Consider the following 52,568-nt stretch of genomic DNA (forward strand, 5'->3'; position numbering starts at 1 on the left):
GCGCCCACGCCGCTCCGGGCGCTGATCTCGCTGTTCGTCAGCGTCGCCCTGGTCACGCTGATGATGACCGCGGTCAACGTCCTGGCCGCCCGCGGGCGTGCGCCCGCGCAGGATCCGCAAGCCCCGGCCCCGCCCCGGTTCCTGGAGCGGCTGCCGCCTAAGCTGCGCGGCGCGGAGATCTGGGCGGTGGAATCCGAAGACCATTATCTGCGGCTGCATACCTCCCGGGGCCAGGACCTGATCCTGATGCGCCTGGCCGACGCGGTGGCGGAACTGGAGGGAATCGAGGGCGCGCAGGTGCACCGCTCATGGTGGGTGGCGCGCGAGGCCATCGCTGAGGCCCGCCGCGGCGACGGTCGGGCGACCCTGACGCTGAAGGACGGCTCCGAGGTCCCGGTCAGCCGCACCTACGCCAGGCTGCTGCGCGAGCGCGGCTGGATCTGACCCATAACCTTAGGGCATGGATGACTGAACCAAGGGACTAGGCGCGGCGGGCGCGCCACTGTTCCCGGGTCTGACCCCACACATCGACGCTCTCGCTGATCGGCGGCGGCAGCAGCGCGTGGCGCAGGATCGAGGAGCCGAGCTTGCGCGCCACGCCCTGCGAATTGGTGTTGCCCGGGTCGATGCAGTGGATGACCTCGGTCCAGCCGAGATGCTCGAACGCCCAGTCGATAGCGGCGGTCGCGCCCTCGGGCGCATAGCCCTTGCCCCAGAACTCGCGGGCTATGCCCCAGCCGACCTCGGTGCCCGGCCAGCCCTCGGGCTGCCAGGGGCCGAGCCGCCCGGCCCAGCGGCCGCTCTCCTTGTCGATCACCGAGAACATTCCGAAGCCGCGCACCACCCAGGAACCGGCCATGGTGCACATCATGCGCCAGGCGGTTTCCCGCGGCTGCGGCCCGCCGAGGAACCGCGAGGCCTCCTCGTCGGCGGAAAAGGCGGCCCACGGCTCGAAGTCCTCCCCCGAGGTCGGGCGCAGGATCAGGCGGGCGGTTTCGAGGGTGGGTCCAAGGCTCATGCCCGCGACCATTCACCGGTTCGACGCCCCGCGCCAGCGGTTCAGCCCGCGTTCAGCACGTGCGCCTAGGATCGCCGCATGAGCCTGGATGGCGAACCGCCCCTGACCCTGGAGCCGCGCGACCCGCGGCCGCCCCGCCAGCACGTCGGGCGAAAGGCGCTGCTGGGCGGGGTGGCGATCGCCTGCGTGCTGGGCGTCGGCCTGGGGCTGGCGGCGCGCCCGCAGCTGATCACCGACCAGGCCCGCCCGCCGATGCAGCCGGCGGCGGCGGGCTCGCCGGAGCGCCAGCTAGACGTCGTCATGGCAGAGCCGCCCCCGGCGCCCCCGCCGCCGCCCGGGCCGCCGCTGGAGACCCTGCCGCCGGACATGGGCGAGCCGCCGCCCGGCCTCCCGCCACCGCCGCCCGAGCCGCCCCTCGCTCCAATCCCGCGGCCTGCCCCCGCGCCGCCGCGCGCCCCGCAGGCCCCCTGGGCGCCGCAGCCGCCGGTCGCCGCCGATCCGGTGTGGGGCGTCGAGCGGCCGAGCTTCGACTGTCGCGACGCCGGCTCGCTGGCCGAGGAGATGGTCTGCACCGACGCGGTGCTGGCCGCCGCCGACCGGCACATGGCCCGCGCCTATCGCCGGGCCGAGCGCTCCGGCGCGCCGATCGAGGCCCTGCGCGAGGACCAGGACCAATGGCTGGCCTATCGCGAGGAGGCGGCGCTGCGCTCGCCCCGCGCCGTCGCCGCGGCCTATGACCGCCGCATCGGCGAGCTGGAGGCCATCGCCGCCGGCCGCGCCCGGCGCGGCGGCCGCTAGCGCGCACGAAAAAGGCCGGCGCCGCGATGCGGGCCGGCCCTTCGATCGTTCGAGACGTCTGGCTTAGGCCAGCAGGTCCTTCACGGTGTCGCGCTCGCCGACCAGCTCGTCGTTGGTCAGGGCGATCTTCGACTTGGCGAAGTCGTCCATCTCGTAGGAGGTGATCACTTCGTAGCCGGTGGCGGTGGTCTTCACCGGCATGCCGGCCCAGACGCCTTCGGCGAAGCCGTAGCGGCCTTCGCTGTTGACGGCGACCGAGTGGATCGCGCCGACCGTGGTCAGGTCGCGGACGTGGTCGATCAGGGCGTTGGCGGCCGAGGCGGCCGACGACAGGCCGCGGGCCTCGATGATCGCCGCGCCGCGCTTGCCGACCGCGGGGAGGTAGTCGTTCTTCAGCCAGGCTTCGTCGCCGATGACGTCAGCGGCCGGCTTGCCGCCGATCTTGGCGTGGGTGAAGTCGGCGAACATGGTCGGCGAGTGGTTGCCGTAGATGAACAGGTCGCTGACCTCGTTGATCGAGACGCCGGCCTTCTTGGCCAGCTGGGCGCGGCCGCGGTTTTCGTCCAGGCGCACCATGGCGGTGAAGCGGTCGGCGGTCAGGCGCTTGGCCTGGGCCGCGGCGATCATCACGTTGGTGTTGCAGGGGTTGCCGACCACGGCGACGCGGGCGTCGTCAGCGGCGACGGCGTCGATGGCCTTTCCCTGGGCGATGAAGATCTTGCCGTTGTCCTTCAGGAGGTCGGCGCGCTCCATGCCCGGACCGCGCGGCTTGGAGCCGACCAGCAGGTTCCAGTTGGCGTCCTTGAAGGCGACGTTGGCGTCGTCGGTCAGCACCATGTCGGCCAGCAGCGGGAAGGCGCAGTCTTCCAGCTCCATGGCCACGCCCTTCAGGGCCTTCTGCGCGCCCTCGGTCGGGATTTCGAGCAGTTGCAGGATGACCGGCTGGTCCTTGCCCAGCATCTCGCCCGAGGCGATGCGGAAAAGAAGGGCGTAACCGATATTGCCGGCGGCGCCGGTGACAGCGACGCGGATCGGCTTCTTCGTGGTCATGGAACTGTCCCGTGTTTGCAGTGCGAAATCCGCACGGGCTCTAGACCCGCAAGGGCTTTGCGGCAAGCGCAAGTGACTCGGTGCGGCTGCGGGGCTACCTAGCTGGGGTCATGTTCGAGATCGATCCGGCCTTCGTCGCCACCTCCCACGCCCTCGGCGACCTCGCCCTCAGCCACGCGCGGCTGCAGGACGACGCGCGCTATCCCTGGATCGTGCTGATCCCGCGCCGCGAGGCCATGCGCGAACTGGAAGACCTGGAGCGCGGGGATCTCGCGATCCTGACCGACGAAATCCTCGCCGCCGGCCGCGCGGTGCGGGCGTTGGGGATGGCCGTCGACAAGCTGAACGTCGGGGCGCTGGGCAACGTCACCCCGCAGCTGCACGTCCACGTGATCGGCCGGCGGGTCGGCGACAGCGCCTGGCCCGGCCCGGTCTGGGGCCACAGCGCCGCCGAGCCCTACGGCCCGGGCGAGCTGGCGCGGGCGGCGGCGGCGGCGAAGGCGGCGCTGGGCCTCGCCTAGTTCCGGCGCAGGGTGACGGCGGTGCGGTCGCGGCCTTCCAACAGGTCGCCCGACCATTCGCCCCCCGAGACCGGATTGAGCATCAGGGTCGCGACCCCGGCGCCCGGCCGCGGATAGAAGCTGGCGGTCACCTGCGAACCGACCCGCTGGATGTCGACCAGGAAGCCTGAGGCGTCCGGGGATCCGCGCCGCCGTGGGTCGCGCCAGGCGCCCTCGAGCGTTCCGCCGCCCTTGTCGACCAGCAGGAACGAATAGAGCGTCTCGCCCGAACGCGTGCGCAGCACCCAGGCGCCGTCCATCGGCCCCTGCATCCCTTGAGCCGAGGCGAAGGACGAGCGCAGGCGGCTCTCATAGCCGAGCTCGACGGCGTTGAGCGGCGCCTCGGGGGTCTTGTCGTACTCGTCGACCGTGACCGGCGCGGTCAGCCGCGGCCGACGCGAAACCGGCGGCGGAGGCGGCGCGTAGGCCGGCGGCAGGCTGACCACCGCCAGCCGTTCGGCCGGGGGCGGCGCAGGAGCCGGGCTATAGGGAAAGGCCGGCGCGGCGGCCGGCGCCGGCTCGGGCGCAGGCGCGGCGGGCGGCGGCGCGCCGAGCGTCTCGGCGGTCTCCTCGTCGACCTGGTCGAGAATGGAGCCGATCGGATCGACGACGTCCTGCGCCTGGGCCGCCGATGCGGCGGCCAGGGCCAGGAGCCCGATCGCAGACCTCAGGAATTGGTTCAAAACACGCCTCACGCCGCGGCGATGGCTTCGGCCACGGCGATCACCCGCCGCGCCTGGGCCAAGTGCAACCGCTCAACCATGCGCCCCTCGACTTTAAGAACACCCTTAGCGGCGTTTTCCGGCGAATCGAAGGCCGCGACGACCACCCGCGACCATGCGACCTCCTCCGCCGACGGACTGAAGGCGGCGTTGGCCGCCTCGACCTGGCGCGGGTGGATCAAGGTCTTGCCGTCGAAGCCGAACTCCAGCCCCTGGGCGCACTGCGCCGCCAGGCCGGCGTCGTCCTCGATCTCGTTGAACACGCCGTCCAGCACCGCCAGGCCGTGGGCGCGGCCGGCGGCGACGATCAGCGACAGCGGCCCGGCCAGGGCCGCGCGCCCGACGGTGAGGCGACAGCGCATCTCCTTGGCCAGGTCGTTGGTCCCGACCACCAGCGCCGCGAGCCCCTCGGCCCCGGCGATCTCGGCCAGCGCGAACAGCGAGGCGCAGGTCTCGACCATCGCCCACAGCGGCACCCCGCCGGCCTCGGCCGCGCCATAGGCCCGCACGTCGTGGGCGCTCGACACCTTGGGGACCAGGATCGCGTCGGGCCGCGCGTCGATGGCGGCGGCCAGGTCCTCCAGCCCCCAGGGGGTGTCGAGGCCGTTGATCCGGATCACCACCTCCCGACGACCGAAGCCGCCGGCGCGGACCGCCGCCGCCGCCTGCTCGCGGGCGAGCCCCTTGGCCTCGGGCGCGACCGCGTCCTCCAGGTCGAGGATCACCACGTCGCAGGGCAACTCGCGGGCCTTTTCGATCGCCCGGGCGTTGGCGGCGGGCATGTAGAGGGCGCTGCGGCGCGGGCGGGCGACGGTCAAGGTCGGCAGGCTCCAGGCAGGATGGCGAAGCCCCACTCATAAGGGTTAGGATGGCGCCATGACCACCCGCTACGACGCCGGCGCCAGAAACGTGTTGGGGGGCGAGCTGCTCGCCTGCTCGCTCGATCCCGTGACCGGATTCTTCCGCAACGGCTGCTGCGAGACCGGACCCCACGACCTGGGCCTGCACACGGTCTGCGCGGTGATGACCGCCGAGTTCCTGGCCTATTCGAAGATGGTCGGCAACGACCTGTCGACGCCGATGCCGGAGTACGGGTTCGCCGGCCTCAAGCCGGGCGACCGCTGGTGCCTGTGCGCGCCGCGCTGGAAAGAGGCGCTGGACGCCGGCGCCGCGCCGCAGGTGGTGCTGGAGGCCACCCACGAGGAGACCCTGGCGATCGTCACGCTCGGCGTCCTCAAGGACCACGCGGTCGAGGCCTAGGCTCCCACCCGTGTCATCCCGGTTTGCGCAGCAAGACCGGAATCCATTCGCGCCAAGTCGGCGGGATGAGGCGAGGGCCTCGCGACAGCTCGGGATAGCCTCAGTACAGCGGATACTCGCGCTCGGCCCGGTACCAGGAGCCCTGGTCCGACTGCCAGCTGGAATAGAGGCCGAAGCTGGTGACCCGGAACGGCTCGGTGCGCAGCAGGTTGTTTTCCTGGATCCACTTGGCGACGTCGCCCGGATTGGGCCGGCGCAGATAGGCCAGGGTGACGTGCGGCTTGTAGGCCCGGGTGTCGGGCTTGAGACCCGCGCGCCGGGCCGCGACCTCGCAGGACCGCGCCAGGTGGCGCAGGGCCTCGCTTTCCTCGACCCCGGCCCAGACCGCATGGATGTCGGCCCCTTCGCCGAACGCCCCCACGCCCTGGAGGGACAATTCGAGCGGCCCGCCACCCACGGTGGTGAGCTCGGCATCCAGGTCGGCGGCGACGTTCTCGGCCACGTCGCCGACGAAGCGCAAGGTGATGTGGAACGCTTCGGGCGGACGCCAGCGGGCCCCGGGCAAGCGGTCCTGGCGGGCGACGAGGTCCTGCGCGATGTCCTCGGGAATGGCGAGCGCGGCGAACAGGCGGATCATGGACACCTACCTAAGGTGCTGAGGTTCTGACGCAATCGTAATCGACCCAGCCTTGCATGCGGGCCACGCCGACACGATATTTGACGATGCGCCCGCTCGGGGCGCGTCTAGAAGGGCCAACTTCCCTATGAGCGACTTCAACCGCGGCTACGCGCGCTCGATCCCCGCAGATCGCGCCGACATGTCGGTGGACGCGGGTCTGCGCAGCTTCATGCTCGGCGTCTACAACAAGGTAGCGCTGGGTCTCCTGCTCTCCGCCGCTCTGGCGTACGTGACCGGATCGTTCCCGCCGGTTCGCGACCTGATGTTCAGCGTCTCGCCGTCGGGCAAGGTCGGCTACACCCTGCTCGGCATGATCGTGGCCTTCGCGCCGCTGGCCGTGATCCTCTTCGGCGCCTTCGCCATGAAGAACGTCACGCCGCGCTCGTCGGGCATCTATTACTGGACCATCGTCAGCCTGATCGGCGCGGGTCTGGGCGTGCTGACCTTCGTCTACACGGGCGCCTCGATCTTCTCGACGTTCCTGATCACCGCGGCGGCCTTCGGCGGCCTGTCGCTGTTCGGGTACACGACGAAGAAGGACCTGACCGGTTTCGGCAGCTTCCTGATCATCGGCCTGATCGGCCTGGTGGTCGCGAGCATCGTCAACATCTTCCTGGCCAGCAGCATGATGGGCTTCATCATCAGCATCGCCGGCGTGCTGATCTTCGCGGGCCTGATCGCCTACGACACCCAGCGCCTGAAGATGAGTTACTACGAGATGGGCGGCGACCACACGGCCCAGGCCGTGGCCACCAACTACGGCGCGCTCAGCCTGTACCTGAACTTCATCAACCTGTTCCAATTCCTGCTCAGCATCTTCGGCGACCGCCGCTAAGCGCTGACCTGGAACGACAGCCTTCGAGCCCCGGCGGGAAACCGCCGGGGTTTTTGTTTGGCTAGTCGACCACCTTGAAGCGGCCCTTGTCGAAGAAGCGCAGCACCTGCTCCAGCTCGTGGCCGCGGCGCAGGATCATGCCGCCCTGGCCGATCACCGCCCAGGCGCCCTGGCGGCGGGCCAGGGCCGGCCGCTTTTCGATGCGGTAGAGCGGCGCCTCGGAGGCGCGGCGGAACACCGAGAACACGCAGGCGTCGGCCAGCGCGCCGATGCCGTAGTCGCGCCATTCGCCGGCGGCGACCATGCGTCCATAAAGGGCGAGAAGGCGGTCGAGCTCGCGTCGCTCGAAAAAGACCTGCACGGTCCGAGGCTGCTGTTGCGGATCAAGCGCCATCGCCGTCGAGCGTGCCTTAATTTCCGGCCGCCGACAAATGCTCAGTGCGCGGCGATCCGTTGCGTCGCTGACACGCCTGCCGCCTATCTAAAACAACCGTAATCTTGCGCCACGGAAAGACCTTATTTCGGTCGTTCGCGCGCCTGATCCGCCTTCGATAGTGACATCGTCGGTTGATCGGAGACCTGCTGGTCCCGGATCCTGAACAGCCCCCCCAGCCCCCCTGGATCGCGGGCTTCGGTCAGCCGACGCTACTTCATTGAGCACCACCCCATGCGAGCCCGCGCGGATCCTCCCCCCCCTCCCGCGCGGGCTTGTTGGCGTCTGGATCCCTGAAAACTCAGTCGCGGGTCAGTCCCGGACGGCGACGGCCAGAATGCGGCCGCCGTCGACGCCCTGGACCAGCACGGCGCTGGCCAGGCCGTCCTCGGCCGCCGGCAGGCGATAGGCGGTCGGGCGGCCGCGCCAGGCGCCCAGGCGCTTGATCTCGCGCACCACGTTGCGATGCACGACGGTCTGGCCGCGGTTGTCGCCCTTCTTGACCATCACGTCCTGTTCGCGCGGGTCGTAGCGCACCAGCCAGACATCGGCCCCGCCGCGCGGCGCCTTGCCCGCGCCGACGTCGACGCGGCGCGCGCCGATGAAGGCCATGTCCGGCGGATCGTGCGGCCCCTTGGCGGCCTGGGCGACCAGGCGCTCGACCTTCTCGGTCTGCAGGCCGCCGGCCTGGGTGCGGCCGTCGACCACCACCTGCGGGGTATAGGGCTCGCGCAGCTCCAGCCGCGTCACATAGGCTTTCTGGCGGGCGGTGAACTCAGGCCTGGCGAAGGTGTCGGGCCAGCCGAGATAGTCCCAGTAGTCGACCGGGAAGGTCAGGGCGAGCACGCCCTCGCGCTGGGCCATCTTGGCGAGGTTGGCGTTCGCCTCGCCGCAGGACGCGCAGCCCTGGGCGGTGAACAGCTCGACGACCACCGGCGGCTTGGCGGCCGCGGCGAGCGGGGTGGCGCAGAGCAAGAGGCTGAAAAGCGCGGCCTTACGCATCGTGGCGCAATTAAGCGGACTTCCCTGAGCTTTGGATTTCAACAAGGCGTGACCAGCTTGCAGAATCGCGGAAACGAAAGAGGGGGCCTGCACGGGCGGCAGACCCCCTCGAACGCGATGATCTACCCCTCTGCGTGAGAGAGGCAAACCAAGACTTTAGGCCGCCGAACCGCCGGCCAGGTTGCGCAGCACGTAGTTTAGCACGCCGCCGTTCTTGAAGTACTCAAGCTCGGTCGGGGTATCGATGCGGCAACGGACCGGGAAGCGGGCGATGCGGCCGTCCGACGGACGGTACATCTCGACGGTCAGCTGCTTGCGCGGGGCCAGCTCGGTGAGGCCGCGGATGGTCACGATCTCCTCGCCGGTCAGGCCCAGCTTCTGCCAGCCGTCCTGGGTGAACTGCAGCGGCAGCACGCCCATGCCGACCAGGTTCGAGCGGTGGATCCGCTCGAAGCTCTCGGCGATGACCGCGCGGACGCCCAGCAGCTTGGTGCCCTTGGCCGCCCAGTCGCGCGACGAGCCGGTGCCGTATTCCTTGCCGGCGAAGACGACCGCCGGACGGCCTTCGGCCTGGTAGCGCATGGCCGCGTCATAGATCGACATGACGTCGCCCGACGGGAAGTGCTTGGTCACGCCGCCTTCGATGTCCGGGGTGATCTTGTTGCGGATCCGGATGTTGGCGAAGGTGCCGCGCATCATGATCTCGTGGTTGCCGCGGCGCGCGCCGTAGGAGTTGAACTCCGTGGCGGGCACTTGGCGCTCACGCAGATAGACGCCGGCCGGCGAGGTCGCCTTGATCGAGCCGGCCGGGCTGATGTGGTCGGTGGTGATCGAGTCGCCGAACACGCCGAGGATGCGGGCCTCGACGATGTCGTTGACCGGCTCCGGCTCCATCTTCATGTCCTGGAAGTACGGCGGGTTCTGCACGTAGGTCGAACCCATGTCCCAGGCGTAGGTCTGGCCGCCGGACACCTTGATGCCCTGCCAGTTCTTGTCGCCCTTGAAGACGTCGGCGTAGCGGGTCGCGAACATCTTCTGGGTGACGTGCTTGCGCTGCAGGGTGGCGATCTCTTCCGAGGTCGGCCAGATGTCCTTCAGGAACACCGGATTGCCGTCCTTGCCTTCGCCGAGCGACTCGGTGGCCAGGTCGATGTTCATGTTGCCGGCCAGGGCGTAGGCCACCACCAGCGGCGGCGAGGCCAGGTAGTTGGCGCGGACGTCCTGGTTCACGCGGCCTTCGAAGTTACGGTTGCCCGAGAGCACCGAGCAGGCGACCAGGTCGGCGGCGTTGACCGCTTCCGAGATCGCTTCCGGCAGCGGGCCGGAGTTGCCGATGCAGGTGGTGCAGCCGTAGCCGACCAGGTTGAAGCCCAGCGCGTCGAGCGACTTGGTCAGGCCGGCGGCCTTCAGGTAGTCGGTCACGACCTGCGACCCGGGGGCCAGCGAGGTCTTCACCCACGGCTTCACCTTCAGGCCCTTTTCGACCGCCTTCTTGGCGACCAGGCCGGCGGCGATCAGCACCGAGGGGTTCGAGGTGTTGGTGCAGGAGGTGATGGCGGCGATCACGACGTCGCCGTTGCCGACGTCGAACTTCTCGCCGGCCACCGGCACGCGGGGCTCTTCGCCGGTCTTGCCGAAGTCCTTGGCCAGGGCGGCCTTGAACTCAGCGGCGGCGTCCGAGAGCAGCACGCGGTCCTGCGGGCGCTTCGGGCCGGCCAGCGACGGCAGCACCGCGCCGAGGTCCAGCTCGAGGGTGTCGGTGAAGACCGGGTCCGGATCGCCGGCCTCGACCCACATGCCCTGTTCCTTGGCGTAGGCCTCGACCAGATCGGCGCGGGCGGCGTCACGGCCGGTGGCGCGCAGGTAGTCGATGGTCGCCTTGGTGACCGGGAAGAAGCCGCAGGTGGCGCCGTATTCCGGGGCCATGTTGGCGATGGTCGCCTGGTCTTCCAGGGTCAGGCCGGCGAGGCCCGGGCCGAAGAACTCGACGAACTTGCCGACCACGCCCTTCTTGCGGAGCATCTGGGTGACGGTCAGCACCAGGTCGGTGGCGGTCGCGCCGTCCGGCAGCGTGCCGGTCAGCTTGAAGCCGATGACTTCCGGGATCAGCATCGGGATCGGCTGGCCCAGCATGGCCGCCTCGGCCTCGATGCCGCCGACGCCCCAGCCCAGAACGGCCAGGCCGTTGATCATGGTGGTGTGCGAGTCGGTGCCGACCACGGTGTCCGGATAGGCGACCGAGGCGCCGTCCTCGTCGTTCAGCCACACGGTCTGGGCCAGGTACTCCAGGTTCACCTGGTGGCAGATGCCGGTGCCGGGCGGCACGACGCGGAAGTTGTTGAAGGCCGAGGAGCCCCAGCGCAGGAAGCGGTAGCGCTCGATGTTGCGCTCGTATTCACGCTCGACGTTCTCGCCGAAGGCCTTGGCGGTGCCGAAGTAGTCGACCATCACCGAGTGGTCGATGACCAGGTCGACGGGGTTCAGCGGGTTGATCTTTTCCGGGTCGGCGCCGAGGCTGGTCATGGCGTCGCGCATGGCGGCCAGGTCGACCACGGCCGGAACGCCGGTGAAGTCCTGCATCAGCACGCGGGCCGGGCGGAAGCTGATTTCGTGCTCGACCGAGCCCTTGTTGTCGATCCAGGCGGCCAGCGCCTTCAGGTCGTCGGCGCCGACGGTCGTGCCGTCTTCGTTGCGCAGCAGGTTCTCGAGCAGCACCTTCATCGAGACGGGCAGGCGGGCCACGTTCGAAAGACCGGCTTCCTCTGCGGCGCGAAGGCTGTAGTAGACGTAGGTCTTGTCGCCGACGACCAGTTCGCGGCGGGTCTTCAGGCTGTCGTTAGACGCCATATCAGGGATCCTTCCTCTGTTCTCGGCCGCTCTTGGACCACTTCGGGGATCGCGCGCTTTTCGGGGCGGACACACAGCGTTCGCCCCAGCGCCGCGTACGCCCCCCAAGGTGGCGACGGCCGGGCGCGTCATAGACCCTGATTTCCTAACCGTCCATGCAGGCAGGGGTATTTCATCGCTACCTGAGAATCACCCGCAAGGAGACGCGGCGTGATCGAGGCGCTGGTGATCGAGAATCTGGCGCTTCAACGCGGCGGAAGGCTTTTGTTTTCGGGGCTGGGCTTCGAATTGCCGGCCGGGCGGGCGGCGGCGCTGATCGGTCGCAACGGCGCCGGCAAGACCAGTCTGCTGCGGGCCATCGCCGGGCTCACGCCGCTGGAGGCCGGGACCATCCGGTTCGGGACGCTGGACCCCGTCGACGCCCGCGCCGAGCACGTCCATCTGGCCGGCCACCAGGACGGCCAGAAGCCGGCCCGCACGGCCTGGGAGGAGCTTGCCTTCTGGGCGCGCTGGAACGGGGCCGGCGAATCGGCCGCCCGCGAGGCGGCCGCCCGGCTGGAGCTGACCCGGCTGCTGGACCTGGAGGTGCGGCGGCTGTCGGCCGGCCAGCGCCGGCGGCTGTCGCTGGCCCGGCTGCTGGCCGCGCCGCGCGCGCTCTGGCTGCTCGACGAGCCCTTGAGCCCGCTCGACGCCGACTGGCGCGCCCGCTTCGGCGAGCTGATGGGCGAACACCTGGCCGGCGGCGGCCTGATCGTGGCGGCCGTGCACGACCCGCTGCCGATCCCCGCGCTAGCCGTCGAGATCGGACTTGAGACCGAGGGGGCCGCATCGTGAGCCGCGCCATGGCCCTGCTCTCGCGCGAGGCGGCCCTGGCCTGGGGCCGCGGCGGCGGCCCGATGGTCTCGCTGGCCTTCTACGCCGGGGTCGCCACCCTCCTGCCGCTGGCCACCGGCCCGGAGCCAGCGCGCCTGGCCGCGGTCGCGCCCGGCGCAGCCTGGGTGGCGCTGGCGCTGGCCGCCCTGCTCTCGCTCGACCGCCTGTTCGAGCGCGACTACGAGGACGGCGCCCTCGATCTGCTGACCCTGTCGTCGGTCCCGCTGGAGATCGCCTGCGCGATCAAATGCCTGGGACAGTGGCTGGCCACCGCCGCGCCGCTCGCCTTCGCCGCTCCGGTCGCGGCCATCGCCCTGGGCGCCAAGCCGCACCTGGCGCCGCTGATCTTCGCCTGCGCGCTGATGGGCGGCCTGGCCTTCGCCTTCGTCGGCGGCATCGGCGCGGCGCTGAGCCTCGGCGCACGGCGCGGCGGGCTGCTGACCGCGGTGATCGTGCTGCCGCTGTTCGTGCCGCCGGTGATCTTCGGCGGCGGGGCGCTGGACGCCTTCGCCGGCGGACTGCCATGGACGGCAGGGTTTGCGCTGCTGGCGGCCTATGCCGCCGCCGCCGTGGCGCTGGGCCCGATCGCCATGGCCGCGGCCTGCCGCAACGCCCTCAGCTAGCCGGCCTGATCAGTCAGTGACGGCCGGCTGCGGCTTGGGCTGCCACATGGCGTTGACGATCACCCAGCGGTCGCCGAACCGGCCGAGGTGGAAGTAGTCGATGAACCAGGGCGTCTCGACCCGGGCGACAGCCACGTCGCCGGCGATGTCCAGCACCTGCACCTTGCGCTCCCAGTTCTCGCGCGGGGTCTTCAGCACGCCGCGGCGGGTCAGGTCGACAAGCTCCTCCTTGCTCATCCGGCGCAGGCCGAGCGCCTCGTCCGGCGTCGGCTTCACCGCGCGCTTGGCGAGGTCCGGGTGCAGCGAGCGCGCGACCCGATCGGCGTCGCCTTCCAGCTGGCCGTCGACATAGTCGTAGGCGGTCGCCTCGATCTTCCGCACCGCGACCTCGTCGAGGTCGGCCGCCAGGGCGGGGCCGCCGACGAGGGCGCAGGTCATGACCAGGCCCGCGAGAAGGTTACGCATGAATGTCCGTCTCCATGTTGGCTGGGCCCGAGCGCCCGAAAGCTGCGCCGCGTGTAATCGAACCAGCAGAAGCGGTTGCGTCATTGTCGACGAAAACCCGCGAGGCGGCGACGGACTTCACCAACCGCGCCGTTCAAGGGTCTGAGGGGCGGCAACCGGAGCATATGACCCATGACTTTCACGAAACTCGCGCCCGTCGCGCTCGGCGGCGTCCTGCTGACCAGCCTGCTGGCCAGCGCCAGCCTCGCCCAGCAGCCGCCGCCCGCCGCCGCGCCGGGCCAACCGCGCGACGGTCGCGGCGAATGGCGCCGTGCCGATCCCGAAGCGATGGCCGCGCGCCGCGCCGACCATCTGCGCGCGGCGCTGCAGCTGCGGCCAGAGCAGGAGCCGGCGCTTAAGGCGTTCCTCGCCGCCAGCCAGCCGGCCGCCCGCCCGGCCCCCGGCGACCGCGCCGCCATGGCCGCGATGACCACGCCCCAGCGGCTCGACGCCCAGCGGGCGCGGATGACCGAGCGGCTCGCCCGCTTCGACCAGCGCGCGGCGGCGACCAAGAAGTTCTACGCTCAGCTGAGCCCGGCCCAGCAGAAGGCCTTCGACACCCTGGCCCCGCGCGGCCCCGGCAAGGGCATGGGCGGACGTCACGGCGGCCATGGACCGCAGGGCGGCTAGCCCGCTTCCGTGCTAAACAGGGCGGGCGATGCTGTTCAAGGCGCCCGTCCTGGCGGCCATCGCGGAAGGCAAGGTCGACCTGGCCTTCCGTCGGTGGCGCAAGCCGACCGTCAAGGCCGGCGGGACCCTGACCACGCCGGTCGGGGTGCTGGCCATCGACGCGATCGCCGTCATCGCCCCCGAAACGATCAGCGACGCCGACGCGGTCCGGGCCGGCTACGCCGACGCCGCCGAGGCGCTGGCCGCCCTTGAGGGCGAGGCCCCCGTCCACCGCATCGCCTTCCGGCTGATCGGCGAGGATCCGCGCCGGGCCCTGCGGCTCGACGTCTCCAGCGCCGCCCTCGACGAGATCGAGACCCGTCTGGCCCGGCTCGACGCCCGCGGCCCCTGGACCGCCGCGGTGCTCGAGCTGATCGCCGCCCATCCGGGGGTGCGGGCGCCGGACCTGGCCGCCCGGCTCGGCCGCGAGACGCTCGCCTTCAAGATCGACGTGCGCAAGCTCAAGGCGCTCGGCCTGACCGAAAGCCTTGAGGTCGGCTACCGGCTGTCGCCCCGCGGCCATGCGCTGCGCACGCGCCGCTTGCAGCAGGGATCGCCCGAGGCTAAGCCGCAGGCATGATCCCGGCGCCGGCCTTTCTGTCGAATCCCGAGCGGTTCATGGTCTTTTCCCGCTGGGCCGCCCCGATGTTCGGCGCGATCGCGCTCGTCCTGGCGCTGGCGGGCCTGTGGCTCGGCTTCACCGCCCCGGAGGACTACCAGCAGGGCGACACCGTCCGGCTGATGTTCATCCATGTGCCGGCCTCGTGGATGAGCATGTTCGTCTACGCCTGCCTGGCGACCGCGAGCTTCCTGGCGCTGGTGTTCCGCCACGCCCTGGCCGACGCCGCCGCCCGCGCCGCAGCCCCGCTGGGCGCGGCCTTCACCTTCATGGCGCTGTTCACCGGCTCGCTGTGGGGCCGCCCGATGTGGGGCACCTGGTGGCAGTGGGACGCGCGGATGACCTCGGTGCTGGTGCTGTTCCTGGTCTACCTCGCCTACATGGCCCTGCGCGCCTCGCTGGACGACGAGACCAAGGCCGCCCGCGCCTGCGCGATCCTGGCCCTGGTCGGGGCGGTGAACCTGCCGGTGATCAAGTTCTCGGTCGACTGGTGGAACACCTTGCACCAGGGGGCCTCGGTGTTCCGCGCCGAGGGCCCGGCGATGACCAACGACTATCTGTGGCCGCTGCTGCTGATGGGCCTGGCCTACATGTCGGCCTTCGGCTCGCTGTGGCTGGTCGGCATCCGCGCCCAGGTCTGGCGCCGCCGGGCCGAGGCCGCGGCCCTGCGCGCGGCGAGAGGATAACCCGATGCTCGACCTCGACGCCGGCAAGTATGCGCTTTTCGTGTGGCCGGCCTATGGCCTGACCGCGCTGGTCTTCCTCGGGATGATCGTCTTCACCCTGCGCCAGTCGCGCATCTGGCGCCGCCGCGCCGAGCAGGACGGCCAGTGAACCGCACCCTCGCCTTCCTGCCGCTGGCCGCGCTGCTGGCGCTCGGCCTGCTGTTCGGCCTCTATTCGCTCAAGCGCGACCCGCAGGTGAAGCCCGACGCCCTGGTCGGCAAGCCGCTGCCCGAGCTGACCCTGCCGGCGCTCGACACCGGCCGCCCGGTGCGGCTGCACGACGCCGCCCAACCGGCGCCGGTGCTGGTCAACATCTTCGCCTCGTGGTGCGCCCCCTGCGAGATCGAGCATCCGGTGCTGGTCGACCTGAAGAAGCAAGGCGTGCGCATCGTCGGCGTCGCCTACAAGGACGCGCCCGAGAACACCAAGGCCTTCATCGGCCGGCTCGGCGACCCTTATTCCGAACGCCTGGTGGACCGCGACGGCCGGGCCGGCATCGACCTCGGCGTCACCGGCGTGCCGGAGACCTACCTGGTCGGCCCCGGCGGCCAGATTCTGGCCAAGCACACCGGGCCGCTGACCCCGGAAAAGGCGCGCGAGCTGCTGGCCAAGGCGCCGCGTTAACCAATCCTTGAGGCGGCGCAACGAAACCTCGCCAAGGTTCCGTTAACCATAGTTGCGCCGCCCGTGAGCACGATCCGCCCGCCGATCTTCCCGCCCCCGCAGCCGCAGGCTCAGCCGACGGCGCCCGTCCGCAGCAGCGCCCAGCAGGCGTTCTTCGCGGCGGCCACGGGTCGCCCGGCGGCTCAGGTTCAGCCGCAGGTTCAGGCGCAGCCCCAGGCCCAGGCGGCGCCGGCCCAGCGCATGCCCGCCTCGCTGCCCGCCGACCCGCCGCAGAAGATCCTGCGCCCGGGTTCGATCCTGGATATCCGGGTCTAGCGGCCCACGCCCTTAGCCGCTCAGGCCGCCTTCTTGAGCTTCTTCTTCTTGGCCTTGTCGGCCTTGTCGGCCTTGGCCTTCTTCGGCTTCTCGGCCTTGTCCGCCTTCGGCTTCTTGGCCGCGAGCGGCACCGGCTCAGCGGCCGCCTCGTCGCCGGCGCGGATCAGCTCGCGCAACCCGGCGGTCAGAGCCTCGCGCTTGGCGCTCGACAGCAGCCGCAACAGCCGCGCATCCGCCGCCGCCATCTTCGGCTTGGCTTCGGCCAGGGCCGCGCGGCCGGCCTGCGTCAGGCTGACGGCGTTGGCGCGGGCGTCGGCGGTCGAGCGTTGGCGCTCCAGCAGGCCCTTGACGATCATCCGCGCGACCATGTCGGCCAGGGTCGAGCGGTCGATGCCGGTCGTGCGCACCAGGTCGGTCTGGGTCAGGCCCTCATAGGCCTCCACCGCCGCCAGCACCGCGTATTGTCGCTGGGTGACCCCGCCCTCGCCCTGCTCGTCGGCATAGATGTCGAGCGCCAGTTGCAGCGCCCGGTGCAGCAGATGACTGGGCGACTTCTCCAGGGCCGGCAGGCCCTTCTTCTTGTCCTGGGACTTCGACTTGGCCATCCGGTTCCACCCCCGCCTGTCGACACGCCTGGACGCTACCGGCCTACGGTGTCGATTTGACGACACATGGTCAGTGGTCGGCGCCGGCGCCAGGGGGTGCGGGCGCGCTATTCGACGTGGGGCGGCGGCGGCTCGTCGGTCTTGGCGTACTTCATCATCAGCGGCACCTGGGCGAAGCCGAACAGCACCGTGAGGATGAGCAGGCCGGGGAAGCGGAACACCACCCAGATGTCGTCAGGCTGGGTGCGCCAGACGATCTCGTTGAGCCCAGCCAGGGCCAGGAAGAACAGGCCGTAGTTGAGGGTCAGCTTGCGCCAGCCCTCGTCCGGCATCTTCACCGCATCGCCCAGCAGCAGCTTCAGCGGGTTCTTGCGCAGGATCAGCCCGCCCAGCAGCGCCACGCCGAACAGGCTGTTCATCACCGTCGGCTTCAGCTTCACGAAGCGGACGTCGTGGAAGAACAGGGTCAGGCCGCCGAACACCAGGGCCGCGCCGCCGGCGATCAGCGGGAACGGGGCGATGCGCTTTTCGAAGGCCAGGCCGACGACCAGGCCCAGGGCCGACCCGCCGACCAGCCACCAGGTCGCCTGGACCAGGGCCTCCTGCGAGGTCATGCCGCCGCCGCGGTTGAGGAAGAAGCCGATCAGGAACGCGACCAGACCGCCATAGTCGACGACGCCGCGGACCCACTTGCGAGCGGCCGGAGAGAGCTTCATGCCTCGTCGAGTCCAACCAGGGTGCGGGCGAAGGCGCGGGCCTTGAACGGCTGCAGATCGTCGATCCCCTCGCCCACGCCGATGAGCTTGATGGGGCTGTCGGAGGCCTGGGCCACCGGCACCAGCACCCCGCCGCGGGCGGTGCCGTCCAGCTTGGTCATGACGATGCCCGACACCCCGATCTGGTTGCCGAAGATGTTTTCCTGGGCCAGCGCGTTGCGGCCGACCGTGGCGTCAAGCACCAGCAGGGTCTCGTGCGGGGCCTCGGGCTCGACCTTCTTGACCACGCGGATGACCTTCAGCAGCTCGTCCATCAGGCCCTGCTTGTTCTGCAGGCGGCCGGCGGTGTCGATCAGCACCACGTCGTAGCCCTCGGCCTTGGCGCGCTCGACCGCATCGAAGGCCAAGCCAGCGGCGTCCGAACCGGTCGGACGCGACATGAAGTCGGCGCCCGAGCGCTCGGCCCAGACCTTCAGCTGCTCGACGGCGGCGGCGCGGAACGTGTCGCCGGCCACCACCAGCACCTTGGCCCCGCGTCCCACCAGGTCGGCGGCGATCTTGCCCAGGGTGGTGGTCTTGCCCGAGCCGTTCACGCCGATGAACATCACCACATACGGGCGCGGCCCGGCGAGCGGCGTGAAATCGCCCTCGCGGCTCTCCAGCTCGGCGCCGATGGCCTCGGCCAGGGCTTCCTTGATCTCGCGCTCGTCGACGCTCTTGCCGAACTTCTCGTCGGAAAAGCGCTGGGTGATGCGCGCAGCCGAATGTGGGCCGAGATCGGCCTCGATCAGCATTTCTTCCAGCTCGTCGAGCTTGGCTTGGTCCAGCGGCTGCTTGGTGAAGGTGGAGACCACCTGTTCCGTCATCTGCTTCGACGAGCGCGACAGCCCGGCGGTGAGACGTTGGAACCAGCCCTTCTTCGGTTCGGTCATGGGCCGCTTCTAGCCCGTCAAACGGTTGCGCGATAGAGGATGAAGGCATGGACGCCCTCGCCGCCGCCTTCGTCTGGTTCGACTACGCCGCCGTCGCCGTGTTCGGCGCCACCGGGGCGCTGGCGGCGGCCCAACGCAAGCATGACATCGTCACCTTCGCCTTCTTCGCCGCGGTGACCGGCGTCGGCGGCGGGACCATGCGCGACCTCTTGATCGAGGCGCCGGTCTTCTGGGTGCAGCGGCCGAGCTACATCATGGTCTGCATCGCCGCGGCGGCGGCGGTGTGGATCTTCGGGACGGGCCCCGGGCGGATGCGGGTGCTGCTGTGGCTCGATGCGCTTGGCATGGCCGCCTACAGCGTGGTCGGTGCGGCCAAGGCCCTGGCGCTCGGCGTGCCGCCGTTCTCCGCCGTGCTGATGGGCGTGATGACCGCCTGCTTCGGCGGCATCGTCCGCGACGTGCTGGCCCACGAACCCTCGGTGCTGCTGCGGCGGGAGATCTATGTGACCTGCGCCCTGGCCGGGGCGAGCCTGTTCGTCGTGCTCTACGTGCTGGGGGTCCGCGGCCTCTGGCCGGGCGCCGCGGGCTTCGCCGCCGCCTTCGCCGTGCGCGCCGGGGCCATCCGTTGGGGCTGGACCCTGCCGGCCTTTCCCGGACGGGGCAAGGCGGAGTAGTTCCCGCACCGATCGAGATCGCGCGATCTCAGAGAACGGCGGCGATCGCCCGCGTCCCGTCATGACCGGTGACCCGCATCGGCGCGACGCCGCCGATCGCGGCCGCGCCGGTGAAGGCGATCTCGGTGAAGTCCTCGGCCCGCGCCACGCCCTCGCGCTCGACCAGGCCCATCAGGGTCCGGCCGACCTGGCGGTCCAGATGCCGGACCAGCGCCGCCTCGCCGGCCGCGCGCAGCCGGGCCGCACGCGCCTTGATCACCGGCCGCTGCAGCTGCGGCATCCGCGCGGCGGGCGTGCCAGGACGCGGGCTGAACGGGAAGACGTGCAGGAACGACAGCTCGGCCGCCTCGACCAGCGCCAGGGTGTTCTCGAACATCTCGTCGGTTTCGGTCGGGAAGCCGGCGATCAGGTCGGCGCCGAAGGCGACGTCGGGGCGCACCGCGCGCACGCCGGCCACCAGCTTCAGGGCGTCGGCCCGGCTGTGACGACGCTTCATGCGCTTGAGGATCATGTCGTCGCCGGCCTGGAGCGACAGGTGCAGATAGGGCATCAACCGGCGGTCCTCGGCCAGCACCCGCATCAGGTCCGGGTCGATCTCGGCCGCGTCGATCGACGACAGCCGCAGCCGCGGCAGATCGGGGACCAGCTTCAGGATCCGGGCGACCAGCTGGCCGAGCGTCGGCTGGCCGGGCAGGTCAGCGCCCCAGCTGGTCACGTCGACCCCGGTCAGCACCACTTCCTGATAGCCCTGGGCGGCCAGCTTGCGGGCCTGCTCGACCACCTCGCCGGCCGGGGCCGAGCGCGAGTTTCCGCGGCCATACGGGATGATGCAGAAGGTGCAGCGGTGGTCGCAGCCGTTCTGGACCTCGACATAGGCCCGGGCGCGGTCCTTCAGCCCGTCGATCAGATGACCGGCGGTCTCGCGCACGCTCATGATGTCGTTGACGCGGACCTTGCCCTCGGGGACCCGGTCGGCATAGGCGCCGGCCTGGGACTTCTCGGCGTTGCCGAGCACCAGGTCGACCTCGGCCATGGCGGCGAAGGCGGCCGGATCGATCTGCGCCGCGCAGCCGGTGACGATCAGCTTGGCGGCGGGGTTCTCGCGCCGCGCCTTGCGGATCGCCTGGCGCGCCTGGCGCACGGCCTCACCCGTCACCGCGCAGGTGTTGAAGACGATGGCGTTCGAAAGCCCGTCCTCAGCGGCGCGGGCGCGGATGACCTCGCTTTCATAGGCGTTCAGCCGGCAGCCGAAGGTGACGATGTCGACGCCGGTCGCATCGGCCGGCGCCACGTGCGGCGTCAGCTCGAAGTTATCGGTGATGTCGTGCTCGGCGCTCACGGCAGGGTTCCGGTGAAATCCACCTGGGCGGGGCCGGTCATGATCACATGGCCGTCGCTCTCGCGCCACTCGATGACCAGCTCGCCGCCGTCCAGCACCAGGGTCGCCTTGCGATCCACGAGGCCGCGGCGATAGGAGGCCACCAGCGCCGCGCAGGCGCCGGTGCCGCAGGCCTTGGTCAGGCCCGCGCCGCGTTCCCACACTTTCAGCCGGATGCGGTCGCGGGCGACGATCTGGGCGAAGCCGACATTGACGCCCTCCGGGAACAGCCGGTGATGCTCGATCATCGGGCCGACCTGCACCACCGGCGCAGCCTCGGCGTCCGGCACGAAGAACACCACGTGCGGATTGCCCATCGAGACGCAGCCGGGCGTGTGCAGGATCGGATCGTCGATGGGGCCGACCTGCAGCTCTATGCCGCGGGTGTCCATCTCCTCCTCCAGCGGGATCTGCCGCCAGTCGAGGCCCGGCTCGCCCATGTCGACGCTGACGATCTTGTCGCCGGCGCGGGTCGCGGTCAGCAGGCCGCCTTGAGTCTCGATCACCGCCTGGTCGCGACCAGAGGCCTCCATCAGCAGCCAGCCGACGCAGCGGCTGGCGTTGCCGCAGGCCCCGACCTCGTCGCCGTCGGCGTTCCAGAACCGCACGCGAGCGTCAGCTTTTTCCGACGGCTCTATAGAAACCAGCTGATCGCAGCCGACCCCGGCCTGGCGGTCGGCGATCGCGCGCACCTCCGCCGCAGTGGGCGCGAAGGGGGCGGTGCGGGCCTCGACCACGACGAAGTCGTTGCCGAGCCCGTTCATCTTCAGGAACGGACGGCTCATGGCCGGGGCTATATAGGCGAGCTGCGATCACCTTGCACGCGACAAGCCCAGCCGGCCCCGCTAAGCGTAACCGCCATGAAGCTTGTTACAGCAGCGCTTTTTGGCGCTCTCCTCGCCACCCCGGCCGCCGCCTTCGCGCAACCCGCCGACCCGTTCATCTGGCTTGAGGACATCGACAGCCCGCGCGCGATGGCCTGGGTCGAGGCCCAGAACGCCAAGACCCTGGCGCGGCTGGAGGGCGACGCCCGCTACCAGACCTTCCTCACCGAAGGCCGGGCGATCCTCACCGCCACCGACCGGATCCCGAAGCCGGCCTTCCGGGCGGGCGGCGTCGACAACTTCTGGCAGGACGCGACCAACACCCACGGGATCTGGCGCCACGCCTCCCTCGCCTCCTATCGCAGCGCCGCGCCGACCTGGGACGTCGTGCTGGACATCGACAAGCTGGCCAAGGACGAGGGCCGCAACTGGTTCTGGAAGGGCGCCACCTGCCTGAAGCCGGACCAGACCCGCTGCCTCGTGCGGCTGTCGAACGGCGGCGGCGACGCGGTTGAGTTGCGCGAGTTCGACACCGTGACCAAGACCTTCGTCGAGGGCGGCTTCCGCTCGCCCGAGGGCAAGCAGGACGCCGAGTGGATCGACGCCGACACCCTGGTCGCCTGGCGCGAATGGACGCCCGGCGAGGTCACGGCCTCCGGCTACGCCAACGTGGTCAAGATCCTCAAGCGCACCGGCGAGGCGACCGAAATCTTCCGCGGCGAGAAGAGCGACGTCTGGGCCAACGCCAGCGTGCTGCGCGGCGAAGGCGGCAAGACCGACGGCGTGCTGATCCAGCGCGGCCTGACCTTCTTTGAGTCCGAGTACTCGCTCTATGTCGACGGCCGCCTGACCCCGGTCGCCCTGCCCAAGAAGGCCGAGTTCAAGGCCTATGTGGACGGGCGGATGATCTTCACCCTGCAGGAGGCCTGGAACGGCTTCGGGGCCGGGGCGCTGATCGCCTATGACCCCAAGGATCTCGCCGCGGGGCCGGCGCTGGTCTTCCAACCCGGCCCGCGCCAGGCGATCCAGGCCGTCGTCGACACCAAGGGTCTGCTGGCGGTCGAGCTGCTGGAAGACGTGAAGGGCGCGGTCGACGTCTACGATCTGAAGAACGGCAAGTGGACCGCGCGGCGACTGGCCCTGCCCAAGGGCGAGACGCTGACGATCCTCTCGACCTCCGGCCAGGACGACCAGCTGTTCGTCGGGGCCGAAGGCTTCCTGACGCCAACGAGCCTGTGGCTGGCCGACGGCGCGACCGGCAAGGCGCAAAAGCTGAAGGCGCTGCCGGCCCGCTTCGACGCCAGCAAGGATCAGGTCGACCAGTTCTGGGCGACCTCGTCGGACGGGACCAAGATCCCCTACTTCGTAGTCCGGCCGAAGGGCGCCAAGCTGGACGGGTCGATCCCGACCATCATGTACGGCTACGGCGGGTTCGAGGTCGCCAAGCCGCCGATCTATATCCCCGAGATGGGCAAGATCTGGCTGGAGCGCGGCGGCGCCTATGTGATCGCCAACATCCGCGGCGGCGGCGAGTTCGGCCCGGCCTGGCACCAGGCGGTGCTGCGCGACAAGCGCCAGCTGGCGTTCGACGACTTCGCCGCGGTCGCCCGCGACCTGGAGGCGCGCAAGATCACCTCGGCCCGGCGGCTCGGCATCTACGGCCGCTCCAACGGCGGGGTGCTGACCACCGTCTCGATGACCCAGCATCCGGAGCTGTGGACCGCGGTGGTGGTCGAGAGCCCGCTGGTCGACATGCTGCGCTACCACAAGCTCTCGGCGGGCGCCTCGTGGGTCGGCGAGTACGGGAACCCGGACGTGGCCGAAGACCACGCCTTCATCGCCAAGTACGACGGCTACCTGAACCTGAAGCCCGGCCAGGCCTATCCCGAGCCCTACGTCACCACCAACACGCGCGACGACCGGGTGCACCCCGGCCACGCCCGCAAGTTCGCGGCGAAGCTCGAGGCTCTCGGCTACCCCTACCTCTATTTCGAGAACACCTTCGGCGGCCACTCCAACGACGCCGACCCGGAGATGAACGCCCAACGCTGGGCCCGGCACTATGTCTACCTGGCCCAGAAGCTGATGGACTGAGGCAATCCCCCAGCTGGAGAGCATCTGAGAAACTCCCTCGCCCCCTTGGGGGAGAGGGTTGGGGTGAGGGGGCCTGCTGACTCCGCAGAGCGTCGCTCCGCGCCGCAAACCCCTCACCCTGCCCTCTCCCCTCAAGTGGGGAGAGGGAAACGGTTGGCACTACAGTCCTCTAGACAGGCCGCTAGAACGCGTAGCGCCCGACCAGCTGGAACACCGGACCGGCCTTCTCGCTCTCGACCTCGTACTCGTCGAAGTCGCGGCTGCGCTGTTCTTCGATCGTGTTGAACTTGTTGAAGGTCTCTTCCTTCTTGGCGTCGAGCAGGTTCGAGCCGGTCAGACGCAGCACGAAGTTCTGGCCGAAGCGCTTTTCGACGAACACCTCCAGGTCGGCGCCGTAGCTGGTGGTGACCTCCTCGCCGACGATGCGGCCGAAGGCGTCGCCCTGCTTGCGATAGGTGGCCCCGAACGCCGCACCCCAGGTGGGCAGGTCCTGGATGAAGCCGACATTGAACACGTACTTCGACTGGTCGTTGAACCGGCGCGAGCCGAACGGGTCGTCGATTTCGCTGTCCAGCCAGGAGTAGTTGAGGAACACGCCGGTGTGCTCCATCCCGAACATGGTGAGCGGGGTCGAGAGGTCGAGTTCGACGCCCCAGACCGAGCCGTCGCCGGCGTTGCGGGCGGTGAGCAGGAAGGTGTCCTCGCCCTCGCTGCCCTCGACGCCGGTGTTGGCCACTTCGATCAGGTCCGAGACCTTGCGGTAGAACAGGTTCACCCCGGCGACGCCGCGGGTCCCGAGCCGGCGCTCATAGCCGAGGTCCAGGCCCCAGGCGGTCTCCGGCTTCAGGTCCGGATTGCCGACGAAGTCGTTGTCGCCCATCTCGGCCAGCAGCACCGCCGGCGAGATCTGGCCAAAGCCTGGGCGGCGGACGGTGCGCGCCACCGAGGCGTTGATCCGGTCGTCCTCCGAGAGGCTGTAGCGCAGGTGCGCCGAGGGCAGCAGGAACTGGTAGTCCTTGTCCACCGTGCGGTCCGCGGCCGGTGCGGTCTCGTCGGTGATCTTGCTGCTGGTGGTCTCGTAGCGCAGGCCCGCTTCCCACTTCAGCGCGTCCTGGCCGCCGGAGAACATCAGGTAGGGATCGATCCGCGTCTCCTCAATCTTGTTGACCCCGCCCGGAACCGGCAGGAACGGACCATAGACGCCCGGCAGGGTCGGCCGCGCGGCCGGCGGATTGGGGATCGTCACCCGGTTGCGGTCGGTCGTGATGTCGGTGTCGCGGTTCTTGTCGACGAACTGCACGCCGAACTCGACCGTCGCGAAGCCAAGCTCGCGCTCGTGCTCGATCGCCAGCGACAGCTCCTTGTCCTTCAGCCGCGAGTGGGTGAGGTCGCCGGTGAAGCGGTCGTCTTCCGGGAACGGGTTGGAGTCGCGGAGGTATTCGTATTCCTCCTCGATCTCGTCCTGCTGGTCGTTGAAGACCGCGTAGCCGGCCTTGAAGCGGGTCTTGCCGCCGAACATCTCGCGGGTGAACTTGCCGTTCAGCGACCAGTTGTCGGTGGTGATGTCGACATTGTTGTCGTTGGTGACCGAGAGATCCCGATTGCGGATATTGCCGTCCTGGTACTCCCAGGAGTCCTCGTCGGCGAACCGGTCGGTGCGCACGAACAGACCCGATAGCTCCAGGTCCCCGCCGCCGACCTGAACCTCGTAAGCGGCGTTGAAGGTATAGTCCGTGCCGTTGCGGGTGTCGGATTGCACCTCGATGTTGTCGAGGGCGCCGCCCGGCTCGTCATAGCGCCAGCTCGTCTTCTCCTTGGGATTGCGGCGTCCCTGGATGCTGGCGCCGACCAGCAGCCGGCCAGGTCCGGCCTGACCGGACCAGACGCCGCCGAGGGTCTCGCGCACGCGCCCGTCGTTGAGCAGAATGGCGCCGGCGCGCAGATAGCCGCCGTCCAGGGTCTGGCTGTCGCGCAGCACGATGTTCAGGGCGCCGGCCACGGCGTCGCCGCTGCGGTTGGCGCTGGCCGAGCGCACGACCTCGATGCGCTCGATCAGTTCGGCCGGGATGCGGTCGACGAAGAACGAACGGTCAAGACCGGCGCCGGGCACCCGCTCGCCGTTGATCAGGATCTGGGTGTAGCCGGGGTCCAGGCCGCGCAGCCGCGCGCCGTCGCTCTCCAGCACGTCGGACAGGAAGGCGACGCTGGGCACGCGCTTCATGGCGTCGCCGGCGGTCAGCGGCTCGAACCGCTGGAAGTACTCAAGGCCGTAGGACAGGGCCGGCGCCACCGTCTCGGTGCGGTCGCGGAAGGCGATCTCGCCGGTGACGATCAGTTCCGATACCGGCGTGGCGTCGGCCGCGTCATCGGCCAGGGCGGGCGTGGCCAGCGCAAGCGGCGCCATCGCCGCGCAGGCGAGCAGTGAAAGTCGCGTCATGGGGTCCCCCGACAAGCGGGGCGGTTGACCTCACCCCACGCAGCATGATTTGCAGCGCAGGGGATATATCTTGCACGCGGAGTGGGGCCAGTGACGGTTTATAAGAAGAAAATTTTCAGTTTTGTGACAATCGTCGCAATTTCATCCCTCGCCATGGGATGCGCCGCCATCGACCCGGAAAGCGTCTCGGACTCCGCCGGCATGACGCTGGGAACCGGGACCCCGGTGCTCGCGGCCGGCGAGACCGCGGCGGTCGGCACCACCGCGCGCGACGCGGCCGACGACCCGGAAATCTGGGCCGACCCGCGCGATCCCTCGCGCGGCGTGATCTTCGGCACCGACAAGAAGGCCGGGCTCTACGTCTACGACCTGGCCGGCAAGGATCGTCAGTTCCTGGCCGAGGGGCCGTTGAACAATGTCGACCTGCGGGACGGCTTCACCGTGAACGGCAAGGCCCAGGTGCTGGTCGGGGCCAGCGACCGCCGCGGGACGATCGCCTTCTATCTGCTCGATCCCGACAGCCTGGCGGTGACGCCCTGGGGCCGCACGCCGGTCAAGGTCAGCGAACCTTACGGCTTCTGCATGGGCAGGGTCGGCGGCGAGACGGTCGCGGTGATGGTCGGCAAGGACGGCGACGTCGCCCAGTTCACGGTCAGCGACCAGAGCGGCAAGCCGGCGGTGCGGCTGACCCGCAGCTTTGCAGTCGGCTCGCAGGCCGAAGGCTGCGTCGTCGACGATGCGGCGGGCGTGCTCTACGTCGCCGAGGAGGCCAAGGGCATCTGGCGCTACAGCCTCGACCCCGCCAGCGGCGGGGCCCGCACCCATTTCGCCCCTGCGCCCAGCGACATCCTCAAGCCGGACGTCGAGGGCCTGACCCTGCTGCGCGAGGGCGGCGCGACCTATCTGCTGGCCTCCAGCCAGGGCGACAGCGCCTTCGCTGTGTGGCGGGTGGACGGGGCCGAGCCGGCCTATGCCGGCCGCTTCTCGATCGTGCCGGGGGCGGGCGTGGACGCGGTCACCGGCACCGACGGTCTGGCCGCGCTGGGCGGCCCGGTCGGGGTGTTTCCCGAAGGCCTGATCGTGGTGCAGGACGACGCCGACACCGACGGCGAGACCACCGGCCCGCGCGCCCGCCAGAACTTCAAGCTGGTCGACTGGCGCGCCGTGAAGTCGGCGTTGGGGATCAGGTAACAGCCCTAGCTGTCATCCCGGCTTGCGAAGCAAGAACGGGACACATGAACACCCGATCTCTCAGTGCGTGCTCGGCGCCATCCGGCGCGAATGGGTCCCGGTCTTCAGCTACGCCGAAACCGGGATGACATTTTGAATCACGCCCCGCGCCGCCATTCCACGGCCATCTCCGGCTCTCGGAAGGCGAAGCGCTTGAGGTGGCTGTCCATCACCTTTTCCAGGCGCGACAGGCTTTCGGGATCGCCCGCGCGGGCCACCATCATCAGGGTCTCGGGCGCGGCGCGCAAAGCCGCCTCGCCCATTTCGAAGGTGATCTTGCCCTCGTGGTCGTTCCACTCGGCCGGGACCTTGTGGCCGAAGTGCTTGCAGAGCTGCACCATGTAGCGGCCGGCGTTGGCCGTGGGCACCGTGGCGCTCGATTTCATGACGGCCTCCATCTTGCTCAGGCCTTCTCGATCTTGGCGACCGCCTCGTCGATGGCCGCGACGATCGCGTCCACCTGCGCCTCGCTCGGGCGTTCGCTCGAGAGCTTCATCCGCACGGCCATGGCCAGGTTCTGCATGGCCCGGGCCACGCGGGGCGAGGCGCGCGGCGAGGATTCCGCCGCTTCGTCCAGTCGAGCGAAAACCGCGTCCACCGCCGGCTTGTTCCGCTCCAGCGCTTCGAGGCCGGTCTCGGTGATCTCGTAGGCCTTGCGTCCGCCCTCGGCGCCGGTCGGGCGGGCGAAGCCCTCGTCTTCCAGCAGGCTCAGGGTCGGATAGATCACGCCGGGGCTCGGACGATACGATCCGCCGGTGCGTTCTTCGAGGGCGCGGATCAGCTCATAGCCGTGGCTCGGCTTGTCCTTCAGCAGCGCCAGGATGACGAAGCGCAGGTCGCCGTGCTCCAGCAGGCGGCCGATGCGCGGACCGCCGCGACCGCGGCCGCCCCAGTGCTCGCCGCCGTAGCCAAAGCCGCCGCCGAACGGGCCGCGGCCGCGATGCTCGCGATGAGCTTTCCAATGATGATGTCGATGCATTTTCGATCCTATTTCGATATGTCGCAATCGCAGATATATCGGAGGCGGATCGGAATTCAAGATATATCTAAGATGTCTTCTGAGCGATCAGGTCCGCAGGGTCTCGGCGAGCAGCCGGCCTTCCGCCGCGCGGCTGGAGCCGGCGCGCCAGGCGACGACGATCTCGCGGGTCGGGTGGGCGGCCTCCAGCGGCATCACCGCCACGTCCGCCGCCTCGGTCAGGCCGGCCGCCACCGCCATGGCCGGCAGAAAGGTGACCCCCAGGCCCGAGCCGACCATCTGCACCAGGGTCGGCAGCGAGGTCGCCGCGAACGCCTCCTCCTCGCCGGTCGCCCGGGGCGGCTGCAGCCCGCAGGCGGCCAGGGCGTGGTCGCGCAGGCAATGGCCGTCCTCCAGCAGGATCAGGTCCTCGCTTTCCAGCGCCGAAGGCGGGGCGGCGGCCTGCCGCGCCAGCGGATGGCTGCGCGGCAGGGCGGCCAGCAGTTCGTCGTCCGAGACGTGGGCGTGGGCAAGGCCGCTCATGTCGTAGGGCAAGGCGATCAGGGCGGCGTCCAGCTGGCCGGCCTTGAGCAGCGCGATCAGCCGATGGGTGAGGTCCTCGCGCAGATAGAGCCGCAGCTTCGGGAAGCGCGCGCGCAGCAGCGGCAGCGCCCGCGGCAGCAGGAACGGGGCGACCGTCGGGATCACCCCCAGCCGGAAGCGGCCGGTCAGCGGCTGGCCGGCGTTGCGGGCCGACTGCACCAGCTCCTCGGCCTCGTTGAGGATGGTCGTCGCCTTGCCGAGCGCCACCTCGCCGATCGAGGTCAGGATCACCCCTGAGCGGGCGCGGTCGACGACCGGGCCGCCAAGGATCTTCTCCAGCTCCTGCACGCCGGCCGAGAGCGTCGGCTGGGTGACGTGGGCGGCGTCGGCCGCGCGCCCGAAGGAACCGTGCTCGGCCAGGAGCTTGAGGTACTGGAGCTGTCGCAGGGTGGGCAGGTTCATGCCCACAAGATAGGAATTTTCTATCCGAAATCCAGAAACTATCGATTGGCCTTTTGTGCGCTGCAGCACTATCTGACTGCCACGGCTTCGGCCGAACAGTTCAATTCAATTGGAGAGATCGATGCTCGGCGTTGGTGAAAAGCTTCCGGAATTCAAGGTCGTCGGCGTGAAGCCGAAGTTCAACCGTCACGAAGAAAACGGCGAAAGCGCGTTCGAGACCGTCACCAACGAATCGTTCCCCGGCAAGTGGAAGGTCATCTTCTTCTACCCGAAGGACTTCACCTTCGTTTGCCCGACCGAGATCGCCGAGTTCGCCCGCCTGAACCCGCAGTTCGAAGAGCGCGACGCCGTCGTGCTTGGCGGCTCGACCGACAACGAGCACTCCAAGCTCGGCTGGCGCCGTGAGCACCCGGACCTGAACAGCCTGGCGATCTGGAACTTCGCCGACAACAGCGGCAAGTTCGCCCGCGCCCTCGGCGTGCTGAACGAAGACGAGGGCGTCGCCCTGCGCGCCACCTTCGTGGTCGACCCGCACAACGTCGTGCAGCACGTCTACGTGACCAACCTGAACGTGGGCCGCGCTCCGGCCGACACCCTGCGCGTCCTCGACGCGCTGCAAACCGACGAACTCTGCCCGTGCAACCGCGCGGTCGGCGGCGAGACCCTGGCGGCGTAAGCCTCTCCAGCGGACGGGCGGGTCTCGCGGCCTGCCCGCACGCCGTCAAAGTCCGGGCGCGCGCTCCTCCCCGCGCCGCCCGGACGCCTCTTTCCCCCTTTATCCTGGCGTAGGCCTCGCCGAGACTGGCGAACGCACCTGCACGCCTGAAGTTTGGAGAACGCCATGTCGCTCGACGCCCTGCGCGAGACGCTGCCCGCCTACGCCAAGGACCTCAGCCTCAACCTGTCGAGCCTGGCCAACGAGACCCTGCTCACCGACCAGCAGAAGTGGGGCGCCTTCGTCGCCTCGGCCCACGCGGTGGGGGTGCCGGCGGTGATCAAGGCGGTCGACGCCGCCGCCGCGGCCGCCGGCCTCTCGGCGGAAGCGGCGACCGCGGCCAAGGCCGCCGCCGCCATCATGGGCATGAACAACGTCTACTACCGCTCGCTGCACCTGCTCTCGAACCCCGAGTACAAGACCCTGCCGGCCAAGCTGCGGATGAACATCCTGGCCAACCCGGGCGTCGAGAAGGTCGATTTCGAGATGTGGTCGACCGCCGTCTCGGCGATCAACGGCTGCGGCATGTGCCTGGACGCCCACGAGTCCGAGCTGAAGAAGCACAGCGTGCCCAACACTTCGATCCAGGCGATGCTGCGCATCGGCGCGGTGGTCAACGCCGTCAGCCGCGTGATCGCCGCCGAGGCCGCCTCGGCCGCCTGACGCCGATCGGCATCGATCGACCTCCTTTCCGCCCGCCCGGCCCATAGCCAGGCGGGCGGAATCATTTTCCGAATGCCGCCTCCACCCGGGAGCCGCCATGTCCGTGTCAGACCGTATCCGCGTGCGCGACGTGCGCCTGCTGTCCGACAACTGGTACGTGCTGAAGGCCACGACCTTCGACTGGCGGCGGGCCGACGGAAGCTGGCAGACCCAGAGCCGCGAGACCTACGACCGCGGCAACGGCGCGGCGCTGCTGCCCTACAATCTCGCCGCCCGCACGGTCGTCCTGACCCGGCAGTTCCGCTATCCCGCCTATGTGAACGGCTACGACGACCTGCTGATCGAGGCCCCCGCCGGCCTGCTCGACAACGCCTCGCCCGAGGAACGCATCCGCGCCGAGGTCGAGGAGGAGACCGGCTACCGGCTGGGCGAGATCCGCAAGATCTTCGAATGCTTCATGAGCCCCGGCTCGGTGACCGAGAAGCTGCACTTCTTCGTCGGCGAATACGACGCGGCCATGCGGGTCGGCGACGGCGGCGGGCTGGAGACCGAGGGCGAGGAGATCGCCGTCCTGGAGCTGCCGTTCGATCAGGCGATGACGATGATCGGCACGGGCGAGATCGCCGACGCCAAGACCATCATGCTGCTGCAGTACGCCGCGCTGAACATCTTCAGGTCCTAGACGCCGAGCGCCCGCGCCAGCCGCGTCACGCCCGGCGCCATCATCCGCTCCGGAAAGCCGGAGAAGCCGAGCATCAGTCCCTGCCGGGGCGGCGCCTGGCGATAGAGCCGGCTGATCGCCCGCACGCTGACCCCGCCGGCGGCGGCCGCAGCCTCGACCTCAAGGTCCGAGCCGCCCCCCTTCAGATAGGCGATCAGGGTCATGCCCTGGTCGGGGACGTCGACCTCCAGCAGATCGCCGAGCTGGCTCTCCAGCGCGCCGGCCAACGCGTCGCGCTGGGCCTTGTAGGCCAGCCGCCGGCGGCGGATGTGGGCGGCGAAATGGCCCTCGCGGAAGAAGTCCAGCACGATCGCCTGGGTCAGGGTCGGCGGCTGGCGGTCCATCAGCTGGCGGGCGTTGGCCAGGGCCCCGGCCAGCGGCTTGGGCGCGACCATGTAGCCCATGCGCAGGCCCGGAAAGAGCGCCTTGTTGAGGGTGCCGACATAGATCACCCGCTCGCCGCCATCGAGGCCCTGCAGCGATTCCAGCGGCGGGCCGGAATAGCGGAACTCCGAGGCGTAGTCGTCCTCGACGATCCAGGCGCCGGCCGCCCGCGCCCAGGCCAGCAGCTCCATCCGCCGGCCCATCGAGAGGGTCATGCCCAGCGGATACTGGTGCGAGGGGGTCACGAAGGCCACGCGCGCATCCGCCGCCACCTCGACCCCGGCGGCGACCACGATCCCGTGGCGGTCGACCGGGGCGTGGAAGATGTCGGCCCCCATCGCCGCCAGGGCGTGACGGGTGGCCGGATAGCCGGGGTCCTCCATCCACACCCGGTCGCCGTCCTTCAGCAGAACCCGGGCGGCGATGTCGACCGCATGCTGGGCGCCGGCGGTGACGATCACCTGGTCGGGCTCGCAGATCACCCCGCGCGCGGCCCGCAGATAATCGCTGATCGCCGCGCGCAGGGCGCGGTCGCCGCGGGGGTCGGAATAGCCGAAGTGGACCGGATCGAGATGGCGCAGCGCCCGCCGGGTCGAGCGCGACCAGGCGTCCAGTGCGCGGGCGTCAAGCAGGGTGCGGCCGGTGGTGAACAGCCGCTGCTCGGGCTGCGGCGTCGGCAGCGCCGCCTCGTCCAGCTCGCGCACCCGCGCCGGCACCAGCGCCGGCTCGTGCGAGCCGGGGGCGGCCGGCTTCAGCTCGGCGACGCCGGAGAGGTCGCCCGAGACATAGGTGCCCGAGCCCGGCCGCCCGATCGCGTAGCCCTCGGCCAGCAGCAGGTCGTAGGCGGCGACCACCGAGGCCCGCGCCACCCCCAACCGCCGCGCGAAGTCGCGGCTGGACGGCAGGCGTTCGCCCGGCTTCAGCGCGCTCTGCATGATCGCGCCGCGCACCTGGTCGTAGATCTGGCGGATGACCGGCTCGCCGGCCGTCGGTCCGCGCCAGGGATAGATGTCGGCCCAGCTCATCAGCGTGCTCCGTCCCAAGTGGTCTGAGCAAATAGCCAATACTGGATCGTCATGACAGTCCGCAAACGGACTAGACCGGCGGGCGAGAGGAGCGTGCCGCATGAGCCAATTCACCCCGACCCCGCGCTCGCGCGCCCGGCGCAAGCCCGACCGCGCCGCCTATGACGAAGCCGCGGTGTTCGCCGTTCTCGACGCCGGCCTGCTGTGCCACGTCGGCTACGTGATCGACGGCCAGCCGTTCGTCACCCCGACCACCTACTGGCGCGAGGGCCGCAAGCTCTACTGGCACGGCTCGGCCGCCAGCCGGATGCTGAAGGCGCAAGGCTGCGGCCTGCCGGTCTGCGTGACGGTCACCCATGTCGACGGCCTGGTGCTGGCCCGTTCGGGCATCGCCCACTCGATGAACTACCGCTCGGTGATGGCCTTCGGCCGCGCCCGGCTGATCGAGGGGCTGGCCGCCCGCCGCGCAGCGATGGAGGCGTTCATCGACCGGCTCTACCCGGAGCGCTCGGCCGAACTGCGCCCGCCGACCGACAACGAGATCCTGCAAATCGGGCTGGTCGAGATGACCATCGAGGAGGCCAGCGCCAAGCAGCGCGACGGCGGCGTCAACCGCATCGCCGCCGACGACGACTGGACCGCCTGGAGCGGGGTGATCCCCGTCGAGACCCGGCTCGGCGCGCCGATGGCCGACGCCCAGCAGAGCGCGGGCGCGGCGCCCTCGCCGAGCCTGAGCCTCTACAAGCCCGGCGCACGCCTCGACAACGTGTTGAGCAAGGCGGCGCGGGGCTAAGAAATCTCCCTCCCCTTCATGGGAGGAAGATAGCTACTCCGGCTTGCCGCTCTCGACGTATCGCTTCAGCCGCGCGACCTGCTGGCCGAGCACGCCGTCGACCGGGGCGGCCCAGGTCTGGGCCAGCCCGCCCTTGGCGTAGCCGCCGACGTCGTAGGTCAGGACCAGCTGCGTGCTGTTCGGATCGGCCGTCTTGCCGAACGACAGCCCCAGATGCCCGCTCGCCCCGGTGGTCGCCAGCGGCCCCAGCGCCCCGGCCAGCCGCAGGGCGTCCGGCGCCGAATAGACCAGGGTCATGTGCCGCACGAGCCCGTCCGGCAGCTTCTCGCAGAAGCAGCCCGCCGCATCGATCGAGAGATTGTCCGCATCGCCCGAATAGGTGTGGCTGCTGCTCCACCACCTGCCGATGTCCAGCGCCGCGGCGCGGACCTTAGCCGGCGGCGCGGCGATCAGGGCGACGTGGCGGACCTGGAACCCGGCCGTGCCCTGGTCGGCGACCTCGGCGTGCGAGCGGCCGGCGGCCAGCAACAGCACAGCGACAATCGCGAGCCTTTTCATAAGCTTGAGCCTCCCTAAGCCTTCTCGAAGCTTAGCGGCCCTCCCCAGAAGGTCTCAACCAGCAAGTTCTGGGTTCCCGGCTCGCCGGTGGTGATGAACCGCCGCCCGGCGTCCTGTCCGGTCCGGTACTCGGGATGCTTGGCGAGATAGGCCTCCAGCGCATCGGCGGTCGCCTGCGGCTGGTGGATCAACGGCGTGCCGGGCTTCAGCGCCGCACGGAAGATGTCGGCGATGATCTCGTAATGGGTGCAGCCGAGGATCGCGCGGTCCGGCGGGCGGCCGACCCGGGTGGTCACCGCCGCGACATGGGCCTCGACCGCCTGGGCCAGCTCGACCGCGCCGGCGCCGTTCTCGATCATCCGCGCCAGTTCGGGGCAGGGCTCGGCGAACACCGCCACGTCCTGGCGGCGCTTGTCGATCTCGATCTCATAGACCCGCGAGCGGGCGGTGGCCGGGGTGCAGAACACCGCCAGGATGTCCAGTTTCTCGACCTTCTCGCCGCGGCGCTCGGCCTCGTGCTCCCAGGGCATGCCGGTGGCCGCCTCGATGGTCGGGACGATGATGCCCAGCACGTTGACCGGCCGGCCCAGCGCCTTGCGGTAGCCGGGCAGCCAGGTCTGCTGCAGCCGGCGCAGGGCGATCGCCGAGGCGGTGTTGCAGGCCAGCACCACCAGGTCGCAGCCGAGGTCGAACAGTCGCTCGCACCCGGCCCGGGTCAGGTCGACGATCTCCTCGCCGGTCCGCCCGCCGTACGGCGCGTTGGCCTGGTCGCCCAGATAGATGAAGTCGGCCTGCGGCAGCCGCTGCACGAGCGCGCGGTGCACGGAGAGCCCGCCCACGCCTGAATCGAAGACGCCAATGGCCATGACCATGGATGTAGCCGGGCCCGCCGCAGCCGTCCATGCAGGCGTTCGCCGAACCTCGCAATTTCAAATTGACATGCATGTCAGGCTGACATATCCGTCAGACCAAGCGTTACAGTGTGGTGTGTACATCCAGCGGACGGCCCGAGACGCAGGCCGGCCGCGCATCGTTCTTTCTTCCGCGTCGCCCAACTGGACCCGAAGACCCAAGCAGCCATGGCCCTCCCCGCCCGCGCCCCCACCTCTCCCGACGCCCCGTCGCCGACCTGGCAGATCGGGGTCGAGGTCGACCTCGCCACCGCGCTCGCCCTGTCGCGCGCGGCGACCAAGGCGTTGCTCGAGCTCTCGCCGCTCGCGCACCGCGAGATCACCGCCGCCCTGGAACACGAGATCGAAGTGCTCGAGCGCCAGAGCGATCCCCTGTCGCTCGCCGCCGCCAATGCGGTGCGCCAGTATCTGCCCGAGGCCGCCTGACTTCCCGGCGCCCCATGCGGGTCAATCTTGAGGCCCGGGCCGCGGCGGCCGAGCAGCGCAAGGCGCAGACGCGCGAGCGCCTGCTCGACGCTGCGATCGCGGTGATCGGCGAAAAGGGCCCCGACGCCTGCTCGATCGAGGACTTCGTGGCCGCCGCCGACGTCTCGCGCGGGACGTTCTACAACTACTTCCCGACCGCCGAGGAACTGCTGCGCGCGGTGCGCCGCAAGATCACCGCGGCGCTGACCGCGGTGCTCGACGCGCGGCTGCCGGCCAGCATGTCGGTGTCGCTGCGCCTGGCCACCCGCCTGCACAGCTACATCCTGTCGGTCAGCCGCGACCCGGCCTGGGGTTGGATGACCGCCCGCCTGGACGCCTCGCGGCTGGAGCGGACCCCGGTGCTCGAGGCCAATCTCGACCTGATGTTCTACGAGGGCGTCTCGCGCGGCGAGTTCCGCGACATGGACCCGGCCGCCGTCCGCACCCTGGTGTTCGGCGCCAGCCGCATGGTCCAGCGCGACATCCTGATGGGCCTCTCCAGCCCCGAGCACGCCATCCAGGTGGTCGCCCTGGTGCTCAACGCCTGCGGCCGTCCCTACGAGTCGGCATTGGCCGTCAGCCGCGAGGGCGCCGCCGTCGCCCTGGAGATCCACGCCGTCCTCGACGCGGCCTGACGTCACATTACGACCCTGTCATGTGACGTCGGTGCGGCTTGACCTTAAGGTCGCCGGCTTCCGACCAATTTCTCCTGGAGTCCCCATGAAACGGCGCACGTTCCTTGCCGCCTCCGGCGCGCTCGCCGCCGCCTCGGCCCTGCCGGCCGCCGCCTTCGCGCAAGGCGCCGCCGCGGCCAGCGCCCTGACCGCCGCATGGACCGGCCCCTTCGGCGGCGTTCCCGCCTTCGACAAGGTCGCCGTCGCCGACTTCCCCGCCGCCTACGAGCTGGCCATGAAGACCGAGCGGGGCGAGATCGACGCCATCGCCGCCAATCCGGCGCCGGCCGACTTCGACAACACCATCGCGGCGCTGGAGCGCTCGGGCGACCTGATCAACCGGGTCGGCATGTTCGGCGGCGTCTGGTCCTCGACCCTCTCGACCCCGGAGCTGCGCGCCCAGGAAAAGGTGCTGAACCCCAAGCTCGCCGCCCATAGCGACGAGACCCTGCAGAACGAGAAGCTCTTCGCGCGCATCGAGGCGGTCTATGAGGGCCGCGCCAAGCTGACCCCCGAGCAGCAGCGCCTGACCTGGGTCTACTGGAACCGCTTCGTGCGCGCCGGCGCCAAGCTGTCGCCCGCCGACAAGAAGCGCGTGGCCCAGATCAACCAGGAACTGGCGGCCCTGTTCACCAGCTTCAGCCAGAACCTGCTGGCCGACGAGACCGACTACGTCCTCTACCTGCGCACCGAGAGCGAGCTGGCCGGTCTGCCCGACGACGTCCGCGCCGCGGCCGCCGTCGCCGCCGAGGAGCGCGGCAAGAAGGGCGAGTGGGCGATCCTCAACACCCGCTCGTCGATGGACCCGTTCCTGACCTATTCCAGCCGCCGCGACCTGCGCGAGAAGGTCTGGCGCACCTATTACAGCCGCGGCGACAACGGCGACGCCAAGGACAACAACGCCAACATCAAGAAGATCCTGAAGCTGCGCTTCGAGCGCGCCCAGCTGCTCGGCTATGCGACCCACGCCCACTGGCGGCTGGAAGCGGCCATGGCCAAGACGCCGGAAGCGGCCATGGAGCTGATGACCCGCGTGTGGCCCTCGGCCATCGGCCGGGTCAAGGAAGAGGTCGCCGAGATGCAGGCGATCGCCGACAAGGAACGGGCCGGCATCCGCATCGAGCCGTGGGACTATCGCTACTACGCCGAGAAGGTCCGGGCCGCGCGCTACGACCTCGATATGAACCAGATCAAGCCGTACATGCAGCTGGAGAAGCTGCGCGAGGGCATGTTCTGGGCCGCCGGCGAGGTCTACGGCTTCGAGTTCGTGCAGGTCGCCGACATTCCGGTCGCCCACCCCGACATCCGCGTCTGGGAGGTCAGGAAGGCCGGCCAGCACATCGGCCTCTGGTACTTCGACCCCTATGCGCGGGCGGGCAAGCGCTCGGGCGCCTGGATGAACGCCTATCGCCGCCAGGAAAGGTTCGACAGGCCGATCACCACGATCGTCTCGAACAACTCGAACTTCGTGAAGGGCGCGCCCGGCGAGCCGGTGCTGATCTCCTGGGACGACGCCGAGACCATGTTCCACGAGTTCGGCCACGCCATCCACGGCCTGAACTCCGACGTGAACTATCCTTCGCTGGCCGGCACCGCGGTGCCGCGCGACTACGTCGAGTTCCCCAGCCAGATCAACGAGCACTGGCTGCCGACCCAGCAGGTGCTGAGCAAGTACGCCCTGCACCACAAGACCGGCGCCCCGATCCCGCAGGCGCTGGTCGACAGGCTGGAAAAGGCCAAGACCTTCCGCCAGGGCTTCGACGTCACCGAGTACCTGTCCTCGGCCCTGATCGACATGAAGCTGCACCTGGCCGGCGGCGCCGACATCGACCCCGACGCCTTCGAGCGCGACGAGCTGGCCAAGCTCGGCATGCCGAGCGAAGTGGTCATGCGCCACCGCACCCCGCAGTTCGGCCACGTCTTCGCCTCGGACGGCTACTCGGCCGGCTACTACAGCTACCTGTGGTCGGAGACCCTGGCCCTCGACGTCGTCGACGCGTTCAAGAGCGCGCCGGGCGGCATGTACGACAAGGCGATGGCGACGAAGCTGCACGACAACGTCATGAGCGTCGGCAACTCCATCGATCCGGCGATCGCCTACCGCACCCTGATGGGCCGCGACGTCGACGTGAAGGCCTACCTGCGCGACAAGGGCTTCCCGACCGCCTGACGGCGGCAGGCCGCAGCTCGGCTCGCGCCGGGCTGCGGCGACCTGCTACTGGCCTTCCCGCGGCTTTTCGGCGGTCTTCACCGCGCAGCCCTTGTAGGTCGTCCCGCCCAGCGCGACCTCGGCGGCCAGCGGATAGGTCAGGTCCGACATGCCGTCCGAGCAGCCGGCCTGCTCGCTCAGCGTGACCTTGATCGGCCGCGGCCCGTCGGCGCTCTCCCAGACCGCCTTGCCGCCATCGACCACCCCGCCCTTGTTCGGGAAGGCGATATTGGCCTCGGGGGTCGAGAACTCGATCTGCCCCTCGCGGATCTTCACCGCCCAGAACGGCTCGGTCCCGTGGGCGTCCAGGTCGCCCTGGAACGCCGCGGGCAGCGCGGCCGCAGGAGCCGGGGCCGGAGCCGGCGCGTCGGCCGGCGGCTGGGCCACCGACCCGTCGGGCGCCTGCGGCTGGCAGGCGGTCAGGGCGACGGCGGCGAGGGCCAGGAGAACGGCGCGCATGGTGAGGTTCCTTTTCGCTAGTGATCGGCCGCCCGGCCCTGCAGGCGCGAGGCGCAGCCCTGCAGAGTCGTCTCGCCGAGCGTGACCATGGCCACATACGGATAGAGCAGGTCGGAGGTTCCGTCCCGGCATTGCCCTTCGTCCAGCAGGGTGACGATCAGGGCCTGGCCGTCCACGGTCGTCGACCAGACCGCGTTGGGCTCCTCGCCGAGCATGCCGGGATTGTCGACCACCACGGGAGCATGCCCCTCCAGTTTCAGGGTCAGCTTGTCGGCGCGGATCGTCAGCGACCACGGCGGGCGCATGCCGGTCGCGTTTATATCCCCCACGAAGGGGTTCTCCGGCGGCGGCGGCTCGTCGATGCGCGCATCGTCGCCACCCTGCCGCTGGCAGGCGCTCAGCGCCAGGATGGCGGCTGCGGCAATGAGGGCGCGGCGCATGATGGCGTCCGTACACATGACGGTTAGACTTCCCTGCAGATGAGTCGGGCGCTTTCCTTCTACGAATTTTTCGCCGGCGGCGGCATGGCCCGCCTCGGCCTGGGGCCGGCGTGGACCTGCGCCTTCGCCAATGACTTCGATCCCCTGAAGGCGGCGACCTATCGCGCCAACTTCGAGGGCGCCGCCGAGCATTTCCACGAGGGCGACGTCTGGGCGATCGATCCGACCGCCCTGCCGCCGCACGCCGATCTCGCCTGGGCCTCCTCGCCCTGCCAGGACTTCAGCCTCGCCGGCGCCCGCGCGGGCCTCGCCGGCGGACGCTCCTCGGCCTTCTTCGGCTTCTGGCGGCTGATCCAGGCGCTGGGCGAGGCCGCCCCCCGCGCCGTGGTCATCGAGAACGTCAGCGGCCTGCTCACCTCGCACGGCGGGGCCGACTTCACCGCCCTCTGCCAGGCGCTGGCGGACCAGGGCTACGCCTTCGGGGCGCTGGAGATCGACGCCGCCCGCTTCACCCCGCAATCGCGGCCGCGGGTCTTCGTGATCGCCACCCGCGCGCCGCCCGCGCCCGGCCTGACCGGCGAGAGCCCGTTCCAGACCCGCGCGGTGCGTGAGGCCCACGCCCGGCTGCCCGAGCACCTGGCCCGACGCTGGATCTGGTGGCGCGGCGCGGCGCCCGCCGCCCGCAACACCGACCTCGCCGCCCTGTTGGAGCCCGACGACGCCGTCGCCTGGCGCGCGCCCGACAAGACCGCCGCGCTGCTGGCGCTGATGGCCCCGCAGCACCTGGCCAAGATCGAGGTCGCGCGGCGCACCGGCGCCCGCCAGGTCGGCGCGGTCTTCCGGCGGATGCGGGTCGAGAACGGCCAGCGGGTGCAGCGCGCGGAGGTCCGCTTCGACGGCCTGGCCGGCTGCCTGCGCACCCCGCGCGGCGGCTCCTCGCGCCAGACCCTGGTGGTGGTCGAGCACGGCCAGGTCCGCAGCCGCCTGGTCTCGCCGCGCGAAGGCGCCCGGCTGATGGGCCTGCCGGACGGCTACGCCCTGCCGCCCGCCGCCACCGGCGCCCTGCACGTGGTCGGCGACGGGGTCGTGGTCCCTGTGGTCCGCTGGCTGTCCGAGCAGATCCTCGAACCGTTGCTCGCCCGCCAGGCGGCCGTCGCCGCCGAATAGCCAGGCTGGCGCACGAAACAGAAGAAGTGCGCTTCCAAATCTCCACTGGGCGCTTAGGTTGGCGGCACAGCTAAACCGACGAGAGAGCCATGGCCGACTCCACCTACGACGCAGCCCGCTACAAGCGTTCCGGCCGCGGCAAGATCTTCGATTCCGTCATCGACCTGATCGGCGACACCCCGCTGGTCCGCCTGCCGAACCTGACCAAGGCGCTGAAGCCCAAGGGCGAGGTCGTCGCCAAGCTCGAGTTCTTCAACCCGCTGGCCTCGGTCAAGGACCGCATCGGCGTGGCGATGATCGAATGGCTGGAAGCGACCGGCAAGCTGAAGCCCGGCGGCTCGATCGTCGAGCCGACCAGCGGCAACACCGGCATCGCGCTGGCCTTCGTCGCCGCCTCCAAGGGCTATCCGATCACCCTGGTCATGCCGGAAAGCATGTCGATCGAGCGTCGCAAGATGCTGCTGATCCTCGGCGCCAAGCTCGAGCTGACCCCGGCCGAGCGCGGCATGGCCGGCGCCGTCGCCCGCGCCCGCGAGATCGTCGAGGCCACCCCCGGCGCGGTGATGCCCCAGCAGTTCGACAACGAGGCCAACCCGCTCATCCACCGGGTCTCGACCGCCGAGGAAATCTGGAACGACACCGACGGCAAGGTCGACGCGGTGATCTCCGGCGTCGGCACCGGCGGCACCATCACCGGCATCGGCCAGGTGCTGAAGGCCCGCAAGCCGTCGGTGAAGATGGTCGCGGTCGAGCCCGAGGCCTCGCCCGTGCTCTCGGGCGGCCAACCGGCCCCGCACAAGATCCAGGGCATCGGCGCGGGCTTCGTGCCCTCGATCCTCGACCGCGGCGTGATCGACGAGATCATCCAGGTGTCGAACGACGACAGCTTCGCCATGGCCCGCCGCGTGGCCAAGGAAGAGGGCCTGCCGGTCGGCATCTCGTCGGGCGCGGCCCTGACCGCCGCCTTCGACCTGGCCTCGCGCGACGAATATGCGGGCAAGCTGATCGTGGCGATCATCCCCAGCTTCGCCGAGCGCTACCTCTCCACCGCGCTGTTCGAAGGGCTCTAAGCCCCTGAGGATCGCGGTCGTCGGATGCGGCGTCGCCGGCATGGCGGCGGCGCGCGCCCTGGCGCGCAAAGGTCATGCGGTGACCTTGCTGGAGGCGTTCCAGCAGCCGCGTCCGCTCGGCTCGGGGCTGCTCCTGCAGCCCTCGGGCCTGGCGGCCCTGCGCCAACTGGGCCTCGCCGAGCAGGTCGTCGCCCGCGGCGCGCGGGTCGAGCGGCTGGATGGCCGCGACCTGCGCGGCCGGCTCATCATGGATATGCGCTACGCCGACTGGCGGCCGGACGCCTTCGGGGTCGGCGTGCATCGCGCCACTCTGTTCGACATTCTGCATGACGGGCTGGAGAGCGCCGGCGTCGCGCTGCGCACCGGCGTCGACGTGGCGAGCTTCGAGCACGGCGCCGCCCCGGTCCTGGTCGATACGGCCGGCGCGCGCCACGGCCCCTTCGACCTGGTGGTCGTGGCCGACGGCTCGGCCTCGCGCCTGCGCGCGCAGCTGCGCCCAGGCGCCAAGGCCCCGGTCTATCCTTGGGGCGCGGTCTGGGCCAACGCCGGCGACGAGGCCGGCGCCTTCGCCGGGTCGCTTTCCCAGCGCTATGATCGCGCCTCCACCATGATGGGCGTGCTGCCGATCGGGCGCGGTCCTGACGGCGGGCGGGCCGAATTGGTCAGCTTCTTCTGGTCCTTGCCGGTGACGCAGATGGACGGGTTTCTCAGCGGCGACCTGGCGGAGTGGCGCCGGCGCGCGGTCGCCATGTGGCCGCAGGCCGCGCCGATCATCGAGCAGTTCCAGGACCCGGCGCAGTTCTCCCGCGCCAGCTATCGCGATGTCCGGGTCGGCCGCTGGTCGCAAGGCCCGTTCGTGCTGATCGGCGACGCCGCCCATGGGACCAGCCCCCAGCTCGGCCAGGGCGCGAACATGGGGATCATCGACGCCGTCGAGCTGGCCGAGCGGCTGGGCGAGGACGCCCCGCGTTCGGTCCGCGGCTTCCAGGCCGCGCGCCGCCGCCACGCCGGGCTCTACCAGTTCATGTCGCGCTGGCTGACGCCGATGTTCCAGTCCGGCGGCTGGCTGGGCCCCTTCGTCCGCGACGCGGTCTTCACGCCGATGTCCAAGGCGCCGGGCGGCCGCCAGATCGCCGCGCGGGTGCTGACCGGGACCCTGCGCCTGGGCCGAACCCCGAAAGGCCTGCGGCCGTGAGCGACGTCTTCACCCCCGAAAAACGCTCGGCGGTGATGGCCCGCGTGAAGGGCAAGAACACCACGCCCGAGCTCAAGGTGCGCAAGGCGCTGACCGCGCTCGGCGCCCGTTACCGCCTCAACCGCAAGGACCTGCCCGGCACGCCCGACATCGTCCTGCCGGGGCGGCGGCTGGCGATCTTCGTGCACGGCTGCTTCTGGCACGGCCACGACTGCCCGCGCGGCGCGCGGACGCCCAAGGCCAACCGGGAATACTGGACCGCCAAGGTCGCCCGCAACGTCGCCCGCGATCAGCGCACCTCGGGCGAGCTGTCGGCCGCCGGCTGGCGCGTCGAGACCCTCTGGGAGTGCGAGCTGAAGGACGGCGCGGCGCTGAGCGAGCGGCTACAGCGCCTCCTCCAACAAACCCCGCTCACCCCACGCTCACCTCGGTCTTCACCGAATTGGCGATGAAGCACTCCTCGTGCGCTTCGTGGTGCAGATGGGCCAGCATCTCGGCATTGGGCGCCTCGCCGTCCCACTCGATCTTCGGCGACAGCGTCACCTTGGTGACCGCCATCTTGCCCGGCGCGATCTCCTCCATGATCCCGCTGGCGTGGTCGCGATAGGAGGTGACCACGAACCCGGCCAGCCGCGCCTTATGCAGGAAGGTCAGCATGTGGCAGTTCGACAGCGCCGCCACGAACATCTCTTCCGGGTCGACCGCCTCCTGCACCGCCCACTTGCCGACCACGTGCGGCGAGGCCGAGGCCGGCACGATCAGCCCGCCGTCAAAGCTGATCACATGGCCGCGGCTGTAGCGGCCCTTGGCGAAATCCTCGCCCTCGCGCAGGCTCCAGGCGACGTCGGCGGTGTAGGCGGCCATCAGAACGCCTCCGCCGGCAGCGCCATCATCAGCTCCGAGCCGGTCTTCAGCTTGGCCAGGTGGCCGCCGGTCTCGGGCAGGATGCGCTCGACATAGTAGCGGCCGACCACCAGCTTGTTGGCGTAGAACGGGTCGCTTTCGCCGCCATCCTTGTCTTGGGCAGCGATCTTGGCCTGTACGGTCTTGGCGATCTGCGCCCACATGTAAGCCAGCGCCGTCAGCCCGAAGAGGTGCATGTAGTCGGTCGAGGCCGCGCCCGCATTGTCCGGGTTCATCAGCCCGTTCTGCATCAGCCACATGGTGGCGTCCTGCAGCTCGCCCTTGGCCTTAGCCAGGCCGTCCAGGAACGGCTTCAGCTCCTTGTCCGCGCCATTGGCTTCGACGAAGGCGTCGATCTCGGCGAAGAAGCTCATCACCGCCCGGCCGCCCTGGGCCGCCAGCTTGCGTCCGACCAGGTCCAGCGCCTGCACCCCGTTGGTGCCCTCGTAGATCAGGGCGATGCGCACGTCGCGCATGTACTGGCTGACCGGGAAGTGCTCGGTGAAGCCCGAACCGCCGTGCACCTGCACCGCATTGGAGCAGATCTGCAGCCCCTTGTCGGTCAGGAAGCCCTTCACCACCGGGGTCATCAGCGCCATGTAGTCGCCGGCCTTCTGGCGCACCGCCTCGTCGGGGCTGGCGTGGGCCAGGTCGCCCTGCAGCGCGGTCCAGAACAGGAAGGCGCGGCCGCCCTCGATCAGCGCCTTGGAATCCATCAGCATCCGCCGCACGTCCGGGTGGACGATGATCGGGTCGGCCGGGCCGTCCGGGTTCTTCGGCCCGGTGAGCGAGCGGCCCTGCAGCCGCTCCTTGGCGAAGGTGGCGGCGGCCTGATAGGCGGCCTCGGCCTGGGCCACGCCCTGCAGGCCGACCCCGATCCGCGCCTCGTTCATCATCACGAACATCAGCGACAGGCCCTTGTTCTCCTCGCCGACCAGCCAGCCGAGCGACTCCTCGTGCCGGATCACGCAGGTGGCGTTGCCGTGGATGCCCATCTTCTCTTCGAGGCCGTCGCAATAGACGCTGTTGCGCGCGCCCGGCTTGCCGTCGGCGTCCGGAATGAACTTCGGGACGATGAACAGGCTGATGCCGCGGGTGCCCTCCGGGGCGCCCTCGATCCGCGCCAGCACCAGATGGACGATGTTCTCGGCCATGTCGTGCTCGCCGCCCGAGATCCAGATCTTGCCGCCCGTGATCTTGTAGGTCCCGTCGCCCTGCGGAACCGCCTTGGTGCGCAGCAGGCCGAGGTCCGTGCCGCAGTGCGGCTCGGTCAGGTTCATGGTGCCGCCCCACTGGCCGCTCGCCAGCTTGGGCAGATAAAGATCCTTCTGCGCGTCCGAGCCGCCGTTCAGGATCGCCGAATAGGCGCCGTGGGTGAGGCCCGGATACATCGAGAAGGCCATGTTGGCCGACGAGCTCATCTCCGAGAACGACAGGTTGACCACGTGCGGCAGGCCCTGGCCGCCATAGGCCGGCTCAGCCCCCAGCGCCGGCCAGCCGCCCTCGACCAGCTGGGCGTAGGCCTGCTTGAAGCCGGCCGGGGTGGTGACCGTGTGGTCCGGGTTCCAGACGCACCCTTGCTTGTCGCCGACGCTGTTCAGCGGGGCCAGCACCTCGCCCGTGAAGCGGCCGGCCTCCTCGACGATCTGCGAGACGACGTCCATCGAGGCTTCGGCGAAGCCTGGCAGGTTGGCGTACTTCTCGATCTCCAGCACGTCGCGCAGCAGGAACAGGTGGTCGCGTACGGGGGGCTGATAGGGCATGTCCGCTCCAATGACGGGCCGGTGACGGCGAAAGGGGCTCCCGACCGCGTCGAAAGCCCCGAAAGATTATCGTGGTTGCAGGCGCACAGCGAACCGTGATCGGCGATTACTTGGCGTGTTCCAGATCGCCCAGCCGCTCGCGCAGTACCTGGTCGTAGTCGGCCGCGCGCGGCAGCAGGTCGGGGCGCGTGGCCGCCAGGCGCTGCTCCAGCGCGTCGCAGCCCTTGCGCAGTTCGTCGATCGCCTGCTCGATGTCGTTGCGCTGGGCCTCCAGCTCGACGATCCGCTCACGGAACTTGACTAGCGACTTGGCGTTCTGCGCCGCCCCGCCGTCGTTCAGCTCGTAGAGATCGAGGATCTGGCCGATCTCGGCCAAGGCCAGGCCCACCCGCTTGCCGCGCAGGATCAGCTGCAGCCGGGCGCGGTCCTTGTAGGAATAGACCCGGTTCATGCCGTCCCGCGCCGGCGAGATCAGGCCCTTGTCCTCGTAGAAGCGCAGGGCGCGCGGGGTGCACTTGAACTCCAGGCACAGCTGGCGAATCGTGAAGGTGCGATTGGGCCGACGAAGGTCAGTGGCCATGCGGCGCCCTCCCTGGACGCTGTCGTTTATATTGGCTGACACCGTAAGTCGGTGCTTACGTTTACGTCAAGGTGATCAATGATAACCCGCGCATGAGGTCGCGCCCTGGACCGCGCGGTTGGAACGACCCTAGGTTGGTCGCGCAAAGGGGGCGTTTTCATGGTTCGATTTGGTTTGCTGTCCACGGCTTCGGCCGCGGCGATGTCGATGTGCCTGGCGCTTGCGCCGCCCGCCGCCGCCGCGCCCGACAAGCCGCCCGCCGCCATCGCCGGCGCCGTGCGCCAGGACGGCCTGCTGCCGGTCTATGTCGACAAGGCCAAGGGCCGCATCCTGCTGTCGCTGCCCGCCCCGGACGCGCAAGGCGTCAGCGGCCGCTTTCTCTATGTCACCGCGCTGAAGACCGGCCTCGGCTCGGCCCCGGTCGGCCTCGACCGCGCCCGCATCGGCGAGGCCCAGGTGCTGGCCTTCCGCCGCATCGGCCGCAAGGTGGTGGCCGAGTTCGAGAACCATAAGTTCCGCGCCGCCGGCGCTCCCGACGCCGAGCAGGCCGCCGCCCGCGAGGCCTTCTCGGTCTCCACCGTCTGGGCCGGCGAGGTCGTCGAGACCACGGCCGACGGCCGCATCCTGGTCGACATTTCAAGCTTCCTGACCCGCGACGGCATCGGCGTCGCCGACGCCCTGAAACAGGCCGGCGAGCCCGGCTACAAGCTGGTTCCCGACCTCTCCATCGCCGACCCCGGCGCGGTGAAGGTGTTCCCCGAGAACCTCGAGTTCGAGGCCCGCCAGACCTACGCCTCCGACACCCCGGGGCCGGAGGTGCGCAACATCGCCCCCGACCCCAAGCTGATCACCTTCGAGGTCCGCCACAGCCTGGTGAAGCTGCCCGAGCCCGGCTACCAGCCGCGCGCCTTCGACCCGCGCACCGGCGGCTTCTCGACCATGGTGCTCGACTACGCCGCCCCGCTCGGCGAGGAGATCGTCCAGCGCTACGCCAACCGCTTCCGGCTGGAGAAGACCGACCCGGCCGCCGCCCGCTCGCCGGTCAGGAAGCCGATCGTCTTCTATGTCGACCGCGCCGCGCCCGAGCCGATCCGCAGCGCCCTGGTCGAGGGCGCGGCCTGGTGGAGCCAGGCGTTCGAAGCCGCGGGCTTCATCGACGCCTTCCAGGTCAAGGTGCTGCCGGAGGGCGCCGACCCGCTGGACGTCCGCTACAACGTCATCAACTGGGTCGACCGCGCCACCCGCGGTTGGTCCTACGGCCAGGCCGTGGTCGATCCGCGCACCGGCGAGATCGTCAAGGGCTCGGTGCTGCTGGGCGCCCTGCGGGTGCGCCAGGACATGCTGATCTTCGAGGGCCTGGTCGGCGCCCACCACAACGGGACCGGCGGCCCCAACGATCCGATCCAGGTGTCGCTGGCCCGACTGCGCCAGCTCTCGGCGCACGAGGTCGGCCACTCGATCGGCTTTGCGCACAACTTCGCCGGCTCGACCCAGGACCGCGCCAGCGTCATGGACTATCCGGCCCCGCGGGTGCTGCTGAAGGACGGCCGCATCGACCTCTCCGACGCCTACGGCGTGAACATCGGCGGCTGGGACAAGTTCACCGTCGACTGGCTCTATGGCGAGGACGGCGAGCCCGCCCTGCGCAAGATCAAGGCCTCGGTCGACCAGGGCCAGCGCTACGTCACCGACGTCGATTCCCGGCCGCTGGGCGTCGCCCAGCCCTGGGGCAGCCTCTGGGACGACGGCGCCGACCCGGCCGCCGAGCTGACCCGCATGATGGCCGTGCGCCGCGCCGCCCTCGACCAGTTCGGCCTCGGCGCGCTGAAGCCCGGCGAGCCGGTGGCCAACCTCAAGCGCAAGTACGTGCCGATCTATCTGCTGCACCGCTATCAGCTGGAGGCGGCCAGCAAGCTGCTCGGCGGCGTCGACTTCGCCTACGCGGTGATCGGCGACGGCCGCGAGACCTCGCCGCCGGTCCCGGCCGCCCAGCAGCGCGCCGCGCTCGCCGCGCTGCTCGCCACGCTCGATCCCAAGGCGCTCGATACGCCGGAGACCCTGACGGCGATGCTGTCCTCGGCCCAGTCGGGCGATCCGGACCGCCAGTACGTGATCGAGGTCTTCGCCACCGCCGGCGGCCCGGTGTTCGATCCGCTGGTCGCCGCCGAGGTCGCCGCCGGCCTGACCCTCGACAACCTGCTGGCCCCCGACCGCATGGCGCGGCTGGTCGATCAGCACCGGCGCGATCCGGCTCAGCTCGGCGTGGGCGAGATGCTGGACCGGCTGATCGACACCGCCTTCGCCCCGGCCGCCGGCCGCCTGGGCGAGATCTCGCGGCGGGTTCAGACCCGGCTGGTGCTGAATCTGGCCAACGCCGTGCGTGACCCCAAGGTCTCGCCGGCCGTCGGCTCGGAGATCAGCGCCCGGCTTGCGGCCCTGCCCGCCCGGCTCAAGGGCGGCGCCGACCCCGCCGACCGCGCCCACCGCCAGCGGCTGATTGCGCTGCTCGGCGACCCGGCCCTGCTGGCCGAGCTGTCGGAACCGAAGCTGAAGCCCCAGACCCCGCCCGGCATGCCGATCGGCGACGGGGATTTCGGCGGACGCTAACTGGGTGTCATCCCGGTTTCGGCCGGCAGGCCGAAGACCGGGACCCATGAACACCGGATGGGTCAGAATGGGGCGGGGCGTCGACGGAAACTCGAGCCGTCGGCGTCAATGGGTCCCGGACAGCCGCTGCGCGGCTTCCGGGATGACACGCGGCTCGGCGACCTAAGCCGCCGCCAGTTCCCCGGCCAGCGCCTGCTCGATCAGCGCAATGGTCCGCTCCAGGCCGAAGATCGCCGCGAACGAGCCGAAGCGCGGGCCCTGGCTCTGGCCCAGCAGCACCTCGTAGAGCGCCTGGAACCAGGCCCGCAGCGGTTCGAACCCGGCGGTCTTGCCGACCTCGAACACCTCGTTCTGGATCGTCTCGGCGTCGGCGTCGGCCGGCAGCGCCTTGAAGCGGGCCAGCAGGTCCTCCATCGCCGCCCGCTCCTTGTCGTCGGGGCTGCGGAACTTCTTCGAGGGCTTCACGAAGTCCTCGTAGTAGTTGATCGCATAGCCGATCAGGCGGTCGAGCATCGGCTCGGTCTGGGCGTCCGCGCCCGGCATGTAGCGCGAGACGAAGCCCCAGAGGATGTCCTTGGTCGAGGCGTCGGCCGCCGACACCAGGTTCAGCAGCAGCGAGAACGACAGCGGCGAGCCCTTCTCCGGCGGCGCCCCGCGATGGACGTGCCAGGCCGGGTTGTCGATCGCCGTGGCGTTGCTGGTCGCGCGCGCCTTGTTGAACGCCTCCAGCTGCTGCAGGTACTCGTCCGTCGCCTTCGGGATGACGTCGAAATAGAGCCGCTTGGCCGACTTCGGCGACTGGTACATGTAGTAGGCGAGGCTCTCGGGCGCGCCGTAGCGCAGCCACTCCTCCATGGTCAGGCCGTTGCCCTTGGACTTGGAGATCTTCTGGTTGTTCTCGTCCATGAACAGCTCGAAGTGGAAGGCCTCCGGCGGCGTCCCGCCCAGCACCTTCACCAGCTTGTTCGAGACCCGCACGGAATCGACCAGGTCCTTGCCCGAGGCTTCGAAGTCGACGCCCAGCGCGTACCAGCGCGCGGCCCAGTCGGGACGCCACTGCAGCTTCACATGGCCGCCAGTCACCGGGACTTCGGTCAGGGTTCCGTCCTCGTCGGGGAAGGTGATGGTGCCCTTCTCGACGTCGCGACTGAGCGTCGGAGCCTGCAGCACCCGGCCCGACTTCGGGCTGACCGGCAGGAACGGCGAATAGGTCGCGCGGCGCTCCTCGCCCAGGGTCGGCAGCATGACGCCCTGCACCGCGTCGAAGCGGGCCAGGATCTTCAGCAGCACCTCGTCGAACCGCCCCGACTTGTAGGTCTCGGTAGACGACATGAACTCGTAGTCGAAGCCGAAGCCGTCGAGGAAGGCGCGCAGGCGGGCGTTGTTGTGGGCCGCAAAGCTCTCGTACTCGCCGAACGGGTCGCGCACGGCCGAGACCGGCTTGTCGCGGTCTTCCTCCAGCATCTCGCGGTTGGGCACGTTGTCCGGGATCTTCCGCAGCCCGTCCATGTCGTCGGAGAACACGATCAGCTTGGTCGGGATGGCGTCTTCGGTCAGGGCGCGGAACGCCGTGCGCACCATGGTCGGGCGCGCGGCCTCGCCGAACGTGCCCATGTGCGGCAGGCCCGAGGCCCCGAACCCGCACTGGAACACCACCGGCTGGGCCAGCACCGGGAAGGTGCTCACCGCCTCGTCGGCCTTGCCCTGTGCGATCAGGCTGGCGGCCAGGTCGCGCTCGGCGTCGCTGAGCCGAAGTTTGAGCGTCCGATCCAGCAGGATGCGGGCCTGTTCGAAGGGCCAGCTTTTCGCTTCGCGCGCCTGGGCAGAGAGGCCGCGCAGGGAGGGGTTCTGGATCGAGGTGTCGGACATCTGCGCGGCCTAACGCCAGTAGCCGCTCGCCTCAAGCAGACTTTTGCGCTCATCATCGTCGCGGAGCTGTCATGCAACCGGCGCAAAAGCCCGGCCAGTCGCTCTCTCGGGGGAAGTTCTGATGATCACGCGCCGTCTCGCGCTCGCCCTGACCGCCGCGCTGACGCTGGCCGGCTGCAGCCCGAAGGAGGCCGCTAGGCCCGCGGCCCCGGCCGTCGTCAACTTCTCGATCATGTCCACCGAGGGCCGCCAGACCCAGATGGACGACTGGGGCCCGTTCCTGGCCGACATGGAAAAATCCATCGGCATCCCGGTGAAGCCGTTCTTCGGCACCAACTACACCTCGCTGATCGAGGCCATGCGTTTCAAGCAGACCGACGTGGGCTGGTTCACCAACCAGTCGGGGCTGGAGGCCGTGCGCCGCGCGAACGGCGAGGTCTTCGCCCGCACCGTCAAGCCGAACGGCCCGGACGGCTACCAGGCGGTGATCGTGGTCAGGAAGGGCTCGGGGATCACCCTCGATAAATTGCTCAAGTGCGACCGCACGCTGAACTTCGGCATGGGCGACGCCAAGTCGACCTCCGGCGCCCTGGCGCCGATGACCTATCTGTTCGCCCCGCGCGGGGTCGATCCCAACACCTGCTTCAAGACCGTCCGCTCGGCCAACCACGAGGCCAACCTGTTCTCGGTCGCCCAGGGCCTGCTCGACGCGGCCACCAACAACACCGCCTCGATGGACCGCATGGCGATGATGGGCACGGAGATGTCGAAGAAGACCCTGGCCAGCCTCGACGTGATCTGGACCTCGCCGACCATCCCCGAGGACCCGATGGTCCGCCGCAAGGATCTCGACCCGGCGATCAAGGCCAAGATCGACGCCTTCCTGTTCAGCTACGGGACCGGCGAGGGCCCCGAGGCCGAGCGCCAGCGCAAGGTGCTCGAGCGCATCCAGACCAAGCCCTTCAAGCGGGCCGACAATTCGCACCTGCTGCCGGTCCGCGAGATGGAGGCCTCGGGCCAGCTGATCCTCGCCCGGCGCAAGGGCGACGCCGCGGCCGAAAAGGCCGCCCAGGCCGAACTCGACGAGATCGCCGCCGAGAAGAAGGCCCTGCCGCCCGGCCAATAGCGGAACCCAAGCGCGGCTAAGACGTCCTCCCTTGCTTGAGGCTTGGAGGGAAACGCCGATGAACCTGCTGCGCGCCAAGAGAGTCCTGGGCCTGCTGTCCCTCGCGGTCGGGGTGACCGCGGTGGCCGCGCCGCGACGGGTGACCCGGTTCCTGGGGCTCACCTTCGACGACCAGGCGATGAGCGCCTTCGGCGCCCGCGAGATCGCCTCGGGCGCCGGCCTGCTCTCGCCGGTTCCGCCTGGGCCATGGTTTTGGATGCGGGCCGGCGGCGACCTCATGGACCTGGCCGTCCTCGGCCGCGCCATCGGCCGCGACAATCCTCGCCGCAAGATCGCCTACGCCGCTTTCGGCGCGGTGGTCGCCATCGCCGTGGTCGACCTGGCCATCGCCATCCACGCCGCCCGCAACCGCCGCGAGGAACGCGCCGCGGCGGCATGAACGCCGGGTGTCGTCCTACGACGTCCGCAGGCAGATCACCTGCGCCACCCGCAGGTCGCGACGCAGGGTGTCGGCCACCCGGCCGTAGTTGTCGGTGGTGATCGGCTCGCCGACCGCGAACTTGTCGGCCCGCTGGTGGGTGGCGGCCAGGGCCCCGAGCACCGTCTCGGGCGAGGTGGTGTAGATCCGGCCGCGACGCGGGCTCTCGGCCACCGTCACCCCGATCACCCGTCCGGCGCGGTCCAGCACCGGCGAGCCCGACAGCCCGGCCAGGGTGCCCTCCAGCCCGTCGGTGCGGCCGGTCTCGGCCCAGACCAGCACCGGCTCGGTGCGCGCGCCGCGGCCGCGCACCTCGAGGTTTTCACGGCCCAGCAGGCGCGAGGTCGCTTCCCCCGGCTCGCCCTGCGGATAGCCCGGATGGAACGCGCGGTCGCCGCGGCGCAGCGGTTGCTGCAGGCCCAGCGGCAGCGGTGGGGCGCCGCCTTCGGTGGTCAGGATCGCAGCCTCGCCGCGCGGGTCGATGTGGACCTGCGCCTCCACCCCGCGGCCCTCGGCCACGACGACGGCGGTCTGGGTGCAGCCGTCGACTACGTGGCGGGCGGTGATCCACACCCCGGCGTCGGAGACCGAGAACGCCGTGCCGATCCCCGGCTCGGCCTTGCCCGGCACGTCGACCACCACCTGCGGGTCGAACGGCGAGGCCGGGCCCAGCGGCAGGCCCTCGCCGCCGGCCACCGGCGGCGGCGGCGGCGGGGCGTCGGCGCGCTCCTGGCGGCCGACCGCCGCGATCAGCAGCGCCAGCACCACCGCCAGATAGACCAGC

The 52,568-nt window shown here is 70.1% G+C and carries 58 protein-coding genes (2 of these 58 only partly in view); 30 read left to right on the forward strand and 28 right to left on the reverse strand.

Translation table 11 applies throughout. The annotated features are described in order from the left end of the window. Positions 1–444, forward strand: the 3' portion of a protein-coding gene (locus O4N75_RS20945) for a LytTR family DNA-binding domain-containing protein (RefSeq protein WP_269627326.1). Its footprint begins 318 nt before the window's first position; the window shows 444 of its 762 coding nt (coding positions 319–762); the start codon falls outside the window, past its left edge; its stop codon occupies positions 442–444. Positions 445–481: 37 nt separating this feature from the next. On the opposite strand, the gene O4N75_RS20950 is transcribed toward O4N75_RS20945, so the two are convergent. Next, positions 482–1,018, reverse strand: a complete 537-nt coding sequence (locus tag O4N75_RS20950; RefSeq protein ID WP_269627327.1) for a GNAT family N-acetyltransferase — start codon at positions 1,016–1,018, stop codon at positions 482–484. A gap of 78 nt (positions 1,019–1,096) precedes the next feature. On the opposite strand from O4N75_RS20950, the gene O4N75_RS20955 reads away from it, so the two are divergent. Then, the gene (locus tag O4N75_RS20955) at positions 1,097–1,816 is read left to right on the forward strand and encodes a lysozyme inhibitor LprI family protein (RefSeq protein ID WP_269627328.1); all 720 of its coding nucleotides are present in this window, start codon (positions 1,097–1,099) and stop codon (positions 1,814–1,816) included. Between the two features lie 63 nt (positions 1,817–1,879). Here the strand turns inward: O4N75_RS20955 and O4N75_RS20960 are convergent, their stop codons facing one another. Beyond that, a complete protein-coding gene (locus O4N75_RS20960) occupies positions 1,880–2,866 on the reverse strand; it encodes a malate dehydrogenase (protein WP_269627329.1) in 987 nt (328 codons plus the stop codon). Positions 2,867–2,976: 110 nt separating this feature from the next. Between O4N75_RS20960 and O4N75_RS20965 the strand changes: the two genes are divergently transcribed. Continuing rightward, complete coding sequence (locus O4N75_RS20965; protein ID WP_269627330.1) at positions 2,977–3,387, forward strand: HIT domain-containing protein; 411 nt, start codon at positions 2,977–2,979, stop codon at positions 3,385–3,387. Here the strand turns inward: O4N75_RS20965 and O4N75_RS20970 are convergent. Together O4N75_RS20970 and O4N75_RS20975 are read right to left on the reverse strand one after the other, a co-directional pair. Beyond that, a complete protein-coding gene (locus O4N75_RS20970) occupies positions 3,384–4,109 on the reverse strand; it encodes a hypothetical protein (RefSeq protein WP_269627331.1) in 726 nt (241 codons plus the stop codon). The two genes, O4N75_RS20965 and O4N75_RS20970, sit on opposite strands and share 4 nt — an antisense overlap. 8 nt (positions 4,110–4,117) lie before the next feature. Then, positions 4,118–4,966 (reverse strand): CoA ester lyase, encoded by an 849-nt coding sequence (locus O4N75_RS20975; protein ID WP_269627332.1) that lies wholly within the window; start codon positions 4,964–4,966, stop codon positions 4,118–4,120. Between the two features lie 58 nt (positions 4,967–5,024). Here O4N75_RS20975 and O4N75_RS20980 point away from each other — a divergent pair, with 58 nt between their 5' ends. Continuing rightward, a complete protein-coding gene (locus O4N75_RS20980; RefSeq protein WP_267234350.1) occupies positions 5,025–5,408 on the forward strand; it encodes a DUF2237 domain-containing protein in 384 nt (127 codons plus the stop codon). A gap of 100 nt (positions 5,409–5,508) precedes the next feature. On the opposite strand, the gene thpR is transcribed toward O4N75_RS20980, so the two are convergent. Beyond that, a complete protein-coding gene (gene thpR / locus O4N75_RS20985; RefSeq protein ID WP_269627333.1) occupies positions 5,509–6,045 on the reverse strand; it encodes an RNA 2',3'-cyclic phosphodiesterase in 537 nt (178 codons plus the stop codon). Positions 6,046–6,172: 127 nt separating this feature from the next. Here thpR and O4N75_RS20990 point away from each other — a divergent pair, with 127 nt between their 5' ends. Then, on the forward strand, positions 6,173–6,922 hold the full coding sequence (locus tag O4N75_RS20990) for a Bax inhibitor-1/YccA family protein (protein ID WP_269627334.1): 750 nt from the start codon (positions 6,173–6,175) through the stop codon (positions 6,920–6,922). Between the two features lie 61 nt (positions 6,923–6,983). Here O4N75_RS20990 and O4N75_RS20995 read toward each other — a convergent pair whose 3' ends face one another. From O4N75_RS20995 to acnA, 3 genes are all read right to left on the reverse strand, one after another. After that, complete coding sequence (locus tag O4N75_RS20995; protein WP_269627335.1) at positions 6,984–7,316, reverse strand: DUF2794 domain-containing protein; 333 nt, start codon at positions 7,314–7,316, stop codon at positions 6,984–6,986. A gap of 351 nt (positions 7,317–7,667) precedes the next feature. After that, complete coding sequence (locus O4N75_RS21000; RefSeq protein ID WP_269627336.1) at positions 7,668–8,357, reverse strand: DUF1223 domain-containing protein; 690 nt, start codon at positions 8,355–8,357, stop codon at positions 7,668–7,670. Positions 8,358–8,513: 156 nt separating this feature from the next. Beyond that, positions 8,514–11,204, reverse strand: a complete 2,691-nt coding sequence (acnA, locus tag O4N75_RS21005; RefSeq protein WP_269627337.1) for an aconitate hydratase AcnA — start codon at positions 11,202–11,204, stop codon at positions 8,514–8,516. A 210-nt stretch (positions 11,205–11,414) separates the two neighbouring features. Here acnA and ccmA point away from each other — a divergent pair, with 210 nt between their 5' ends. Together ccmA and ccmB are read left to right on the forward strand one after the other, a co-directional pair. Then, positions 11,415–12,038 (forward strand): heme ABC exporter ATP-binding protein CcmA, encoded by a 624-nt coding sequence (gene ccmA / locus O4N75_RS21010; protein ID WP_269627338.1) that lies wholly within the window; start codon positions 11,415–11,417, stop codon positions 12,036–12,038. Then, on the forward strand, positions 12,035–12,700 hold the full coding sequence (ccmB, locus tag O4N75_RS21015) for a heme exporter protein CcmB (RefSeq protein ID WP_267234343.1): 666 nt from the start codon (positions 12,035–12,037) through the stop codon (positions 12,698–12,700). The genes ccmA and ccmB overlap by 4 nt, the downstream gene beginning before the upstream one ends. Positions 12,701–12,709: 9 nt before the next feature. On the opposite strand, the gene O4N75_RS21020 is transcribed toward ccmB, so the two are convergent. After that, positions 12,710–13,165 carry a nuclear transport factor 2 family protein gene (locus tag O4N75_RS21020; RefSeq protein ID WP_269627339.1) on the reverse strand — a complete coding sequence of 152 codons (456 nt, stop codon included), beginning with the start codon at positions 13,163–13,165 and terminating at the stop codon, positions 12,710–12,712. 171 nt (positions 13,166–13,336) lie between these two features. Between O4N75_RS21020 and O4N75_RS21025 the strand changes: the two genes are divergently transcribed. From O4N75_RS21025 to O4N75_RS21050, 6 genes are all read left to right on the forward strand, one after another. Next, the gene (locus tag O4N75_RS21025; RefSeq protein WP_269627340.1) at positions 13,337–13,834 is read left to right on the forward strand and encodes a Spy/CpxP family protein refolding chaperone; all 498 of its coding nucleotides are present in this window, start codon (positions 13,337–13,339) and stop codon (positions 13,832–13,834) included. A gap of 28 nt (positions 13,835–13,862) precedes the next feature. Then, on the forward strand, positions 13,863–14,453 hold the full coding sequence (locus tag O4N75_RS21030; protein ID WP_269627341.1) for a hypothetical protein: 591 nt from the start codon (positions 13,863–13,865) through the stop codon (positions 14,451–14,453). Next, positions 14,450–15,178 carry a heme ABC transporter permease CcmC gene (gene ccmC / locus O4N75_RS21035; protein WP_269627342.1) on the forward strand — a complete coding sequence of 243 codons (729 nt, stop codon included), beginning with the start codon at positions 14,450–14,452 and terminating at the stop codon, positions 15,176–15,178. The genes O4N75_RS21030 and ccmC overlap by 4 nt, the downstream gene beginning before the upstream one ends. A gap of 4 nt (positions 15,179–15,182) precedes the next feature. Then, on the forward strand, positions 15,183–15,326 hold the full coding sequence (gene ccmD, locus O4N75_RS21040; protein WP_267233720.1) for a heme exporter protein CcmD: 144 nt from the start codon (positions 15,183–15,185) through the stop codon (positions 15,324–15,326). Then, entirely contained in the window at positions 15,323–15,841 is a 519-nt protein-coding gene (locus tag O4N75_RS21045) for a DsbE family thiol:disulfide interchange protein (protein WP_269627343.1), read from the forward strand. The genes ccmD and O4N75_RS21045 overlap by 4 nt, the downstream gene beginning before the upstream one ends. Before the next feature lie 63 nt (positions 15,842–15,904). Continuing rightward, positions 15,905–16,156: a hypothetical protein gene (locus tag O4N75_RS21050; protein WP_269627344.1), complete on the forward strand. Its 252-nt coding sequence runs from the start codon at positions 15,905–15,907 to the stop codon at positions 16,154–16,156. Positions 16,157–16,176: 20 nt separating this feature from the next. Here O4N75_RS21050 and O4N75_RS21055 read toward each other — a convergent pair whose 3' ends face one another. The 3 genes from O4N75_RS21055 to ftsY form a co-directional block, all read right to left on the reverse strand. Next, on the reverse strand, positions 16,177–16,761 hold the full coding sequence (locus O4N75_RS21055; RefSeq protein ID WP_269627345.1) for a MarR family transcriptional regulator: 585 nt from the start codon (positions 16,759–16,761) through the stop codon (positions 16,177–16,179). A 107-nt stretch (positions 16,762–16,868) separates the two neighbouring features. Then, positions 16,869–17,477 (reverse strand): inner membrane-spanning protein YciB, encoded by a 609-nt coding sequence (locus O4N75_RS21060; protein WP_267233716.1) that lies wholly within the window; start codon positions 17,475–17,477, stop codon positions 16,869–16,871. Further along, positions 17,474–18,409 (reverse strand): signal recognition particle-docking protein FtsY, encoded by a 936-nt coding sequence (ftsY, locus tag O4N75_RS21065; RefSeq protein ID WP_269627346.1) that lies wholly within the window; start codon positions 18,407–18,409, stop codon positions 17,474–17,476. Before ftsY ends, O4N75_RS21060 begins: the two co-directional genes overlap by 4 nt. Positions 18,410–18,456: 47 nt before the next feature. Here ftsY and O4N75_RS21070 point away from each other — a divergent pair, with 47 nt between their 5' ends. Then, complete coding sequence (locus O4N75_RS21070) at positions 18,457–19,083, forward strand: trimeric intracellular cation channel family protein (protein WP_269627347.1); 627 nt, start codon at positions 18,457–18,459, stop codon at positions 19,081–19,083. 28 nt (positions 19,084–19,111) lie between these two features. Here O4N75_RS21070 and mtaB read toward each other — a convergent pair whose 3' ends face one another. Together mtaB and dapF are read right to left on the reverse strand one after the other, a co-directional pair. Continuing rightward, entirely contained in the window at positions 19,112–20,404 is a 1,293-nt protein-coding gene (mtaB, locus tag O4N75_RS21075; protein ID WP_348649551.1) for a tRNA (N(6)-L-threonylcarbamoyladenosine(37)-C(2))-methylthiotransferase MtaB, read from the reverse strand. A 14-nt stretch (positions 20,405–20,418) separates the two neighbouring features. Further along, complete coding sequence (gene dapF, locus O4N75_RS21080) at positions 20,419–21,246, reverse strand: diaminopimelate epimerase (RefSeq protein ID WP_269627348.1); 828 nt, start codon at positions 21,244–21,246, stop codon at positions 20,419–20,421. Between the two features lie 75 nt (positions 21,247–21,321). Between dapF and O4N75_RS21085 the strand changes: the two genes are divergently transcribed. Next, entirely contained in the window at positions 21,322–23,379 is a 2,058-nt protein-coding gene (locus O4N75_RS21085; protein ID WP_269627349.1) for a prolyl oligopeptidase family serine peptidase, read from the forward strand. A 181-nt stretch (positions 23,380–23,560) separates the two neighbouring features. On the opposite strand, the gene O4N75_RS21090 is transcribed toward O4N75_RS21085, so the two are convergent. Further along, positions 23,561–25,816 carry a TonB-dependent receptor gene (locus tag O4N75_RS21090; protein ID WP_269627350.1) on the reverse strand — a complete coding sequence of 752 codons (2,256 nt, stop codon included), beginning with the start codon at positions 25,814–25,816 and terminating at the stop codon, positions 23,561–23,563. Between the two features lie 123 nt (positions 25,817–25,939). Between O4N75_RS21090 and O4N75_RS21095 the strand changes: the two genes are divergently transcribed. After that, on the forward strand, positions 25,940–27,007 hold the full coding sequence (locus O4N75_RS21095) for a phytase (protein WP_269627351.1): 1,068 nt from the start codon (positions 25,940–25,942) through the stop codon (positions 27,005–27,007). Between the two features lie 137 nt (positions 27,008–27,144). Here O4N75_RS21095 and O4N75_RS21100 read toward each other — a convergent pair whose 3' ends face one another. From O4N75_RS21100 to O4N75_RS21110, 3 genes are all read right to left on the reverse strand, one after another. Next, complete coding sequence (locus O4N75_RS21100; protein WP_269627352.1) at positions 27,145–27,432, reverse strand: DUF2218 domain-containing protein; 288 nt, start codon at positions 27,430–27,432, stop codon at positions 27,145–27,147. 17 nt (positions 27,433–27,449) lie between these two features. Beyond that, positions 27,450–28,025: a PadR family transcriptional regulator gene (locus O4N75_RS21105; protein ID WP_269627353.1), complete on the reverse strand. Its 576-nt coding sequence runs from the start codon at positions 28,023–28,025 to the stop codon at positions 27,450–27,452. Between the two features lie 87 nt (positions 28,026–28,112). After that, complete coding sequence (locus tag O4N75_RS21110; protein WP_269627354.1) at positions 28,113–29,009, reverse strand: hydrogen peroxide-inducible genes activator; 897 nt, start codon at positions 29,007–29,009, stop codon at positions 28,113–28,115. A gap of 121 nt (positions 29,010–29,130) precedes the next feature. On the opposite strand from O4N75_RS21110, the gene O4N75_RS21115 reads away from it, so the two are divergent. From O4N75_RS21115 to O4N75_RS21125, 3 genes are all read left to right on the forward strand, one after another. After that, a complete protein-coding gene (locus O4N75_RS21115; protein ID WP_267233706.1) occupies positions 29,131–29,685 on the forward strand; it encodes a peroxiredoxin in 555 nt (184 codons plus the stop codon). A gap of 165 nt (positions 29,686–29,850) precedes the next feature. Continuing rightward, complete coding sequence (locus tag O4N75_RS21120; RefSeq protein ID WP_267233705.1) at positions 29,851–30,387, forward strand: carboxymuconolactone decarboxylase family protein; 537 nt, start codon at positions 29,851–29,853, stop codon at positions 30,385–30,387. 97 nt (positions 30,388–30,484) lie between these two features. Beyond that, entirely contained in the window at positions 30,485–31,069 is a 585-nt protein-coding gene (locus tag O4N75_RS21125; protein WP_269627355.1) for an NUDIX domain-containing protein, read from the forward strand. Here the strand turns inward: O4N75_RS21125 and O4N75_RS21130 are convergent. Further along, positions 31,066–32,517 carry a PLP-dependent aminotransferase family protein gene (locus O4N75_RS21130; RefSeq protein ID WP_269627356.1) on the reverse strand — a complete coding sequence of 484 codons (1,452 nt, stop codon included), beginning with the start codon at positions 32,515–32,517 and terminating at the stop codon, positions 31,066–31,068. The two genes, O4N75_RS21125 and O4N75_RS21130, sit on opposite strands and share 4 nt — an antisense overlap. A 100-nt stretch (positions 32,518–32,617) precedes the next feature. Between O4N75_RS21130 and O4N75_RS21135 the strand changes: the two genes are divergently transcribed. Continuing rightward, positions 32,618–33,310, forward strand: coding sequence for a pyridoxamine 5'-phosphate oxidase family protein (locus tag O4N75_RS21135; RefSeq protein ID WP_269627357.1), 693 nt, complete (start codon positions 32,618–32,620; stop codon positions 33,308–33,310). Between the two features lie 33 nt (positions 33,311–33,343). Here O4N75_RS21135 and O4N75_RS21140 read toward each other — a convergent pair whose 3' ends face one another. Further along, on the reverse strand, positions 33,344–33,868 hold the full coding sequence (locus O4N75_RS21140) for an ATPase (RefSeq protein WP_269627358.1): 525 nt from the start codon (positions 33,866–33,868) through the stop codon (positions 33,344–33,346). Between the two features lie 14 nt (positions 33,869–33,882). Further along, entirely contained in the window at positions 33,883–34,734 is an 852-nt protein-coding gene (locus O4N75_RS21145; protein WP_269629406.1) for an aspartate/glutamate racemase family protein, read from the reverse strand. Positions 34,735–34,947: 213 nt separating this feature from the next. Here O4N75_RS21145 and O4N75_RS21150 point away from each other — a divergent pair, with 213 nt between their 5' ends. The 3 genes from O4N75_RS21150 (at position 34,948) to O4N75_RS21160 (ending at position 38,088) form a co-directional block, all read left to right on the forward strand. Then, positions 34,948–35,205, forward strand: a complete 258-nt coding sequence (locus O4N75_RS21150; protein ID WP_267233700.1) for a hypothetical protein — start codon at positions 34,948–34,950, stop codon at positions 35,203–35,205. 14 nt (positions 35,206–35,219) lie between these two features. Further along, the gene (locus O4N75_RS21155; protein WP_269627359.1) at positions 35,220–35,879 is read left to right on the forward strand and encodes a TetR/AcrR family transcriptional regulator; all 660 of its coding nucleotides are present in this window, start codon (positions 35,220–35,222) and stop codon (positions 35,877–35,879) included. A gap of 85 nt (positions 35,880–35,964) precedes the next feature. Next, positions 35,965–38,088, forward strand: a complete 2,124-nt coding sequence (locus tag O4N75_RS21160) for a M3 family metallopeptidase (protein WP_269627360.1) — start codon at positions 35,965–35,967, stop codon at positions 38,086–38,088. 45 nt (positions 38,089–38,133) lie between these two features. On the opposite strand, the gene O4N75_RS21165 is transcribed toward O4N75_RS21160, so the two are convergent. Both O4N75_RS21165 and O4N75_RS21170 read right to left on the reverse strand, forming a co-directional pair. Beyond that, positions 38,134–38,586 (reverse strand): hypothetical protein, encoded by a 453-nt coding sequence (locus tag O4N75_RS21165; RefSeq protein WP_269627361.1) that lies wholly within the window; start codon positions 38,584–38,586, stop codon positions 38,134–38,136. 17 nt (positions 38,587–38,603) lie between these two features. After that, positions 38,604–39,026 carry a hypothetical protein gene (locus tag O4N75_RS21170; protein ID WP_269627362.1) on the reverse strand — a complete coding sequence of 141 codons (423 nt, stop codon included), beginning with the start codon at positions 39,024–39,026 and terminating at the stop codon, positions 38,604–38,606. Positions 39,027–39,065: 39 nt separating this feature from the next. Between O4N75_RS21170 and O4N75_RS21175 the strand changes: the two genes are divergently transcribed. The 4 genes from O4N75_RS21175 (at position 39,066) to vsr (ending at position 42,910) form a co-directional block, all read left to right on the forward strand. Beyond that, complete coding sequence (locus tag O4N75_RS21175; RefSeq protein WP_269627363.1) at positions 39,066–40,193, forward strand: DNA cytosine methyltransferase; 1,128 nt, start codon at positions 39,066–39,068, stop codon at positions 40,191–40,193. A gap of 89 nt (positions 40,194–40,282) precedes the next feature. Further along, positions 40,283–41,263 carry a cysteine synthase A gene (gene cysK, locus O4N75_RS21180; RefSeq protein WP_267233695.1) on the forward strand — a complete coding sequence of 327 codons (981 nt, stop codon included), beginning with the start codon at positions 40,283–40,285 and terminating at the stop codon, positions 41,261–41,263. 10 nt (positions 41,264–41,273) lie between these two features. Next, positions 41,274–42,458 carry an NAD(P)/FAD-dependent oxidoreductase gene (locus tag O4N75_RS21185; RefSeq protein WP_269629407.1) on the forward strand — a complete coding sequence of 395 codons (1,185 nt, stop codon included), beginning with the start codon at positions 41,274–41,276 and terminating at the stop codon, positions 42,456–42,458. Beyond that, the gene (gene vsr / locus O4N75_RS21190) at positions 42,455–42,910 is read left to right on the forward strand and encodes a DNA mismatch endonuclease Vsr (RefSeq protein WP_269627364.1); all 456 of its coding nucleotides are present in this window, start codon (positions 42,455–42,457) and stop codon (positions 42,908–42,910) included. Before O4N75_RS21185 ends, vsr begins: the two co-directional genes overlap by 4 nt. On the opposite strand, the gene O4N75_RS21195 is transcribed toward vsr, so the two are convergent. The 3 genes from O4N75_RS21195 to O4N75_RS21205 all read right to left on the reverse strand — a co-directional run bounded on the left by O4N75_RS21195 (position 42,870) and on the right by O4N75_RS21205 (position 45,704). Beyond that, entirely contained in the window at positions 42,870–43,322 is a 453-nt protein-coding gene (locus tag O4N75_RS21195) for an OsmC family protein (protein ID WP_269627365.1), read from the reverse strand. The two genes, vsr and O4N75_RS21195, sit on opposite strands and share 41 nt — an antisense overlap. Next, positions 43,322–45,124 carry an acyl-CoA dehydrogenase C-terminal domain-containing protein gene (locus O4N75_RS21200; protein ID WP_269627366.1) on the reverse strand — a complete coding sequence of 601 codons (1,803 nt, stop codon included), beginning with the start codon at positions 45,122–45,124 and terminating at the stop codon, positions 43,322–43,324. Before O4N75_RS21200 ends, O4N75_RS21195 begins: the two co-directional genes overlap by 1 nt. Positions 45,125–45,230: 106 nt before the next feature. Continuing rightward, complete coding sequence (locus O4N75_RS21205) at positions 45,231–45,704, reverse strand: MerR family DNA-binding transcriptional regulator (protein WP_267233691.1); 474 nt, start codon at positions 45,702–45,704, stop codon at positions 45,231–45,233. Positions 45,705–45,863: 159 nt separating this feature from the next. On the opposite strand from O4N75_RS21205, the gene O4N75_RS21210 reads away from it, so the two are divergent. After that, complete coding sequence (locus O4N75_RS21210) at positions 45,864–48,311, forward strand: zinc-dependent metalloprotease (RefSeq protein ID WP_269627367.1); 2,448 nt, start codon at positions 45,864–45,866, stop codon at positions 48,309–48,311. A gap of 162 nt (positions 48,312–48,473) precedes the next feature. Here the strand turns inward: O4N75_RS21210 and O4N75_RS21215 are convergent, their stop codons facing one another. Further along, positions 48,474–50,180, reverse strand: coding sequence for a lysine--tRNA ligase (locus tag O4N75_RS21215; RefSeq protein ID WP_269627368.1), 1,707 nt, complete (start codon positions 50,178–50,180; stop codon positions 48,474–48,476). A 121-nt stretch (positions 50,181–50,301) separates the two neighbouring features. Here O4N75_RS21215 and phnD point away from each other — a divergent pair, with 121 nt between their 5' ends. Both phnD and O4N75_RS21225 read left to right on the forward strand, forming a co-directional pair. After that, positions 50,302–51,306, forward strand: a complete 1,005-nt coding sequence (gene phnD / locus O4N75_RS21220; RefSeq protein ID WP_269627369.1) for a phosphate/phosphite/phosphonate ABC transporter substrate-binding protein — start codon at positions 50,302–50,304, stop codon at positions 51,304–51,306. 58 nt (positions 51,307–51,364) lie between these two features. After that, the gene (locus O4N75_RS21225; RefSeq protein WP_269627370.1) at positions 51,365–51,745 is read left to right on the forward strand and encodes a hypothetical protein; all 381 of its coding nucleotides are present in this window, start codon (positions 51,365–51,367) and stop codon (positions 51,743–51,745) included. Between the two features lie 15 nt (positions 51,746–51,760). On the opposite strand, the gene O4N75_RS21230 is transcribed toward O4N75_RS21225, so the two are convergent. After that, on the reverse strand, positions 51,761–52,568 hold the 3' portion of the coding sequence (locus O4N75_RS21230) for a serine protease (protein WP_269627371.1). It continues 26 nt past the right edge of the window; the window shows 808 of its 834 coding nt (coding positions 27–834); its start codon lies off the right edge, out of view — the gene reads right to left on this strand; it ends in the stop codon at positions 51,761–51,763.

This window comes from Phenylobacterium sp. NIBR 498073, from assembly GCF_027286305.1.
Classification (GTDB): Bacteria; Pseudomonadota; Alphaproteobacteria; order Caulobacterales; family Caulobacteraceae; genus Phenylobacterium.

What these genes read in the sequence shown, in the direction of transcription:
- O4N75_RS20950 (WP_269627327.1), bottom strand. Translation starts at nt 1,018, where the DNA reads ATGAGCCTTGGACCCACCCTCGAAACCGCCCGCCTGATCCTGCGCCCG.
- O4N75_RS20955 (WP_269627328.1), top strand. Translation starts at nt 1,097, where the DNA reads ATGAGCCTGGATGGCGAACCGCCCCTGACCCTGGAGCCGCGCGACCCG.
- O4N75_RS20960 (WP_269627329.1), bottom strand. Translation starts at nt 2,866, where the DNA reads ATGACCACGAAGAAGCCGATCCGCGTCGCTGTCACCGGCGCCGCCGGC.
- O4N75_RS20965 (WP_269627330.1), top strand. Translation starts at nt 2,977, where the DNA reads ATGTTCGAGATCGATCCGGCCTTCGTCGCCACCTCCCACGCCCTCGGC.
- O4N75_RS20980 (WP_267234350.1), top strand. Translation starts at nt 5,025, where the DNA reads ATGACCACCCGCTACGACGCCGGCGCCAGAAACGTGTTGGGGGGCGAG.
- thpR (WP_269627333.1), bottom strand. Translation starts at nt 6,045, where the DNA reads ATGATCCGCCTGTTCGCCGCGCTCGCCATTCCCGAGGACATCGCGCAG.
- O4N75_RS20990 (WP_269627334.1), top strand. Translation starts at nt 6,173, where the DNA reads ATGAGCGACTTCAACCGCGGCTACGCGCGCTCGATCCCCGCAGATCGC.
- O4N75_RS20995 (WP_269627335.1), bottom strand. Translation starts at nt 7,316, where the DNA reads ATGGCGCTTGATCCGCAACAGCAGCCTCGGACCGTGCAGGTCTTTTTC.
- O4N75_RS21000 (WP_269627336.1), bottom strand. Translation starts at nt 8,357, where the DNA reads ATGCGTAAGGCCGCGCTTTTCAGCCTCTTGCTCTGCGCCACCCCGCTC.
- acnA (WP_269627337.1), bottom strand. Translation starts at nt 11,204, where the DNA reads ATGGCGTCTAACGACAGCCTGAAGACCCGCCGCGAACTGGTCGTCGGC.
- O4N75_RS21020 (WP_269627339.1), bottom strand. Translation starts at nt 13,165, where the DNA reads ATGCGTAACCTTCTCGCGGGCCTGGTCATGACCTGCGCCCTCGTCGGC.
- O4N75_RS21025 (WP_269627340.1), top strand. Translation starts at nt 13,337, where the DNA reads ATGACTTTCACGAAACTCGCGCCCGTCGCGCTCGGCGGCGTCCTGCTG.
- O4N75_RS21030 (WP_269627341.1), top strand. Translation starts at nt 13,863, where the DNA reads ATGCTGTTCAAGGCGCCCGTCCTGGCGGCCATCGCGGAAGGCAAGGTC.
- ccmC (WP_269627342.1), top strand. Translation starts at nt 14,450, where the DNA reads ATGATCCCGGCGCCGGCCTTTCTGTCGAATCCCGAGCGGTTCATGGTC.
- ccmD (WP_267233720.1), top strand. Translation starts at nt 15,183, where the DNA reads ATGCTCGACCTCGACGCCGGCAAGTATGCGCTTTTCGTGTGGCCGGCC.
- O4N75_RS21055 (WP_269627345.1), bottom strand. Translation starts at nt 16,761, where the DNA reads ATGGCCAAGTCGAAGTCCCAGGACAAGAAGAAGGGCCTGCCGGCCCTG.
- O4N75_RS21060 (WP_267233716.1), bottom strand. Translation starts at nt 17,477, where the DNA reads ATGAAGCTCTCTCCGGCCGCTCGCAAGTGGGTCCGCGGCGTCGTCGAC.
- ftsY (WP_269627346.1), bottom strand. Translation starts at nt 18,409, where the DNA reads ATGACCGAACCGAAGAAGGGCTGGTTCCAACGTCTCACCGCCGGGCTG.
- O4N75_RS21070 (WP_269627347.1), top strand. Translation starts at nt 18,457, where the DNA reads ATGGACGCCCTCGCCGCCGCCTTCGTCTGGTTCGACTACGCCGCCGTC.
- dapF (WP_269627348.1), bottom strand. Translation starts at nt 21,246, where the DNA reads ATGAGCCGTCCGTTCCTGAAGATGAACGGGCTCGGCAACGACTTCGTC.
- O4N75_RS21085 (WP_269627349.1), top strand. Translation starts at nt 21,322, where the DNA reads ATGAAGCTTGTTACAGCAGCGCTTTTTGGCGCTCTCCTCGCCACCCCG.
- O4N75_RS21090 (WP_269627350.1), bottom strand. Translation starts at nt 25,816, where the DNA reads ATGACGCGACTTTCACTGCTCGCCTGCGCGGCGATGGCGCCGCTTGCG.
- O4N75_RS21100 (WP_269627352.1), bottom strand. Translation starts at nt 27,432, where the DNA reads ATGAAATCGAGCGCCACGGTGCCCACGGCCAACGCCGGCCGCTACATG.
- O4N75_RS21105 (WP_269627353.1), bottom strand. Translation starts at nt 28,025, where the DNA reads ATGCATCGACATCATCATTGGAAAGCTCATCGCGAGCATCGCGGCCGC.
- O4N75_RS21110 (WP_269627354.1), bottom strand. Translation starts at nt 29,009, where the DNA reads ATGAACCTGCCCACCCTGCGACAGCTCCAGTACCTCAAGCTCCTGGCC.
- O4N75_RS21115 (WP_267233706.1), top strand. Translation starts at nt 29,131, where the DNA reads ATGCTCGGCGTTGGTGAAAAGCTTCCGGAATTCAAGGTCGTCGGCGTG.
- O4N75_RS21120 (WP_267233705.1), top strand. Translation starts at nt 29,851, where the DNA reads ATGTCGCTCGACGCCCTGCGCGAGACGCTGCCCGCCTACGCCAAGGAC.
- O4N75_RS21125 (WP_269627355.1), top strand. Translation starts at nt 30,485, where the DNA reads ATGTCCGTGTCAGACCGTATCCGCGTGCGCGACGTGCGCCTGCTGTCC.
- O4N75_RS21130 (WP_269627356.1), bottom strand. Translation starts at nt 32,517, where the DNA reads ATGAGCTGGGCCGACATCTATCCCTGGCGCGGACCGACGGCCGGCGAG.
- O4N75_RS21135 (WP_269627357.1), top strand. Translation starts at nt 32,618, where the DNA reads ATGAGCCAATTCACCCCGACCCCGCGCTCGCGCGCCCGGCGCAAGCCC.
- O4N75_RS21140 (WP_269627358.1), bottom strand. Translation starts at nt 33,868, where the DNA reads ATGAAAAGGCTCGCGATTGTCGCTGTGCTGTTGCTGGCCGCCGGCCGC.
- O4N75_RS21145 (WP_269629406.1), bottom strand. Translation starts at nt 34,734, where the DNA reads ATGGCCATTGGCGTCTTCGATTCAGGCGTGGGCGGGCTCTCCGTGCAC.
- O4N75_RS21150 (WP_267233700.1), top strand. Translation starts at nt 34,948, where the DNA reads ATGGCCCTCCCCGCCCGCGCCCCCACCTCTCCCGACGCCCCGTCGCCG.
- O4N75_RS21155 (WP_269627359.1), top strand. Translation starts at nt 35,220, where the DNA reads ATGCGGGTCAATCTTGAGGCCCGGGCCGCGGCGGCCGAGCAGCGCAAG.
- O4N75_RS21160 (WP_269627360.1), top strand. Translation starts at nt 35,965, where the DNA reads ATGAAACGGCGCACGTTCCTTGCCGCCTCCGGCGCGCTCGCCGCCGCC.
- O4N75_RS21165 (WP_269627361.1), bottom strand. Translation starts at nt 38,586, where the DNA reads ATGCGCGCCGTTCTCCTGGCCCTCGCCGCCGTCGCCCTGACCGCCTGC.
- O4N75_RS21170 (WP_269627362.1), bottom strand. Translation starts at nt 39,026, where the DNA reads ATGCGCCGCGCCCTCATTGCCGCAGCCGCCATCCTGGCGCTGAGCGCC.
- O4N75_RS21175 (WP_269627363.1), top strand. Translation starts at nt 39,066, where the DNA reads ATGAGTCGGGCGCTTTCCTTCTACGAATTTTTCGCCGGCGGCGGCATG.
- cysK (WP_267233695.1), top strand. Translation starts at nt 40,283, where the DNA reads ATGGCCGACTCCACCTACGACGCAGCCCGCTACAAGCGTTCCGGCCGC.
- O4N75_RS21195 (WP_269627365.1), bottom strand. Translation starts at nt 43,322, where the DNA reads ATGGCCGCCTACACCGCCGACGTCGCCTGGAGCCTGCGCGAGGGCGAG.
- O4N75_RS21200 (WP_269627366.1), bottom strand. Translation starts at nt 45,124, where the DNA reads ATGCCCTATCAGCCCCCCGTACGCGACCACCTGTTCCTGCTGCGCGAC.
- O4N75_RS21205 (WP_267233691.1), bottom strand. Translation starts at nt 45,704, where the DNA reads ATGGCCACTGACCTTCGTCGGCCCAATCGCACCTTCACGATTCGCCAG.
- O4N75_RS21210 (WP_269627367.1), top strand. Translation starts at nt 45,864, where the DNA reads ATGGTTCGATTTGGTTTGCTGTCCACGGCTTCGGCCGCGGCGATGTCG.
- O4N75_RS21215 (WP_269627368.1), bottom strand. Translation starts at nt 50,180, where the DNA reads ATGTCCGACACCTCGATCCAGAACCCCTCCCTGCGCGGCCTCTCTGCC.
- phnD (WP_269627369.1), top strand. Translation starts at nt 50,302, where the DNA reads ATGATCACGCGCCGTCTCGCGCTCGCCCTGACCGCCGCGCTGACGCTG.
- O4N75_RS21225 (WP_269627370.1), top strand. Translation starts at nt 51,365, where the DNA reads ATGAACCTGCTGCGCGCCAAGAGAGTCCTGGGCCTGCTGTCCCTCGCG.